The organism is Bradyrhizobium sp. Leaf396 (assembly GCF_001424605.1).
GTDB lineage: Bacteria > Pseudomonadota > Alphaproteobacteria > Rhizobiales > Xanthobacteraceae > Bradyrhizobium > Bradyrhizobium japonicum_C.
In genome coordinates this window covers 56,184-102,880 of record NZ_LMQJ01000017.1, presented here as the reverse complement: position 1 = coordinate 102,880, position 46,697 = coordinate 56,184, and the positions used below count along the sequence as shown (strand labels likewise).

The window sequence follows — 46,697 nt, the reverse complement described above, 5'->3', positions numbered from 1 at the left end:
GCGACCGCGTGCGGACGAGCGGCGCTGACAGGTTCGTCCCGCCGGTRCTCGATGGCAACGTGCACAAGGCCGTCGGAGCCGGTGGGGTCAAGCGAACCGCGCGTACGGCAAAACCGTGTGGTCCTGACCGTCGTTGCTACGGTCAAGCGTTGGCGAATGCGGCAGTCGCGTCAACCGGCGCGGCGCCGGTGAATTTCGCTGGGGCGAGGGAGGCCAGAAGGAACTCCAGGGAAGGCCGTGTGTTGGGCTTCACCTGTATGCTGCTGTGCGGTTTCCTGCGTGCACCTTTTTGCGCAGCAGACCGCGGGTGCCGCCGGCACCCGGCCTTCCCTGCGCCCTCTTGGACGAGAGGGCGGAGAGATCAAGCAAAGCTCGGGCGAAACACGCCGCGAGATCGGGCAGGCGTGTCTTGCCATCTCACGTTCGCTGTCATCGCCCGCGAAGACGGGCGATCCAGTATTCCGGAGGTCCGAGTGATTGGCCGAGCAGCCGCGGCGTACTGCATTCTCCGCCTTCGCGGGGAATGATGGCGACGATTGGAGCATTGGGAAAACGGGAGCGCCCGTGGACTTGCCACTCGCAATCCGGTTCAATGGGTCATCGAGCTTTCCGGCGAGCGGGCATGCCGGATCGCAAGCCGGCCGATGCCCAGGACATGCGAGACGCTGCCGCGCCACTTGCGCGAAACTGTCGGGAATGCTTTTTGCTTGGAAGTGAGCCGTGGGGCCGCTGGCCCTGATCCAGAGAGATGAGATGAGCAAACTCGTTATCCGTGCCGGCGACTTCACCTTCGATGCCCGCTTCGAGGAGGAGCTGGCGCCCAAAACCGTCGCCGCTTTCCGCAACGCGCTGCCGTTCGAAAGCCACATCATCCATGTGCGCTGGAGCGGCGAGGGCGTATGGATGCCGCTCGGCGACCTGGATTTCGGGGTCGGCTATGAGAACCACACCAGCTACCCCGCGCCCGGTCAGATCATCCTCTACCCCGGCGGTATCAGCGAGACCGAGATCCTGCTCGCCTATGGCGGCGTTCATTTCGCGAGCAAGATGGGCCAGCTCGCGGGTAACCACTTCATCACCCTGACCTCCGGGCTCGAGAATCTGGCGACGCTGGGCAAGAGCGTGCTGTGGAAGGGCGCGCAGCCGATTCGCTTCGAGGAAGTCTGAGTGACTGAGCCCCGCTACCCGCGCGATCTCCGCGGTTATGGCCGCAACCCGCCGCATCCGCAGTGGCCCGGCAACGCGCGGGTCGCAGTGCAGTTCGTCGTCAATTTCGAGGAGGGCGGCGAGAACAACATTTTGCATGGGGACCGAGCCTCGGAAGCCTTTTTGTCCGACGTCCTCGGCGCGCAGCCCTGGCCGGGCCAGCGCCACGCCAATATCGAATCGATGTTCGAATATGGCTCGCGCGCCGGCTTCTGGCGGTTGTGGCGGATGTTCAACGAGCGGAAGTGGCCGACGACCGTGTTCGGCGTCGCCACCGCGCTCAAGCGCAATCCCGAGATCGTCGCAGCGATGAAGGAATCGGGCTGGGACATCGCGAGCCACAGCCTGAAATGGATCGAGCACAAGGACATGACCGAGGCGCAGGAGCGCGCCGAGATTACGGAGGCGATCCGCGTCCACACCGAGGCAACAGGATCGCGGCCGCTCGGCTGGTACACGGGGCGCTCCTCGATCAACACCAACCGGCTGCTGATGGAGGAAGGCGGCTTCCTCTATCTCTGCGACTCCTATGCCGATGATCTGCCCTATTGGGTAAGGGGACCGGGCGGCAAGCAGCTCTTCATTCCCTACACGTTAGATGCCAACGACATGCGCTTCATCAACCCGCAAGGGTTTGCCGAAGGCGAACAGTTCTTCACCTACCTGAAGGACGCATTCGACGTGCTTTATGCGGAAGGGCAGACCGCACCGAAGATGATGTCGGTCGGCCTGCACTGCCGCCTCGCCGGCCGGCCCGGCCGCGCGGCGGGCCTGATCCGCTTCCTGGACTATATCGGCAAGCACGAGCGCGTCTGGGTGCCGACCCGATTGCAGATCGCGCAGCACTGGCACGACAAGCACGCCCATCTGGCCGCCGACGCATTCGAGATCGGGTGAGATGTCACAGATCTCGCTCGCCGATCTCAATGGCGCCAGCAGGGACGACTTCGTTGCGGCGCTTGCCGGCGTCGTCGAATGTTCGCCGTGGCTCGCCGGGCAGCTTGCGGCAAAGCGGCCCTTCACAGGCATCAATCAACTCCACGCCGCGCTGATTGCGGCGATCCAGAGCGCCGAGCCCGACGTTCAGCTGTCGTTGATCCGCGCCCATCCCGATCTCGCGAGCAAGACGCAACCTGCCGCCGGCCTTACGGCGGAAACGGCCGACGAGCAGAACAGAGCCGGGCTCGACCGGCTGTCGGAGCCCGAATACGCGGCGTTCGGGCGCGCCAACAACGCTTACCGCGTGAAGTTCGGCTTTCCCTATATCGTCTGCTTGCGCCGTCACACCAGGGATTCGGTGCTGCGCGACTGCGAGACGCGGCTGCTCAATATCGCGAAGACCGAGACGCGACGTGCCATCGAGGAAATCGGCCGCATCGCGGCGCTGCGCCTGGATCAGCTCGTCATTGCGGACGACAAGCTGAAGGTGCACGGCCGGCTCTCGACGCTTGTGCTGGACAATCAGATTGGCAAGCCGGCACCGGGCATCCCGGTTGAGCTCGTCGAGCTCGCGACCCTCGGCGAGAACCGCGTCATCGCGCGCGCGGTGACAAATGCCGACGGCCGCACCGACCAGCCGCTGATCGGCGGCCGTCCGCTGCCGATCGGCCGTTACGAACTCCGCTTCAGCGTCGCCAGATATTACGCCGAGCGAAACGTGCCACAGTCCGATCCGCCGTTCCTCGATGAGATCCCGCTGCGCTTTGCCGTCAGCGAGCCGGAAGGCCAGTATCACGTGCCGCTGCTGGTCACGCCGTGGAGCTATTCGACCTATCGCGGCAGCTAGAAAAATAGGCTCGTCGGCACGACGCCGTCGGTGGGATCGAGCGCAGCTTCAGTTCCGCCGCGCGCCATGCGGGCGGGGTAAGCCAGGCAAAAGTGGAAAGAGGGGGCAGCCACAAGTGCCGGGTGCTTCTGGCCACCCCCTCCGAACCTCCTCCGGGAGGAGCAGGTGATCCGGGAAATGCAAGAAGCGTGCTAGTTGCCCCGGAAGCCTGTCTTCGATGTCTTTCACATGGAAATTCATCCCGAGTATCTGGCCGTCATGAGGTGATCGCCGCCCCCGCAATCAATCGGCTGCGGTTCTGCCTAGGGATCGGGCACTTCCCGGCGGCTCCCGGGCGCATCCGCGCGAGGTCGCATGGCGTGTGGTCACATTCATGCTAATCACGCCTTGGTTGGGGCAAGCGCCGGGCGTGATTTGCTGCAGGGAACCCGGTCCGATTGTCGCCAGGACAGCGGCGGCGGTCAGAGAAGAGAAGGCTTGTTGAGATGGGGGCCGTCAGTGCCGTTCAAAGTGCATCGCTCGGCGAGGTGATCGTTCGCCGGATCAACGATCTGGCCGCAATCTCGGAGGAGGGCGGCAGCCTCACCCGCATCTACCTCACCACGGAGCTGCGCGAGGCAGCGGACCTCATCCTGAGCTGGATGCGCGAAGCAGGCATGAGCGCGCGCCTCGATGGGATCGGCAACGTCTGTGGCCGCTACGAAGGCGACCAGCCGGGTGCGCCATGCCTGATGCTCGGCTCGCACTACGATACCGTGCGCGATGCGGGCAAATGGGATGGGCCGCTGGGTGTGATCACGGCGATCTCTTGCGTCGCCGACCTCAACCGCCGCGGCAAGCGCCTGCCGTTTGCGATCGAGGTGGTCGGGTTTGCCGACGAGGAGGGGGTGCGTTTCGCCTCGACCTTGCTCGGAAGCCGTGCGGTGGCCGGGACCTTCGACGAGAATGTGCTGAACACGCGCGACCGCGATGGCGTTTCAATGCGCGATGCGCTCGTGCAGTTCGGGCTCGATCCCGACCGTATCGGCGCAGCGGCACGGACGCGGGGCGAACTGCTGGCCTATATCGAGTTGCACATCGAGCAGGGGCCGGTGCTGGAAGCACAGAACCTGCCCGTTGGCGTGGTTACAGCGATTGCCGGCGCCACGCGCCTTGCCGCGCGGCTGACCGGGATGGCCGGTCACGCCGGCACCGTCCCAATGCCGCTGCGCCGAGACGCGCTCGCCGGTGCGGCCGAATGCATCGGCGCGATCGAGCAGTTTTGCCGCACCGACGAGGGCGGCCTTGTCGGCACCGTCGGCCACATCCAGGCGAAGCCCGGTGCGACCAACGTCATTCCGGGCCAGGTGTCGTTCACCATAGACATGCGGGCGCCGACCGACGGGCATCGTAAGCGCGCGGTCACCGAAATCGTCCGCCAGATCGAGGCTATCGCCAAGCGCCGGCGGCTGGCGCTTCAACTCGATGTCACTCACGAGAACCGCACTGCACCGTGCGCGCCTTGGCTCCAGCAGCAGATCGCGCAGGCGATCGAGGCCGAAGGCTTTTCCGTCTTCGAGCTGCCGAGCGGAGCAGGGCACGACGGCATGGCGATGATCGACATTGCCGATGTCGGCATGATCTTCGTCCGCTGCCGCGGTGGCATCAGCCATCACCCGGATGAACATGTCGAACTCGCCGATGCCGACGCGGGCGCGCGGGTGCTGTTGCGGGTGATCGAGAATTTCAGGCCGCAGGAAGGTCGACGGCAGGCTGAAGAAGCCCCAGCCGAAGCAGCCAGGTCATCGTGAAGAAATACGAATCAGGCAGGCTTTGGATGGTGCCCGCACCATCGGAGTTGACCCGGCCAGGATATGAATAGCGATACCCCGTTGCCCTCAAACCGCAGAAGCCGATTCTACCAGGGTGCGGCTGCGACCGTTCTCGCCAACGCCCTCCAGGCGGTCAATTTTCTCGGTGATCGGTTCCTGAGAAGATCGGATCATTCGTTCACTGCCATCGGGGACCTCTATCGGCACTCGATGGAGAGTGCCTTTTCGCTGACCGAGGCTTTCCTCGTCACGGGCGCACCACACGCCTCCGCCTATTATCCCCGCGACTTCGCGTGGTTCTATCCTGATGTCCTCGATCCCGAAACCATCTTGGATGCGCAGGATGCTGTCCGGCGCGCTCGGCTGCTCGACAAGAGCGTCCGCTTGTTGCTGGACGCGGTTCGTGCCGGCGTCGTCACGACGACCATCGTCCCCGCGGGACGCGGCCGGTACCTCGGGGTGAATTATTTCTCGCGCCCGTCCGACACGCTGCTCGGCATTCTCGCCGGCCTCCAGCAGATGATCTCTGCCGAGGAGAGGAAACCGTCCTATCTCGCGATGTCGCAATGCGCGCATGCCGGCCGCTTGTTGCTGGCGGAGTATGGCGCCGACCTGAAGCGAGCCATTCTGCAGCTCGCAAGCGAGCTCGAACCGTTCGATGATGGCGGAACCAGGTCTTTGCTTTGCGATGTCAACGCACCCCGTTCCGCTGCGACAGACACCCGCGCCGAGCGCAAGCGCTTCGTAACCAATGCTTCTGTCTACACGACCTTCGTGTGGGGCGTGCAGCTCGGGATCGTCGGTGAGAACGAGCTGAAGCGGCTGCTCGGGCGAGACCTTGTGCAGTACAAGAGGGACCTGCTCCGCCTGTTTGGCAAGGACGGCTACATCAGGCATTCCCTGGAAGACCGGACGACCTCGCCGGCGTCATCAGTCGCACTGGATTTCGTCGGTGTGCATCGCGGATTCTGGACCATGAGCGATGCGAGCGAGCGGGCGCTGTTCGCTGCCACGGCGGATCTGATCATCGCGGAACCGCGGTTTCGTATCCCCAGCACGTTTCATTTCCTGGTGTCGGCCGACAATCCCAGGAACAAGATGATCCACAAGATTGCCGCACCTGCCTATCAGGGGCGCTCCTCCTGGCCGACGTTCAACGTCGAGTTCGCAGATCGCATGCTGGATTATGACGAGTTCACGGGGCGCGATACCTACCGCGCCTGCGCACAAGGAATATTGAAGGACATTCGGACTGCGACCGAGGTCCACGGCGGCTATCAGGAGCTGATTTCCGAACAGGGGCTGAAGTACCGCACCTGGGCCTATAAGGGCGCCGTGGCCCATTCCTGGTTCCCGCGCTTTCTGTCGGTCTGGAGGCGGGCGTACGGGACGCCGCTCCTCCGGTGGGATTGAGCGATCCGGTCCTGTTGCGCGCCGCTATGCCGCGAGATCCAGCAGCCGGCATGACCCGCGCACGAGCACCTTGCGTCCCGTCGGCGTCATCGACGGTACGCCGTCATTGACGTCCACGAGACCAAGCTTCACGAGGCTTTCGATCAGGTAGGCCTTCGAGAGGCGACCACTCGACGTGGCGTTGCGGAGCGTGCGCAGAGCGTCCCATTGGTCCGGGGTAAGATCGAAATCGACGTCGTTGCTCATTGTGCCTCAAACGATAGCCCAGTCGCGCGCCCCTGTTAGCGGAGCTGCATGAAGACCATGCGACGACAATGAGTCCGGAATTCGGTGAACTGTTTAGAACGTCTCTTCACTAATTGCGGCAGTCCGTTGCTGTCCAAGCGTTGCATGAGCAGATCGTCGAAAGCGCCAATCAAATATCGATGATCGAAGCTTGATGTTGCGGTGCGAATTGCCGCAGTGCACGGGAAGCATCGCTGTCCCTTCGCCGCGATATGCATAGAAATGACGCGGCGAGCCGTGCAGGACTCTGTTACACTCATTTGCAGGCGATTGGCTTCACAGGAGGAGTGGAGTGCATGAACAAGCTGGTTGAAATTCGCAGTCAGGAATTTCTATGCCGTGAGCGCGCGGCGCTCGACTCCGAACGTCGTGTATTCTGGCTCGCACAGGCCCAGGAATGGGAGCAGCGTGCGCTCGATGAAATCGCCTATCACTTCCGGGAGTGCAATCTCGCGCAGGCCGAGCGGAACGCGGCCTGACACCGCTGGTTTTTGCTTACTGATACGTCGCTACGATATCGGACACGGCGCGCTCGAGCTGCTGTGCGGTGGCGCATTGGCGCACGACGCTGCAAAAGGTCGCGTAGCGCGGCATCTCGGAATCGCCAAAGCCCCAGGCGAGCCGCCCCTCGGGATTGAGCCAGACCAGCCGCTTGGAGCGCTCGGAGATGCGGCGCAAAATGTCGGCACGCGGGTCGAGATTGTTGCTGCGGGCGTCGCCGAGCACGATCACGGTGGTCCGAGGCGTCAGCGTGCTCATGAACTCCTTCTCGAAATCGACCAGCGAAGAGCCGTAATCTGACGAGCCAAAACCGACCTTGGACATGATCTCGGACATCGCCTCCTCCGGCGACTTCGATTCCAGGATTTCACTGACCTCGATCAGATGGGAGGAGAAGGCGAAGGAGCGGACGTCGTCGACCACCTCGTGCAATGAGTGGATCAGCAGCAGGAAGAAGTCTGAGACTTGAGCGACCGACCCGGAGACGTCGCATAGCGCGACGATCTTCGGTCGGTCACGATGCTTGCGCTTCCATGCCGTGAGGAAGGGAATGCCGCCCCAGGCCGCATTGCGGCGGAGCGTGCGGCGCACGTCGAGATGGCCGCGGCGCTGGCGCTTGCGTGGCTTCGAGTAGCGCTCTCGCAGCCGGCGCGCGATCTGGCGAATGAGTGCGCGCATCTCGGCGACCTGGCGCCGCTCGATGCGAGCAAGCGGCGCGTTGCGCAGGATCTCATTGCGGAGGTTCTCGGCCTCCTCGCGGGCGTAGAGTGCAAGCCCCTGGGAGACCGTATCGCGCACGGCTTCGCGCAAGCCGTCGAGTGCGGCGCGCAGGCGCTCGGCCAGGGCCGGATTGGTCGCGGTCAGCTCGTCGAGGTCGTCGCGCAGGCGCTGAAGGCCCATCGCGTCGAGTATGCGGCTTGAGAAGATGCCGCGCTGAGTGGAATAGCGGATGTCGGACAGGGAGGCCGCACCGGAGGCGCTGGCGATGGCGGCTGCGATCGCATTGCGGTCCTGCGAAAGCAGCATCTGGGCGAGCGGGCCCAAACCCTGGGAAGGCTGACCTTCGCCAGCATCGCCGGGAGCGTCGGAGGGGGGCGACTGATCCGCATCGGGCGAAGTGTCGTCGTTGTCCGCCTCGGGCTGGTCCTGCCTCGGCTCCGGCTGACTGAAGAAGAGATCAAAGCAATCGCCGAGAGCGAGCTTCTCGTCCTGTGACTTGGCGAGTGTCAGGAGCAGCGCGTCGCGCAGGATTGCGCGGTCGGAGAGGCCGACCTGCGCGACTGCTCGCATCGCATCGATGCTTTCCGCAGGCGAGACGTGAACGCCGGCGCCCCGTGCCGCCCGAAAGAAACGATGGAGGTTCTCGCGCATCGGCGTCAACCGAAGACGTTGGACCGTGCCGCCTTGGCAATGAAGGTCGTCACTTGCGGCGTTGCAGCCTCGATGTCGGCTTCGTATTTCAGGAGCACGTTGAGCGTGTCCTTGACGATCTCGGAATCGAGTTCGGAAGCCTGGAGCAGCACCAGCACGCGCGCCCAGTCGATGGTCTCGCTGACCGAGGGCAGCTTCTTCAGATCGAGCGAGCGGATCTCGTGGATGAAGCCGACCATCTGCCGTCGCAGCGCCTGCGAGATGCCGGGCACGCGGCTTTCGACGATCCGCTCCTCCAGCCGCTGCTCGGGAAAGCCTATATGCAGATGCAGGCAGCGGCGCTTCAACGCGTCCCCGAGGTCGCGCTCGCTGTTGGAGGTGAGGATCACGGTTGGCGGCGTGATGGCCGAAACGGTTCCAAGCTCGGGAATGGTGACCTGGAAGTCGGACAGGATCTCCAGCAGCAGCGATTCGAACTCAGCGTCTGACTTGTCGATCTCGTCGATCAGCAGCACGCAGCCGCCCGGCTGCTCCAGCGCCTGGAGCAGGGGACGTGGCTCGACAAACTCCTTGGAGAAGAACACGTCGCCGAAATCGTGCAGCTGGTCGAGCGCGGCGTGCAACGTCTGCGCGCCGCCGAGAACCTCACCGAGCTTGTCCTTCAGGATCTGCGTATAGAGAAGCTGCTTGGCGTACTTCCACTCATAGAGCGCCTTGGCCTCGTCGAGGCCCTCGTAGCATTGCAGGCGGATCATCTTCATGCCGCGCCAGGCAGCGATCGCCTTGGCGAGCTCGGTCTTGCCGACGCCGGCAGGCCCCTCGACCAGGATCGGCTTCTCGATCTGCTGCGACAAATAGACGGCCGTCGCGATCTGCCGGCTCGCGATGTAACCTTGCGCGGCGAGGCCGCTTTCCACTGCCTCGATCGACGTCGAGGGCTTCTGATCAGCCACGAATGGGCGCTCCCAAGGGTCCAAGTGAGGCTTGTTCTGCCTGCGTTCCCGGCAAAGAACAAGCCTCGTTTGGGAGACATCAGATGCGCGTGAGCGGCATTTTTTCCGTTCCGCGCAAATAGTTAGGCAGCTCGCCGTTCGCGAAATCAGTGCCGCAGCTGCTCCGGTTTGCGGATTGTCTGCCTGACCTCGGCGCCGCAATCGGCGCATTCATAAACGAAGTCGATTCTGGCGAGACCCCAATGCGGCTCGACCTCGCGCACATACATCGGCAGGAACCCCATGCAGGCGGGGCAATTCACGGGCGGGACCTCGACATCCTGATGATGCTGAACGTAAGCTGGCATCTCCGCTCTCCTTCGCAGGCGACCCACCAAACCCCACGCGAAGCTACTGCCGGCTAGCCCGGAGCCCTCATCAACTCTTTCGAACACAGGTGGAACGGCTAATGTTTGCCGTTCGCTGTGACATTCTGGTTACGGCTCTGTACTGTCCAGGGTGGGCCAAATGCCTGTTTCGCTGGCCAATTCCGTGTTCGGACCTTCACCTCAACGATAAGGGAGCAACGCCCATGACGCATGCCATTCGATTTCACAAGACCGGTGGGCCGGAAGTTCTGGTCTGGGAGGAGGTCAGCGTCGGCAAGCCTGGACCCGGCGAAGCCCGCATCCGCCACACCGCTGTCGGTCTCAATTTCGTCGATATCTATAACCGTTCGGGCTTGTATCCGGCGCAACTGCCGAGCGGGCTCGGTAGCGAGGCAGCCGGTATCGTGGAGGAGGTCGGCCCGGATGTTACCGATCTGAAGCCGGGCGACCGTGTCGCTTATGGCGCCTCGCCGCTCGGAGCTTACTCCGAGGCGCGGCTGATCCCCGCCGACCGGCTGTTGAAATTGCCTGACGGCGTCGACGACAAGACCGCGGCGGCGATGATGCTCAAGGGGCTGACGACGCAATATCTGATCCGGCAGACCTATAGGGTGAAGGCGGGCGATACCATTCTGCTTCATGCCGCGGCCGGTGGTGTTGGTCTGATCCTGAGCCAATGGGCCAAGCATCTCGGCGCGACCGTGATCGGCACGGTCAGCAGCGATGAGAAGGCCAAGCTGGCCAAGGCGCATGGTTGCGACCATGTGATCATCTATACACGAGAGGATTTCGTTAAGCGGGTTGACGAAATCACCGGCGGCAAGAAGGTGCCGGTGGTTTACGATTCCGTGGGCAAGGACACGTTCCTGAAATCGCTGGATTGCCTCGCGCCCCTCGGCGTCGCGGCGCTGTTCGGTCAATCGTCCGGCGTGGTCGAGCCGCTCAATCTTGGCCTGCTGGCGCAGAAGGGCTCGCTTTACGTCACGCGTCCGACGCTGTTCACCTACGCCGCCAAACGCGAAAGCCTGGTCGCGATGGCGAACGAACTGTTCGATGTCGTCAAGTCCGGTGCGGTCAAGATCGAGGTGCACCAGACCTATCCGTTGAAGGAGGCCGCAAAGGCGCACGCCGACCTGGCGGCACGCAAAACCACGGGATCGACAGTTCTGTTGGTGTAATCCCCGACCGGGCGGTGACGCAGGCTACCTGGCCTGCGTCATGACCGTTCGTGCTTGCGCAGATCGCGGGTGTGATCAAGGTCGATTGCCTGGAGGTCTATATCCTCAGGCGGGATCTGGGGCAGGGCGGCCTCAGTTAGCATGGCCTCGGTCACGTCCTCGACCGCATTCTCCAGGATCTCGTGGATGAACGAGATGTTCTGGTATTCGCCCGAGGCGATGCGCGAGATGACTTCGCGCCTCGTGATCTCCGGATCGACGACCGCCTCGCGGCCCCGCCGCCCATAGTCGATCATCACGACGAAGTATTGCATGAAACGATCCTGCCGCGCCCCGTGGTCGTAGCGCGGCAGAGTATTGTCGGAAACCGGAATTTTGTCAATGGTCATTTCTGAAAATGCGAAATGGCCGGCTGCAGCTCCATCACTTGCCCTTCTTGCGGGGCCGCGCCGATTTCGCGCGCAGTCGTTCGAGTTGCCCCTTGGGCATGGACAGGCAGATCTCCCCGACCCAGTCGAGCTTGACCCCGACGATCGGCTTGGCATTGAAGCTCGTGAGGTTGACGACAGAGGGTGATTTTCCCCGCTCGATGGTTTTCAGATAGCGCTCGCCGGTCTTGAGCCGAACCACCGCCTCTTCACCGTAGAAGCTCGACAACGGATGGCGCTGATCCTTGTAGACCACGATCACGTCGCCGCTTTCGTATTTTGGCAGCATCGAATCGCCCACGATCTCGAATGCGATCGTCTCTTCCATGATCGGGAAGGGCAACGTGACGTCGCCGAGACCTTCCGGGGGGACCTGTTCATAGTCCGGCTCGATCACCGCGCCGGCTCCGACCCGGCCCATGATCGGCGCAAGATTGAGCTCGAGATATTCCATGATCGGAATGATCTCCGAGGCTTTTACCAAGCGCTCGCCGCCGAGAATCTCCGAGACCGCCCCGGGGCGCACGCCCATGGCCGCCGCCAGGCCGCCCTTGCTCTTGCCCGTTTTCTCCAGGCCCCGCTCGATCATAGCAACGTCCAACATGGTGATTCCCTCGATTGCGCACCTGGCCTCTTGTAATCCGAAATTCGGAATTGATGCAATTATGAATATCAGAATTGTCGCTTGACTCTCTATTCGGAATACCGGAATGTATGCTCCGCCTTCCGTCGTTCGATCGGAGGCGGCGCATCACAGGACAGCAGCATGGAACCGGGCCATTGGCCGTCGGAGCACTCCGACGCGCTTCGCGACTATTTTCTCAAAGGCATGTCTTATGCGGAGATCGGGAGACAGCTAAACGCACGATTCGGAACGGCTTACACGCGCAGCGCGGTGGTCGGCCGCGCCAAGCGGCTCGGGCTCGTCCTGCCGGAATGGATGACAAGCCCGTCGATCGCGCCATCGTGGCCGGGCGAGGCCAGCCCGCTTGCGCCACGGCGCGTAGCCTTGCCGAACCTGAATCTGCCGCCGAAATCGGCAATGAAGCCCGCCCAACGGGTGAAGCTGCGCTGTGTCGGCGTCCAGCCGCGCCTGATACCGCTCGTCGAACTCGAGCCGGCCGACTGCCACTACCCCTATGGCGGCGACAAGGACGGCGAGGAGATTGCCTTCTGTGGCCACCCCCGCCAGCCGGCGTCCAGCTATTGCGCACCGCATGCTCGCTTGACGCGTCGCTCTGGCACGCCGTCCGCCCGTGTCGCCGGGCGGGTCGTGCTGAGGCTGGTCGGCGTCCCTTGAGAGTGCCGCCTTCGTTCGATCGTCAATTTTGCAAGGAGTAGCCCAGTGGCACGTGCCCGACGCAACAAGTCTTACAAACTGGCGCAGATCTACGACCGGCGGTCGAGGGAGGTGCCGTTCAATGCCGAGCTGGCGGAGGTGGAGGTCGACAATCCGCTCGCGCTCGATTCAGGCGAGAAGATCCTGGCTATGCGGTCGATCCGCAGCGATCCGCTCGGCCGGCTGCATGCGCACCACCAGATCGACGAAGCGCAATACCGCGGCGGGCGCGCCTTTCAGAACGATTGGGAGCGGGCTGAGCGGGGGCCTCAGGCGGTGGACACGACCCGCGAATATGTCGATGGCACCAGCACGCGCGAGCCGGTCACCGAGAGCCAGCGAAAGGCGGTGCTGCGGCTGAACCGGGTCGAGCGCGAGCTCGGGACTGACGGCGCCGCGCTGGTGCACGATGTGCTGGTGCTGGGTCTGACCATGGATCAGATCGGGCAGCGTCGTGCCGTCCGTACGCAGCGCTGGAACGACTATTTTGGGCGCCGCTTTCGCGAATGCCTGGATCGGCTGGCGCTGATCTACGGCTTTGCGACGGAAGCTGGGACGCTGCGTCCGGACCGGCGGAGATGATTGCGGCACGCCGGCGGTCTCGGCCGCCGACGTGACCGACCCTGCTTACGGATGAGGCAGTATCCTGTACGGCGTGGTGTAGGGCTCGACGCGAAGCGACGCGTTGGCCAAAAGACCGATCTTGGCGGTCGGCGCCTGCTGCAGTTCGCCGTTCGGGCCTCGACGCACATTGTATTGCCAAACCGTGAGGTCGCCTTTCTGTGCCAGCGCGCGTGCAACGGCGCTCGCATCGTTGCCGCCAAGCGCCTGAAGCTCCTCCGCCGACAATCCGACGACAATTTCGTCCTTGACGGTAACGATCTTGAAGAGGTTCATCTTTGTCTCCTGGGCCCATGCGCCTTGTACCGAGAGGGTGAGAAGCGCGACTGCAGCGCCCTTGATGAGATCGCAGCGAGAAAGCATGCCTTTGTCCTTTGATGGTGTACGCTCCAGATTTCTCCAGCGGGGGCGCCGTGATCTGCGTGTCCGTTCTGCAATCGCTTTGTCGTTTGTTTCTGAACGGCGGTTCACGGATGGAAAGCAAATCGGGCCCGATGAGGCTCGCTGAGGGTATCGCGGCCACTCACCGGAGGCCGATGGGCGTGAAGATCACGCGGTCCTGCCATCGACGATACAACCTCCGCACGTCACTCAACAGCTACGTGTATACGCTGCCAAGCGTCTGTTGGTGTCCGCAAATGTCCATTCACATAGGAAACAAAAGCGAAGCGCAGCGCCAACGGCGCTCAAGACTGTATACGTGTTCGATGCAGCTTCTTGACGCAGGTGGGTGACGGCCGTCGATATTCCTGTTATCCGGAATCGCCGTGGTTCGGTGCAGAAGAAGCATCGTACCCGAGCCGGGCTTGCTGGAGGAGTTGTTCCTTGGCATAATTACAACCAATTCTGTCGCTTGGGTGCAGTTCAGCGTGCCAGCCTGGCGGGCGCCCCCGGCCGAGAGTTCGTCGCGACAGGTTCTGTTGCGACGTTCGGTTCTTGAGTGGATCGCGAGGGCCGATGCTTGTCATAGGTGCGAGATGAAAGACCTCAATTTCGCCGCCGAGCTGCATCTCAAGCTCGGCGTGCCTGCAAGCGGCACCGTCGAGAGCCTGCGCCTGCTCCGCGCGTTTCTGAAGCTCGCGCCTCGACAGCGTTTCGAAGTGATCAAGCTGGTCGAAGATCTGGCCACCGAGGAAGCTCTTCCTGAGCACCCCTTGTCCTAAAGTCTGGCCGCGCGCCGGACCCAGGCTGCATCCATCCATTTTCCTCATACACCCGTCAGCGGGTGTCATCCCCCTCGGCTGGCCGCTGGAAGGTGGTCCGGCAAATGTGGTATCCAGTTCGAAAAAGGGAGAGTGCGACCATGATCGAACCGAAACTCGAAGTTCCGGCCGAGCTGCGCGACTTGGCAGAGAAGACGATCGACCAGGCGGAAAAGGCCTTCGGCATGTTTTTTGAAGCCGCCAGCAAATCAATGTCATCCGTTCCGGGCGCGGGGACGGAGGTATCGAAGCAGGCGCTCGCTTTTACCGAGCAGAACATGAAGTCGGCCTTTGAGCATGCGCGCAAGCTTGTACATGCCACCGATTTGCAGGAAGCGATGCGTATCCAGTCCGATTTCCTGCGCAGTCAGTTCACGAGCGCGGGAGATCACATGCGCCAAATGACGGGCAGTCTCATGCAACCAGGCAAGGACAAGTCTTGACTCTCGCTGTGTGTACGGCGTGCCCACAACTTGATCTTGTGCGATGTTAAGATCCGCGCTTCGATACTCACGCAGGTCCATGATGGGCCACCGAACGACTCCATTCGCCGTCCGTCATCCCTTCTGCTGATCCCTGCCGGTCCTCCGGCAGGGATTTGCACTTGTAGCGGATCGCTTTCGTCCGGTGACCGCTAGACCGCAAGGAGATCGGTGGGAGTCGTCTGCGGCTTTGAGCACGGTCTCTTCCGAAAAGCGCTCCACGCTTCGTGCCAACGTGAGCTTCGGATCCGGATCACGCTCTATCGCAGCGATGCGATGTAGGCCGCAATATCCGCGGCTTCGGCTCGGCTCAAGGGAAAGTTCGGCATCTTCGGGTGCGGATCGAGCAGGAAGAAGGCGAGCCTTTCCGGACTGAAGTCCTGCCTGCGCGCAACGGACGGAAAGGAGGGAACATCGGCGCTCGCCTGGGTCTGCCCGTTCGCCACGACATGACAGCTCGCGCACCAGCGCCTGGCAAGGTCGGCGCCGTGATCGGCGTCAGCGGCCAGGGCGGACGTACCGACGCCAGAGACTACGCCAATCAGGAGGCAAATCCTTCTTACGTGCCGGGACATGGGCAATCTTTCTACGTTCGCTCGCGTCTGCCGCGCTCAACCGCAGCATGATCCTGGAAACTGCGAGAGGTCAATGCGGGCGATGACCGACCGGAACAGCTTGCGGGTCGAACGATAGAGATGCCGTACGAATGCGGGCACTCTTGCCGCGGCCAGGCCAAGGCTCTTCGTATCAAGGCTTGCGGTATAGTGCGACACTTGTCTCTCCGAGGCCATGTTGTTCTTCTAGCGTGCCGCTTGGGAGCCGCCTTGATCTGCCGCAAAGCTTCTCCGCTAACATTCGCCGGTTCATGATCATTCAAATCGGTGACTTGCTCACGATCTTCGACCGGCAGTTACGCAAGTTCTGAGCAGGGCCGCGAAAGCGGTCGCCCTGCCATGGCGCCGTTCTGCGACAGGGCGGCTAAAGGCAGCCGGCCTTGCCGCGTTCGGGGCAGAGCCGGAATGCGCTCGACAGCGTGAAAAGGAAGCGTGGGCTGCGACGCTCGTTGTCAGGTGCCCGGTAGCTCAAGGGGACAGCCACGCCTAAGTCGGCATGGAGATCGTCAGGGAGGAAGAAGCGCACACCGGCTCCGGCAGATGTGAGCGACAGGCCATCGCTCAGGCGGTAGCCGTGGTTCCAGACGGCGCCCGCGTCGCCGAAGGCATAGAGCTGATAGCCGGTCCAGTAGCGGAAATTGAGCTTCTGATCGAAGCGCAGCTCGATCGTGCCGGCAAGACCGTTGTCGCCGCTGATCTCGGCTGCGCCATAGCCTCGGCCGAAAGCCGCGCCGCCAAGATAGAACTGCTGCGAAGTGAATAATGGCCGTGACGCGGTTTGGCTCGCAGCCGAGACCTTGATCGACCAGGCATCGTTGAGTGTCTGGTGGCGCGTGAACCACAAGCTCAGCACCGAGAAGTTCGACGAGGCGCCAGCGCGCGATAGCAGATCGTCGTCGAAATGTGATGCGCCAAAGATGTCCAGGCCTTGCCGGAAGCTCGCCGTCGCGAAATTGGTGCCGCCGAAGCCGTCTTGAAGCCTATAGTCGGCGGTCAGGCTCGCCGTCCTGATGTGGTCGTTGTACCACGGCCCGTAAAGGTCATGCTCGGACACATTGCTGAAGGTCATCGCGGCTGTCAGCGTGAGCGTGGACGATTGCGACTGCAGCGGAACGGTGCTGGCACGCAGCTCGAATGCTTCGGTCGTGGTGATGTCGCTGTCGAGGCGTCGGGCGTCGCCGGGCCTCACCGCGCTGTACAGCACCGATGCGCCGAGGCGCAAACCATCGACACCGACCGGCGCGTCGTAGGACATCCGCGCGAAGCCGAGCTCGCGCGGATCGTTGGCAATGGTCGACAGGTTGACCGAAAGGGTGTCGCCGGGCGTGAGGTAGGAATTGAACGCGCCGGTCGCGTAGGTTTGCCAGGGGCCGACCGACGATGATCCGAGATTGTCGAGGCCAAAGGAGGAGAAGACGTGCCAGGTCTTCAAATAGACGATCAGGCGGAAGCGGCCCGTCGTGCCGCCGATCTCCTCCAGCGCGGTATCGGTGATCCGGACGCCCGGTCTGCCGTTGATCAGGAACAGTTGGCGTTCGAGCGTTGCAAGGCGCGAGGGTTGTTCGGCCAGAATCGGCCCGAGCATCGGCCTGACGCCGAACTGTTCGGCGCCATCGCCTTTCAGCTCGGCTTGCACAATGGCGCCTTCGATAATTTGGATCCGGACCCGGCCGTCGGCGATATCCTGCGGCGGCACGATTGCGCGACTTAAGTGGAATCCGGCCTCGCGGTACAGTTCGCTGATCGCGCCGGCAATCGCAGCGAGATTGGCCTGAGAGACCTTCTTGGCAAGGTAGGTCTGATAGACCGCGGCGATGCGATCGCGGGAGATGGCGTGAGCGCCAATGACGTCGATGCCGCGCAGCACAAATTGCGGCTTGGCATCCCCGCCCGGAGTGGGCTGTCCGACGCTCGGCAACCGGACCGGTGGCCGGCCGAGGGATTCCTGCTCGGTCTGGTTATCAAAGTACTTCTCAGGCTGGCGCGGATCGAAGCCCGGCTGGTTCGCCTGTTGTGCGGATGCTTGCAGGGCCCCTGCGAAAATTGGTGCTAACAGCCCGAGAACGCTAAGCAGGTGCCATGTCACACCCCGCACCGCGATCCAGACTCCGTAGTTTAACGGAGATTTCCCGAAAGCTCGGTAAGGGTTCGTTAGCCGCATGATTTTTAATAGTTTTTTATGGTCAATGATTGGTTAAGGCGCCCGCGCGGCTGGCCGACACCTGCTAATTCTCTCTTGAGTGATTTCCGATACTCCTCAGGCTTGGCTGTACTGCGGACTGAGGGATCGCGATGTTGGGCAGAGTTGGAATGCGGTGCGCCTTCGCGGCGGCGCTGATCCTCGCGACGGTTTCCGGTGCGTCCGCCGCGGACGGCGGAGCTTGGTCGGTGAGCAAGGCCTCGGGCGAGGTCTGGGTCGCCACCAGCGGCGCGCAGCAGGTGTCGCTGAAGCAGGAGGAGGCGCTGAAGCCTGGCGATACCATTCGCACCGGGCGTAACGGGCGCGTGCTGCTGGTCCGCGGCGAGGAAACGATGCTGATTTCTCCCAACTCGGTGGTTGGCCTTCCAGCCGAGCAGAAGGAGGGTCTTTCCACCACTATCATCCAGCAGGCAGGTTCGATCCTGCTCGAGGTCCAAAAGCGCAACGTCAAGCATTTCGAGGTCGAGACGCCCTACCTCGCAGCCGTGGTCAAGGGCACGAGGTTCAGCGTCACCGTGGCGGCGGGCAGCACCAAGGTCGGCGTGCTCCGCGGCCAAGTCCAAGTCTCCGACTTCAGGACGGGACAGATTGCCCAGGTCATGCCGGGGCAGGCTGCCACCGTCTTCGAGCACGGCAAGCCTGGTCTCAGTCTGAGCGGCGCAGGCACGTTCAGTCCGATCGAGCAAGGCAAGCCGCGCGCCCCGACCATCGAGCGGGTGCCCGTGCCGAAATCGGGCCTGTCGGCACCGCGCAATGCCGCGAACGGCCATGCAATCCACGCTCTCGGTCCAGTCGACAAGAGCACGAAGGCGGCTGGTGCACCCAAGGCGTCGGGACAGGCGTCCGAGGGGCATGCCCCCAAGCCGGGCGTGGTGCGTATTTCGAACTCGCTCGGCGAGGTCAAGCTGAACGTCCACAAGGTCACGCGCGGCCTCGCTCATGGCGGCGGTGTGCCCGGACAGGTGCGCAACGCGAATGCCAGCACCGACAATCCGACGGTGTGGAGCGACGGCAAGACCAATCCGGCCGCATCCAACAGCGCGGCAGCCAGCGGTGTCGGCAACACAAATGCGACGATCGCCGCGACGACAGCCGGTGCATCGAGCGATGCTCCGCGGGCCAACAACGGAAACGGCGGTGGCAACGGCAACAACGGCAACAACGGCAACAACGGTAACGGCGGGAATAACGGCAACAGCGGCAACGGCGGCAACAGCGGCCATGGCAACAATGGGGCCACGGGCAACGGCAGGGGCAATAGCGGCAACGGCGGCAATAGCGGCCATGGCAACGCCTATGGTCACAACCGACGCTGAGGCGATTGTCAGGGGATGACGGGGGCGCACCCGTAGGAAGCGGGTGCGCGGGAGGGTCGAGTGAAACGCTATCGGCCGCATATTCTGGTTGTGATCGCGCTCGCGATCGTGCTGTCCACGGGATGGCATGGTTCGCTTCGCAATGCGCTCACCGACCTTCGGTTCGCCTGGCAATCGCGTGATGCCAGCGGCAAGATCGTGGTCGTGGCCATCGACGCGCCGTCGATCGATCAGATCGGGGTCTGGCCCTGGCCGCGCCGGCTGCACGCGGAGCTGCTGCGCAGACTCGAGGCGGCGGGAGCGCAGGACATTGCCTTCGATGTCGATTTCAGCACGCCGTCCGATTCGGCCTCCGACGAGGCTTTCGCACGCGCGCTTCGGGAGGTTGGGGGCTCGACGATTCTTCCGTCCTTCAAGCAGCCGACGCAGAATGGTGGCCCGGCTCACGTCAACCGCCCGCTGAAGTCGTTCAGCAACCAGTCGTGGCCGGCCGTCGTCAATGTCGCCGTGGAAACCGATGGGCTCGTGCGCCGCTATCCGTTCGACGAGAAGATCGGCGACGCTTTCATGCCCTCGATGGCGGTCGTGCTGGCGGGCCAGGACGCCAATCGCCGGCGGCCCTTCCTGATCGACTTCAGCATTCGCGCGGCCTCCATTCCCGCCGTCTCCTATGTTGACGTGCTGCGCGGCGATGCCGCCACTCTGGGCAAGCTGAAAGACAAGAAGGTCGTCATCGGTGCCACTGCGCTCGAGCTTGGCGACCGATTCAGTGTTCCCAACGGCAAGATCATCTCCGGACCGGTCCTCCAGGCGCTGGCCGCTGAATCGATCCTTCAGAACCGGATGCTGCGTTGGACATCAAATATCGGCATGATACTCGGCCTGGGCGCAGTCTGCCTGCTGATGGTCTACTCGTGGCGACGCTTCGCACTCAGCAGTCGGGTCGCAATCCTGATCGGAGCCGGCGTAACCGTCGAGCTGGCCGCTGCCTTCGTGCAGGCGAGATGGCCGCTCGTCATCGACACATCGCTGCTCCACATCGCTGTCATCGTCTACCTGACCGCAATTGCGCTGGACGAAATCGACTTCCGTAGTCTGCTTGGACGCATCGCCGAGAGCCGCTTTCACCGCATCGCGATGTCGCTCGGCGACGGGCTCGTCTGCACCGACGGGGAACACCGGATAACGGTCTGGAATCCCGGCGCGAGCGCGATCTTCGGCTACATGCCGGCCGAGATCATCGGCCGCCGGTTCGACACGCTGTGCGCCGTACCAACGGACGGCGACGCAAGACCTTCAATGCTCGATGATGCGCGCCAGGCGCTTCTGGTGCCGGGCGGGGCGGTCGTCGTCGAGTTCGAGGGCCGGCGTAAGAACGGTGAAACCTTTCCCGTCGAAGCGAGCTTCTCGGGGTGGCAGGGAACGGACGGCTTTCAATACGGAGTGATCCTACGCGACATTTCAGTTCGCAAACGCGAAGCTGAACGTATCAGATACCTGGCCGAACACGACGCGCTGACCGGTCTTGCCAACCGGCCCATGCTGCATGTGGCCCTCACCGATCTGATCAGTGCGGCGGAGCGGCGGTCCTGCGGTGTCGCACTGCTCGTGCTCGGCCTGGATGGCTTCCAAGAGATCAATAACATGCTCGGGCACTCGGCCGGAGACCTCGTGCTGCGCGCGGTCGCTGAGCGTCTGCGGAGCGAAGTCGACGGCAAAGCGATCGTCGCCCGGCTCAGCGGCGACGAATTCGCCATAGCCATCGATTGCCTGGAAGCCGGCGAACAGATCGCAGAGTTTGCTGAGCGGATCGCGCAGGCGTTTCAAGCCCCGCTTTCAGCAGGCAAGCGGCAGCACCGGGTCGGGATCAGCGTCGGCGTTGCCGTCTATCCGGAAGGCGGGCAGAATGCCGACGATCTTCTGAGCAACGGCCATCTGGCGCTGAGCCGCGCGAAGGCAACGCGGCGCGGCAGCCATGTCATCTTCGAGACTGCGATCAGGCAGGAGCTCGAGAATCGGCTGACGCTGGAGAGCGAGCTGGCGCTTGCCGCGGATCGCGGCGAGTTCGAGCTGTTCTACCAGCCGCAGGTTCGCCTGATCGACGGCAGCCTAGTCGGGGCCGAAGCGCTCATCCGCTGGCGACATCCGGTGCGCGGCTATGTTTCGCCCGCGGAGTTCATGCCGGTGGTTAACACCTCTGCGCTGTCGGAGCGGATCGCGAACTGGGTGATGGAGACCGCCTGCCGTCAAGCGCGCGCCTGGGAATTGTCCGGCAACAACGTGCGCGTCGCGATCAACCTCTCGCCCTCGCAGCTTCAATCGGGCGATCTCGCGCACTCAGTTGCAGCACTGCTCGAAACGACCGGGCTGACGCCGTCGCTTCTCGAAATCGAAGTTACCGAGGATATCCTGCTTCATGACGAGCGCCGTGTGCTCGACTTGTTCAAGAGAATTCAAAACCTCGGCGTCCGCGCCCTGTTCGATGATTTCGGCACCGGTTATGCGAGCCTGAGCTATCTCAAGAAGTTCCCTCTCGACGGACTCAAGATCGACCGGTCGTTCGTGTTCGGTCTTCTTGCCAACTCCGACGATGCCGCCATCGTCGGCTCGACCATCGGCCTCAGCAAGCAACTCGGTCTCACGGTGGTGGCCGAAGGTATCGAGAACAAGGCAACGGCCGACTTCCTGGTCAGCATGGGATGCGAAGAAGGGCAGGGATATTTCTTCGGCCGTCCGATGCCGGCCGAGGCATTTGAAAAGCAATTCCTGGCGGTCCAGATCGAGGCCATCAGCGCAGCCTGAGCAGGTTGGCCTCGCTGCTAAAGCGCGATGAGATCTGGAAGAATCGTCATCGCGCTTTAGGTTATTGATTCAGCATGATGCTTTGGAAAAGCCGCTGCACACTCAGGATCAGCTCTAGCGCCGGCGCGCGACTGCGACGCCGAAGAGGAACGCGACGAACAGACTGGCAAGCGGCGCCTCGCGGGTGATCGCTGCGACTGTCGCAAGCGCCCCGCCAGGTTTCCGCGATTCCTCGACGGCGGAGGTAACACTACCTACGGCGGCGTGCAGACCTCCGGCGACTTCACCGATCGTGCGGGAAACGTCCGCCGCCGTGTCGATGGCACGTTCGGCCATGCCGGGTTGGGATGTGGATTGCGGTATCTCCGTGCTCAAGGGCGTGACCTCCAGGCCTGACGATGGAGGCCGACACCGTTGGCTATCCGCGCGAGCGCTTTTTTGAACAGCGGGTCTGATGACCTTTGGTTATCTGCAACAGGCGCCGTGGTCGACGGCGGGTGCCGGCCTGGATGGGCAATTCAGCAGGGATGGTTTTGTTCCGATGACACGTCGGCCAACGCGCGGGCTTCCCGGGAAACGACGGGTGCGAATCTCTGTTAGGCTGGGTCAACCTTGCTGATGTAGGAGACAGCCGTGACCGATCGGACCATGACGGATCGAGCCCGGCGCATCGCTTTGCTCGGCGCTCCCATCGACATGGGGGCTTCTCAGCGTGGCACCTTGATGGGGCCCGCGGCGCTGCGCACCGCCGGCCTTGCGACGCTGCTCGAAAGCCTGGATTTCGATGTCGTCGATTGTGGCGATCTGTCCGTGGCTGAACTTCGGGACCTTGCCGACAAGCCGCCTCAAAACGCCAATCATTACCGCGAAATCCAACGCTGGACGCGCGCCCTGAGCCGCAGGGGCTATGAGATCGCGACAACCGGCGCGCTGCCGATCTTCCTCGGTGGCGATCACACGCTGTCGATGGGGTCGGTCAATGCGATGGCGCGCCATTGGCAGGAGCGCGGACGCGAACTCTTCGTGCTCTGGCTCGATGCCCACGCCGATTACAACACGCCGGAGACGACGATCACCGCAAACATGCACGGCATGTCGGCCGCCTTCCTCTGCGGCGAGCCCGGCCTCGAGGGCCTGCTCGGCGACGAACCGCGCGCCTCGATTGGTCCGGACAAGCTGGACCTATTCGGCGCGCGTTCGATCGACAAGCTCGAAAAGGAGTTGATGCGCTCGCGTCGGATCCGGATCGTGGACATGCGGCAGATCGACGAGTTTGGCGTCGCCGTCTTGATCCGCCGCGTCATCGAGCGGGTCAAGGCGAGCAACGGTGTGCTGCATGTCAGCTTCGATGTCGATTTTCTCGATCCATGCGTAGCGCCGGGCGTCGGCACGACAGTGCCGGGCGGAGCCACCTATCGCGAGGCGCACCTCATCATGGAGCTGCTGCACGATTCCGGCGTCGTCGGGTCGGTCGACATTGTCGAGCTGAATCCCTTCCTGGATGAGCGTGGTCGGACGGCGCGTACGGCTGTCGAGCTGATCGGTAGCCTGTTCGGCCAACAGATTACCGATCGGCCGACCCCGAGCAACGCGATCGCGCCGGGCGAGTGACCCGATCGACAAGGCATGGATGAGGGAACTCGCCGCGCCCCGCGCCGAAGATTCTAGCGACTTGTCGAGGAACGCTTGCGGTAAAGCTCTCCCTGGGATCGCCCAAGGTCATTGAAATCGCAGGCGGGATCGCCTAGTTCATTGCTGTGCAGCACGGCTTCGCTCAACGTTTCCGTCGACTCGCCAGAGCAGCCATGTTCGTGGCGATATGGGCGTTCGTGCTTCAGGTGAGCCTGATTTCGGTTTCGCAGGTACAGGCGGCCATTGGCACCATGCCGGCGCCTTCTGTCGCATTGAGCGGGTCGCTGCATTTCCATGATCAGCTGGCGGGCCACGTGCATTCCCATGGAGATGACGACTCCGAGGGCCACGTTCATGACGGGCCGGATCACGACGAGGGTGGTGCCCCGGGCGTGGCCTGGGACATGTTCGGCACCTCGATCGCCTCGCCGCACTTCATTCACCTGCCCAGCTCGTTCGAAGTGCTCGGTGCCATCGAGCTGCCGCTTGCACGCGCGCTTGTCGGAATGAGCCCAGAGGCGCTCGTTCGGCCGCCAAGTACCTTCAGCATCGCGTAGTTCCGGCGGCCCGTTCAGCCGCCGCCTTTTCGCATGTCTGAAGGACTTTTTCATGTTGATCAATCGGCGCTGCCCGAAAGGGCGGCTTGGTATCCTTGGGCTGGCCGGCCTTGGCTTGGTCGCGAGCCTGTTCTTTGGTTTGTCGAGCGCCCTTGGCCATGAGGGACACGATCACGGCGAAGCCGACAAACCGGCGGTTGTTTCGTCGGCCTACCCACGCGTGGCCGCGCGGTCCGAGCTGTACGAGGTCGTCGGTATCCTGAAAGACGGCAAGCTTTCCGTCTTCATTGACGATGCGACCACGAACGAGCCGGTTTCAGATGCGGCCTTGCAGATCACGCTCGGCGAGTCCGAGCCGGTCAATGCCGAGAACGTGGGGAAGGGGGTCTACTCCGCCGGAATTCCCAGTGGTACGCCGTCCGGATCAGTTGAAGTCATCTTCTCGATCACCGCGAGCAAGGGAAACGATCTGCTGGTGGACTCGCTCGTGCCGGTGCGTGCCGCCGTTGCCCGGCCCACGGAACAAAAGCACGAGCACGGTCCGCTCTTTTCCAGCCGAACCGCGATCGCCGCCTCTGTCCTTGCGGCTGCGGGATTCGGTCTGCTCTTTGCCTATTGGCGACAACGTGGCCGCAGCGTGGCTGCCTCCATCTGCGCCGTGATGGCAGGAGCCTTCGTCATTCTCGCGGCCATCGTGTTCGGCGAGGGCCCGACGAACGCAACGCGACCAAATCCGCCGGAAGCTCCCGCACTGAGCGATGCCCCGCGGCGCCTGCAAGACGGCACGGTCTTTGCAGCCAAGCCGACGCAGCGGCTGCTTGATGTGCGGACCGCCGCGGCCGAGCCGCGGACAATTCGACCCGCGGTTACGCTGATCGGCCGCGTCATGGCCGCTCCCGACCGCAGCAGCATCGTGCAGAGCATCTACGGGGGGCGCGTTGTTCCCGGCAGTGACGGCATACCTCGCATCGGACAATCTGTCCGCAAGGGCGATCTGCTCATTCAGATCGAACCGAGTCTGCCAATCGCGGATCGGACGACGATCCTCGAGAAAGTCGGCGAGATCGAGCAGCTGATGGCGGTGACGGAAAACAAGCTGGGGCGTCTGAGGCCGCTGGCCGACCGCGGCGCGGTGCCCCAAGGGCAGGTCAACGACCTCGAGAGCGAGTTGGAGGGCCTGCGGGCGCGCCGCGAAACCGTCCGAAATTCCCGCACCGATTTTGAAGAGCTGCGGGCGCCGACCGACGGCATCATCACGTCCGCCAAAGTCGTGCCGGGGCAAGTCATCCAACCGCAAGACGTCCTGTTTCAGATCGCGGACCCCCGCAGCCTCTGGGTCGAGGCATTGGCCTATGACGATATAGGCTCGAAGCAGCCGGAAGCCGCAACCGCAATGTCCCCGAGCGGGCAGCAGATCGCACTGACCTTCGTTGGAACAAGCCGAACACTGCGCCAGCATGCAGCCGTCGTTCAGTTTGCGATACCGGAGCCGCCGACGGGCCTCAATATCGGCCAACCGCTCAACGTGATGGTCCAGACCGGCACTCCCGTGGCGGGTCTGATCTTCCCGCGCGAAGCCGTCGTTCGGAGCGGCAATGGCGAGACCATCGTCTGGCTGCACTCCGGGCCCGAGCGCTTCGAGCCGAAGCCGGTCCGCGTGCTGCCGGTCGACGCGGCCCGCGTGATCGTGGCGGCCGGCCTCAACGAGGGTGAACGCATCGTCGTTCGCGGTACCGACCTCATCAACCAGATCCGGTAGATCGCTCATGTTCAAGCGCATCGTCGAGACAAGCTTGCGTCATCGCTTGTTCGTGCTGGCTGTAGCCGCCGTGCTGGTTGGCTACGGCCTGTTTGTCCTGCCGAGCGTTTCTGTCGACGTCTTGCCGGACATCAATCGCCCGACCGTCAACATCCTGACTGAGGCCGAGGGACTGGCGCCCCAGGAGGTGGAACAGCTGGTGACGTTTCCGATTGAAACGTCGATGAACGGCATGCCTGGCGTGATCCGGCTACGCTCGGTTTCAGGCGTCGGTCTGTCGGTCGTCTACGTCGAATTCGACTGGGGTGTCGACGTCTACCGGGCCCGGCAATTCGTCTCGGAGCGGCTGGCGCTGATCCGCGAACAATTGCCTGCTTCGGTCAATCCCCAGATGGGGCCGGTGACGTCGATCATGGGCGAGATCATGCTGATCGCGCTGACCAGCGATGGCACGGCGTCGCCCATGGACGTGCGCGAGATCGCCGACTTCGTCGTCAGACCGCAGCTCCTTGCCATTCCCGGCGTCGCCCAGGTCATACCCATCGGCGGCGAGGTCCGCCAGTACCGCGTGACGCCAAACGTCGCGACAATGCAGGCGCTCGGCATCGACCATGACCAGATCGAGCGGGCGGTCGCAAAGTTCGGCACCAACAGCGGCGGTGGCTTTGTTGACCAGCACGGCCGCGAATACCTGATCCGCAACGTTGGAATCACCAGGAGGATCGAAGATCTCGCTAACACTGTCGTTGCCAACCGCGACCAGCAGCCGATCCTGCTGAAGCAGGTCGCGTCGGTCGATTTTGCAGCGCGCACCAAGCGGGGCGACGCCGGGTACAACGGCAAGCCTGCCGTCATCATCAGCGTGATGAAGCAGCCGGCTGCGGATACCGTGGCGCTGACGGGCAATATTGAAGCCACGCTCAGGGAGCTGCAACGCAGCATGCGCGATGGGATCAACGTTACCAACGTGCAATTCCGGCAGGCCACCTTCATCGAAACATCGATAACCAATGTCGAGCGCGTTCTCGTCGAGGCCGCAGTCGTCGTCGCCGTCATCCTGTTCGTGTTCCTGATGAACGGACGCGCCGCGCTCGTTTCCCTGACCGCCATTCCAATATCGGTCCTCGTGACAATCCTGGTGTTCCGCGCCTTTGGTCTCACGATCAACACCATGACGCTTGGCGGCCTTGCCATCGCCATCGGCGAACTGGTCGACGATGCCGTGGTGGACGTTGAAAACATTCTGCGGCGCTTGCGGGAAAACGCCGCGCTGAGCATGCCACGTCCTGCTCTGGAAGTGATTTCCGCGGCCAGCCAGGAGGTCCGCTCCAGCATCGTCTATGCAACGATGATCATCGTTCTCGTCTTCGTGCCGCTGTTCGCCCTTCCGGGTATCGAGGGGCGGCTGTTCACGCCGCTTGGCGTGGCCTATGTGGTCTCGATCCTTGCTTCGCTGCTGACGTCGATCACCGTAACGCCGGTCCTAGCCTACTATCTGCTTTCGGGACGAACTCGTTCAGGTGACCGCGAGAGCCCGATCGTCACCAAGCTGAAGCAGGCCAACCGGCGGGTCCTCGGATGGGCTTTCGAGCGGCGTGGCCTGGTGCTGGGCTCCGTCGCGGCGGCGGTCGTCGTGGCAGGTTACTCCGCGAGCCAGATGCCCCGCAGTTTTCTTCCCCCCTTCAACGAAGGAACGCTGGTGCTGTCGCTGCAATACAATCCTGGCATTTCGCTCGCGGAATCGAACCGCCTAGGACTGTTGGCGGAGCAGTTGCTCGCAAGGATACCCGAAGTGAGATCGGTCGGACGCCGTACTGGCCGCGCCGAGCTCGATGAGCACGCCGAAGGCGTGCACTTCAGCGAGATCGATGTCGATCTGGTTCCGTCGAAGCGCCAGAAGGCGGATATTTATGCGAGCGTTCGGGAATCCCTTTCCGCACTGCCGGCGTCGGTTGCCATCGGACAGCCGATCAGCCATCGCCTGGATCATCTTCAGTCCGGCATCCGTGCGCAGATCGTGCTCAAGATCTTCGGGCAGGACATGGAGATATTGCGGCGCCTGTCGGAGACCGTGCGCCAGCGTCTCTCAGCCGTTCCCGGTCTGGTCGATCTACAGGTCGAGAAGCAGGTACTGATTCCGCAAGTGCGGGTTCAGGTCGATCATGCTCGCGCCGCACTTCATGGCCTGACGCCGGCCGCGATTACGCAGGCGCTCGATACCTTGTCCAATGGCCGAAAGGTCTCCCAGATCGTCGACGGCAATCGCCGTTTTGACGTCGTGATGCGCCTGGCGGAGCAAGACCGTTCCACAACGGGACTGCAAAATCTGCTCATTCCGACCGGCCCGGAGTTCGTTCCGCTGAGCGCACTGGCCGACGTGGTCGAGACAGATGGGCCGAACCAGATTCAACGGGAGGGGACTCAGCGCAGGATCGTTGTCTATGGCAACGGAGACGGGCGCCGCGACACCGCCGACATCGCTGCCGACATTCAGAATGCGCTTCGAGAACTCGACTTGCCGCAAGGCTACACGACCAAGCTCGAAGGCGCCTTTCAGGCGCAGCAGGAAGCCTCCTGGCGCATCGGCATTCTATCCCTGGGGTCCCTGACGCTGATCTTCCTCGTCCTTTACAGCCGATACCGATCAACCGCGCTGTCGCTGATCATCATGGGTGGCATACCACTCGCCCTCATCGGCAGCGTTGCGGCGCTGAAGGTCTCCGGCCAGCCTCTGTCGGTGGCGTCGATGATCGGCTTCATCACGCTTGCCGGCATCTCGGCGCGCAACGGCATTTTGAAGATCTCCCACTACATCAATCTCGCCGTTCATGAAGGTGAACGTTTTGGAACCGGGTTGGTTACTCGAGGCAGCATGGAGCGCCTCAGTCCCGTTCTCATGACGGCACTCTGCGCAGGGCTGGCCCTGACGCCGCTCTTGATCGGGGCTGACGAGCCCGGCCGGGAAATCCTTCATCCCGTAGCCGTGACAATCTTCGGCGGTCTGCTCAGCGCCACAATTCTCGACACTGTCGTGACCCCGATCCTGTTTCTCATCTTCGGCAAGCAGCCGCTGGAGCAGCTGGTAGCCGGCCATACCGCAACCTTCCCAACCGCGGAAACCTACTGAAATCCGCACAAGCTCGAGGACCCACCCATGAGAACGTGTATTCCAGCAGCCATGATGGTCGTGATCGCCGCAATGCCCAACCTTGCAACGGCCCAGACGAAGGGCAGCAACGGCGGCCCCGTCGTCAAATCGCAGGGCCACCCGATCGAGTTTGTCCGCAAGGGCACAGACATCGTCTTTTATGTCGGTGACGATGATGGTTCTCCGCTCTCGACCAAGGACATGCGGGGACGGGCAACGGTTCAGGATGGCGGTAAGACCATCACCGTTCCGCTTGCTCCCGCCAGCCCCAACCTGATGAAGGGGACGCTGCAGACCGAGTTGTCGCCGAAGGCCATCGTGGTGTTTTCTGCGAGCTTGCACGGTCATTCGCTCACCGCCAGATACACAGTGGACTAGCTGCCACTCTCTGCGCGCCAAATTCGGCCAACCTTCTTCGGCGAGGGAGCGCTCAAGCCGCGCCCACGTTCGGCGCGACGGCCGACCCGACGAGAGCCTCCCGGAACCGGGTGGCAAACCAGGAGATCGTGAAGTGAGGCCGCGCTCATTCGGAGTGCGGCCCCTTCGTGAGATGAGCGAAACGCTTACCAGTGGTGATGATTCCAACGGTGCCGCACGACGGGATAGGATCCGCGGTAATAGGCGTGAGCGGGACGCACGACGCGGCGATAGCGGTAGCCGTAGGAAACCGGCTGCGTATAATACGTGGTCGTGGTGTATCCGCCGCCCCAGCGGTACGGTGCATCATATCCGTAGTCGTAAGCGTATGGACCGCCATAGTAGCCAGCGCGGTAGTAGCCTGGAGCGTAGCCATAGCCAGGCCCCCAACCATACGCGGAGGAGGCGAGCCCGCCGATAACGGCCCCTGCAACAAGGCCGCCCGCGATGCCGGGTCCCCAGCCTCGCCAATGAGCTTCCGCGGGAGACGTCGCCGCGACCGAGCTGAGACCGATAGTGCCGGCTACCAGTGTCGACATTGCAATCTTCTTCATCGCGATACCCTTTCACATGACATTGCTTCCGCCCCGGCAATAACGGGAAAAATAGGCAATGGTTGCTAGTGTGCGGTTGGCAGCTACGTCGGCAGCTCCTCCGACGCACGCGGACGCCCTGGAGCGGAATGGCTTCAGGTTGAACCGAATGCCGCGGGTGGTTCACCTCTCGCGCCTGCGGGAGAGGTCGGCGCGAAGCTCCGGGTGAGGGCTGTCTCCTCTTGGGGAGCGGTCCCATCGGAAGCACCCTCTCTCCAACCCTCTCCCGCAAGCGGCAGGGCAATCGCATATGCGGAAACGCGGCGGGAAGCTCGCGTGCAACCCTCCTTCGAGACGCCCGCCTCCGGCGGCCCTCAGGATGAGGACCACGTGCGCGGCAGCAGCTTCAGCGAGCGCGTTGCCACTTAGCCTCATCCCGAGGAGACCGCGACGCGGTCGTCTCGGCGGACGAGGCGCTCGCTCAGGCAGTTCCGAAAGGTCATGTGCGATAGCTCTGCGCAAGCGGGAGAGGGAGCGCACCTCCGTCGTTCCAGCGAGCAAGCGTTGGCCCATCATGCTTGGTCTCGTCGGCGCGTTCCGTCACCAGAATCGGGAAAAACAGGAAACCTTCTGGAGCGCCTTAGAGTTGGCACGGATGGATCCGGCCTTCGGAGAGCAAGCGTGGTCGACGATGCCGTCTTGAAGAACGCCGCGGAGACCGCCTGGACAGTGTACCGGGCGCAGCATCCTGATGTCGACGCGTTCGACAGCCGGCGATGCCTGCTGGAACGCCACCTGCACAGGAGAGGGGAAGAGCGCGAAAGCGATGCCGAGGAACTCGCCAGCTTCGGGATAGCCTACCTGCATCGACTTCCCAGCGATGAATGTTGATGAACATGAAAATGCTCGTTGCACGCGTGGCTCGCGGAAGCACAAGGCCGAGTTGGACGCTGCTCGCGATTTCGTTTCTCATCTCGGCGGTCATCGTGATCGCCTTGCGCATCATGTTCGGGAGCTAGTGGCTGCCACACCGGGGAGCCCAAGCTTGCGGCTCAACCCCGAGAGTCTCCACCCCGCAATCAGCTTCAAAACGCACCGACGGCTGCGGACGAGATGTTCGATCAATGAACAATGGGCAATGCCAGCCTTGCACCGCAACGCCGGCGCGCTCCTCCTGCAGACTCGGATGGCACCGCCTTATTGCAGGGGACTGCAGTCCAGCAGCTTGATCCTGCCGACGGCGTCAAACGCCAAAAGCGCGCTCATGACGCCCGTGCTGGTGACGTAGGAGATAACCGTCCCGTTATCGGAGGGATTGAGGTCGTCCAAGGTACCCGCCGGAAAGTTCTGGAGACGATCGATCCAATAGGCACGAAGGGCCTCCCGGCCGGTGATGGTTTGGGCGCCGGAGCAGCCGCAGTGCACCACGGCATCGTCGGCATGAAGTTCCATGATGGTCTCGAGATCACCCGCGCGGTAGGCGTCAAGCCAATCGACCGCAACGGCCATCGGGTCAAACGACATATTTGTCACTTTGTACCGTCCAAACTGAGTCAGGTGGGAACCAAATCGATTGATTTTATTTTAGTATCCCACCCGGCCACGGCCATATGCCGAAGGACATAGAGGACCGGGTCGAGGCAAAGTCGATGTTGGACGCGTCCGCCAGGCAAGGGATACTCAACCCCATCCGGCTTGTGATCGTCGATCGGCAACCGATGGTCCTGCAGGGTTTGAAGTCGGTACTCGGGACGCAGCAGGATTTTGACGTTGTCGCATCGTCCAGCGATGGCGCGAGCTGTCTCGAAGCCATTCGAAAATTGGCACCCGACGTCGCGTTGATTGGCGATGCCCTGCCGGATCTGACCGCAAATGAAATCCTGGCGATTGCAGGAGCCGAGAAGCTCTCCACGCGGCTGGTGTTCTTTACGGAGTCCGACGCCGGTCTGACCGCGGCGATCGCTGCCGGCACCTGTAGCGCAATTTCCAAGTATGCCGCCCCGGTCACCATGCTGCGCTCCCTGAGGTTGATGGCAAAGAGCGGTGTGTCGCTGCAGCAGCGGGATCTCTCGCCGGTCGAGAATGCCGCCGAGGACGGCAAAATCGAAAAGATGCTGACGCTGTTGACGGATCGAGAACGTCAAATTGCGCGGCTCGTGTCGGAGGGAATGTCGAACAAGGAGATCGCGCGCGAGCTGAACGTTTCACAAGGGACGGTCAAGGTCCACCTCTACAACATTTTCCAGAAGCTCGAGATCACCAACCGAACCGTGCTCGCGACCATCGCATTGCTGCAACGCACGTCGGGCCTCGGCGCGCTCGCATTGGCCTTCCTGGCGTTCGCAATTGCGGATGAGCTCAAGGCCTCGGAAGCGAACGGCATCTCCCAGGCCGATAGCCACCACGCGGGCGAGCACGCCTTGTATGAGGTTTGGAAGAAGGCCATTCTCCAGCGTCTCATCCTCTCGCAATCCGACGCGACGCCGGCGTTCAGCGATAAGGACTTTTCTGCGAGGGCGAACCAGGTCGCGAACCCGGCGGCGGCGATGGAAGCACTGCGCGCAGCCGAGCAATTCATCGTCTCGAAACCGTGGAAGGATGTCGATCCTGTCGGATCGATCTCACCCAATCTTCCTGGACTCTTGCTGCGAGGAATCAACGATACGCCGGCTGGCGATGAGCCGGCTCCGAAACACCAATTCCCGCCATTCGCCTCCAGTCCGATGTCGCCGCAAGGCGGATATGGCGCCTTCGCCGCTGTCGCCGGCGCGCTGATCTTCGCGCTGCAGGATCCCGATCAAGCCAAGGCGCATGAGCTGGATCAAGGGTCCATAGACACCCTTCTGGCCATCGGCGGAGAGAATGCGACCACAAGCCTGGCCGCGATCACCCATGTCGAGGGCAATCACGGGGGCAACTCCGCGTCGGATCATCTTCCCCATGATGCCGGTCGGCATTCCGGTTCCGTGACCATTGCAAGCGACATCGCGCAGGACAGCGTTCAGGGCCAAGCGGGCCCGGATGTCCCTGGTCACAATGTTCAAGAACCTGTCGGCTTGTTGGACTCCGATCACGATGCAGGCCCGGCCGGATTTGGCCGCGATCAACCGATGGCAGGCAACGTTGAACACGTTGTCAATCATTCCCCGATCGAGTCCAAGTCCAACGCCACCGAGCTGGTGCTGGATTCCACGTCCGGCCCCGGCAGGCTCAATCTCGCAGCATTCGGAGCGCTGGCCTGGCTGCATCTGACGGCGGCGCCGAAATCCATTCCGCCACATACCCTCGCCTGGGTCTACGATTCCGAACGCAACGAGACGATCGTCTATGTGAATCCGACCGATCGTGTGCTCGATGTCGGGGATCGCAGCCTCGTGGAGGTCCATCTGCAGGGAATCGTGGCCGTTGCCGAGGCGGACTTCGCTCAGCAAACAGAGGGCGGCGTCCATGCAGCCACCTTGGAGCAACTCGAACAAGCGCTGATGCCGGCCTCAACCGATGAGACCGCTGTGAGTGCGAGCAGCGGCGACGCGAGCGAGGATTCGCTCGCGACGGCCGACGTTTGGAGCGCTTTGGCCGATGACGGCTTCAGCTTCCAATTCGCAGCCGTTCGGATCGGCTCGGGGACAGCGGCAAAGTCCGGCGCCGCAACGAGCGGCTCGGCGGATGCAACGGAGGAGAGCACCGGTCCTTCCGGTGTGTCGGCATACGGATCATCAACCCCGCCTGGTCATAGCGCGGCGACCCCGGCCGCGGAGAATTTCTCCGCGAAGAATGAGCCGATGAATTCGAACGCCGGCGTTCCGTCGACGAAGCAGAACGACACGGCCCAACCGGGCTTCGGCACGGGCGCCGGCATCGGCGGCGGCAACCCTGAGCATACTGCAGCGCCAGGTTCGACAAAGGCAGAGATGGCGCAGGCGGATTCAAAACCCGGCAACGGTGTCGGTCATGGCAATGAGCCGCATTCGCAAGCCCCAGACGATCCGCCAAAGGCAGCGAAGACAAAAGGACCAGGCGCCGAGCACGGCAATTCAGGCCATGCAAATTCTGCAAAAGGGTCGAAAGCGGCTGAGGCCGCCGAACCGAGCGTCGCACCGGATGACAAGGCGGGCCGCGGCCACTCACAGCACGGTGCGGAGCCGTCGTCTGCAAAGGCGGCGGACGCAGGCATCACCGAAGCCAAGTCCAAACCCGGCAAAGGTGTCGGCAACGACCATGAACACTATTCCCAGGCTCTAGACAGTCCCCGAGGAGCAGAGAAGACGGCAGAGTCCGGCGGCATCGAGCACGGTCATTCGGGCCACTCGGCTTCCGCCAAAGGAGCGGAAGCAAGCAAGAGCGGGACAGGTGGTGGTGACACGGAGCACGGGCACTCACAGCATCCTGCGGAGCCGGGGTCTGCAAAGGCGGGGGCTGCGGAGATGGCCGAGGTCAAGTTGAAACCCGGCAACGGCACCGGGAATGACCATGAGCACCAATCCCAGGCTCCGGACAGTCCGCCAGGAGCAGCGAAGACGGCAGAGTCCGGCGAGGCCGAGCACGGTCATTCGGGCCGCTCGGCTTCTGCAAAAGGATCGGAAGCGGGCAAAGGCGACGCAAATGCTGGCGACATGGAGCACGGCCATTCACAGCACGCGGCAGAGCCGGAGTCTGCAAAGGCGGGGGCGTTGGAGATCGCCGAAGCCAAGCCCAAATCCGGCGGCGGCATTGGGAACGACAATGGGCATCCTCAAGACGGTTCGCCGGGAGCCGTGAAGACGGCAGAACCCAGCGGCGCCGAACACGGCAATCCGAGCCATTCAAGCTCGGCCAAAGGAGCGGATGCAGGCGCGAGCATCGCAACCAACAGCACGGACCAGAGCAATTCGCAGCGCGATGCACATTCCGGTGTAGCGGCATCAGAATCCGCGCCCGCGCTCGGCGGCATCGATCAGGTGTTCCGCTTCGACGACGGGGCAGCTTCTTCCACGCTCATCACCCTCGCAGAGCCTGACGAGGTTCATAAACCGCACGCTGCGCTCAGTCAGGAAGATGAAGTGATGCCGCATGCGCTGGACGAGCACGGGGCCCGCGACGGTCATCATGGTTCGCATCCCGGCATTCCATCTGCGCCCCATGATCTGCTGATTTGACATCTTGCAGCCTCATTGGCTGACGCTGAGCAGTGCGCGAGCGCGACCGGCGGTCGCGCGCTGCCAGGGAACCAGCCGAGAGTGCGGAACCCGCCGGCCGCTATTGAATTAATCTGGGATAGGAAATAGCGGACTCTTCGATGACCAATCGCTTCGCCAGCTCCATCTCTGCCGCCCTCCGTCATCCCGGCGTGATCGCGCTGATCGTGGCGGGCGTGACGATTGCGGCAATGCTGATCGTCGACCACGGGCCGTGGAGCCGCGCCAAGACGCAGCCGGCCCATGTGGCAATGTATGCGACCACGGGCGAAGCGGCCCGGGCCGCGGGCGCGAAGGTGCTTCCGACCAATCCGAAGTCGTCGGTCGAACCGGCGCGGCCGGGGCCCAAGACGTCCCCGACCGTCAATCCCGTGACGCCGTAGCGTCTCAGCTCTTGCGGCCGTAATTCAGCAGCCCGCCGCTCGTCTTCGGCGGATGCGCGCGCAAGGCTTCCTCGTTGGGCTCGGTGCCCCAGCCGGGCCGGTCCGTGACGATCAGATGGCCGTCCCTGATATCAGGCTCGTGCGTGAACAACTCGCGATCCCAGGACAGACGATCGATGTCGATCTCCATGATGCGCAGGTTCGGCACTGCCGCACAGAAATGCGCGTTCATCATCGAGCAGAGATGGCCGTAGAAATTATGCGGGGCGACGTTGACCTCGAACGCCTCGGCGGCGGCAGCGATCTTCATGGATTGCCAGACGCCGTTCCACGGTGTGTCGATGATCGCGACGTCCATGGCCTGCGCGTGAAAATAGGGCAGGAATTCGCGCAAGGAGAGCAGCGTCTCGCACGACGAGATCGGATGCGGGCTCTGCCTGCGGATATAGCCGAGTGCCTCCGGATTGAAGCTGTCGATCTCGACCCAGAACATGTCGATATCGGCAATGGTGCGCAGGATCTTCAGATAGCCTTCGGTCTTGGCGTTGAAGTTGCAGTCCAGCAGGATGTCGACATCGGGGCCGGCACCGTCGCGGATCGCCTCCAGATGCATGTGCAGGTCGCGCAGGATCTTGCGGTCGACGTTGATCTCGGGCGCGAACGGTGAGCCGAAGCCGGGACGCCAGCCGGTCGGCCTGCCCTCGTCATAGGAGAAGATGTTGGTCTTGAGCGCGGTGAACTTCTTCTCGCGCACCTCGCGCCCCATGGCCTTGACGCCGTCGAGACTTTCGATCGGCGGCTTGTACCAGGAGGGGTGATTGATCCGCCAAGTGGCGCAATGCGACCAGTACACCCTGACACGGTCGCGGATCTTGCCGCCGAGCAGCTCGTAGCAGGGGACGCCGAGCGATTTCGCCTTGGCGTCCAGCAACGCATTCTCGATCGCACCGAGCGCCTGCGCCACCACGCCGCCCGCGGCGGGACGCGTCGCCGCGAACAGTTCGGCAAAGATGCGCTCGTGCTGGAAGACGTTCTGACCGATCACCCGGGCAGAGAGGCGCTGGATCGCGGCGCCGACGCCGGGCGAGCCGAAGCCCTCGTCGAACTCGCTCCAGCCGACGATGCCGTCTTCGGTCGTCAGCTTGACGAAGTGATAGTTTCTCCAGCCGGCGTCGCAGGCCAGAATCTCGATGTTCGTTGCTTTTGATGATCCGGTCATGTCGCTCCCTGTCGCCCGGCGGCTTCTTGTGGCCCGATCTCATGCCGGGCCCTGGCCGCATTGTTTAGGGCAAGCGAGGACTGCCGGGAAGGGTGTAGCGAAGGAGAGCTGGGCAGCGCGTTTCCGCGCTCGCCGGGCTCGTCAGCCAATCAGGGACGAGCCGAGCAGGGCGAGGACTGCCAGCCCCATCAGCGCGGTGCCAAGCCAGCCGAGCCCGATCAACCATGAGCGGGCCCTGAATCGGCCCATGATGTTGCTGCTCGAGACGATCAGCATCATCATGGCCATGATGGGGACGGCGACGATGCCGTTGAGCACCGCGCTCCACACCAGCATGTGGATCGAGTCGATCCCCGTGAAGCCGAGGCCGAACCCGATCAGGGTTGCCGCGGCGATGATGGTGTAGAAGCCGGCCGCTTCGTCCGGCTTCGCTTCCAGCGTGGCCCGCCAGCCGAAGATCTCCGCAACGCCGTAGGCGGCCGAGCCCGCCAGCACCGGGATGGCAAGCAGGCCGGTGCCGATGATGCCGAGCGCGAACAGGGCGAAGGTGAAATCGCCGGCGAGCGGCCGCAGCGCTTCGGCCGCTTCCGTCGCCGAATTGATCCTGGTGACGCCGGCGGCGTGGAGGACCGATGCCGTCGTCAGGATGATGAAGAAGGCAATGCCGTTGGACAGCAGCATGCCGCAGACGGTGTCCATCTTGATACGGTCGAGCTCGCGCAGGCCGCCGCGCTTGAGGTCGCGGAGCGGCTTGTCGCGCTTGCCCTGGTTCATCTCCTCGACCTCCTGCGAGGCCTGCCAGAAAAACAGATAGGGGCTGATGGTGGTGCCGAGCACGGCGACCACCATCATCAAATAGTCGGCGCTAACATTCGCCTTCGGCCACACCGCGGCCAGCAGCGCCGTGCTCCAGGGTATTTCGACGGTGAAGGCGGTCGCGACGTAGGCGAACAGCGCCAAAGTGAGAAATTTCAGCACCGGCGAATAGCGGCGGTAGGGCAAAAACACCTGGAGCAGGGTCGAGCCGGCGGCGAAAATCAGCGCGTGCTCGTGGTTGAGGCCGCCGATGACGAGCGAGAGCGCCTCGGCCATCGCGGCAATGTCGGCGGCGATGTTGAACGTGTTTGCTGTCACGAGCATGGCGATCAGTGCCAGGACGGCCCAGCGCGGCGCGAGCTGCATGACGTTGGCGGCGAGCCCCTTGCCGGTGACCCGGCCGATCCGCGCGCTGACGAGCTGGATTGCGATCATGAACGGCGTGGTCAGGAACACGGTCCACAGCAGACCGTAGCCGAATTGCGCGCCCGCCTGCGAATAGGTGGCGATGCCCGACGGATCGTCGTCGGCGGCGCCGGTGACAAGGCCCGGACCCAGCCTTTGCAGCAGCGTCGGCGCGGATTTCGTCGGGGTGAGGGCGCCGTCGCGCATGAAAGAACCTCGAAGGGCAGATGCTTTCATAGCAAATGTCAGCGAAGGAACAAACGTTCCCTGCCGCCGGCCCAAGAATTCTGATTATTCTAAATTCGTTTGTGCCGTCGGGCAAAACAGGGGTAGATTGCCATCATCGCAACAATCATCCCGCGTCCTTCGGAGGCTTGTCGCAAGCGGCAAATTGCGTGCGGGATGAGGCGGCGCGGCCGGTCTACTTCACGCTGACGAACATGCCCCAGGCGGCGGCGAGCGCGGCGCCCGCGAAGACGAGCACCGGGTTGTCGCAGAACGTGCTGCCATAGCGGCAGACGTCTGCGCCGAACTGGCCGAGCTCGTGACGGCCCGCGGAGTAGAACAGTCCCGACAGTCCCAGCAATGCAGCGGCGACGTAGTACATCGACGATCTCTCCGGCTAGTCCCTCGTTAGTCCGACATGTCCCAGCATGGAGCGAAGAGATTTCGTTTCGCCGAATCCGCTGTGCTGCATTCGAGATAAAGTTGACGCGTCGGGCAAAACACCGGCAGGATGGCAGCATGGGCAAGCCGGCACCGGGATCACCGGCGCTGGACAATCGAAAGGCCCCGCTCACGCGGGGCCTTTGTCTTGTCGGCTGTGATGGCTTATCGCCGCGAGCCCGCGCCGTACAGCTCGCGCTCGCGGCCGATATCTTCCGGCGACAGCGGCGGGCTTGCGGCGTCGAAGTCGGTCCAGCCGGCCTTCTGCCACGTCGCGCTGCGCTCCCCGAGGTTCACTGACTTTTCGTGCAGAAGCGCATCGAGGCGTGCGCGGTCCTGGTCGGGCACTCTTGCAGAGACCAGCGTCCCGCCGCGGCGGACGCCCTCGGCATATCGCGATGCATCTTCCTTGGAGACGCCGGCTTCCGTCAGCGCGCCGATGATGCCGCCGGTGGCCGCGCCGGCAGCAGCGCCCGCAGCGGTCGCGGCGAGCCAGCCTGCCGCGACGACCGGGCCGAGGCCCGGGATCGCCAGGAGGCCGAGCCCGGCGAGCAGACCTGCCGTGCCGCCGAGGCCGGCACCGATGCCGGCACCTGTCCCGGCGCCTTCGACGCGATCGTCGGTGCCGTCGCGATCACGGTCGACCTTGCCGGACGACGAGCCGTACCAATTGTCCGAATTGTTGGCGACGAGGCTGATGTCGGAGTGCGGCACGCCGGCGCTCTCGAGCCGGGCTACGGCCCGCTCGGCATCGGAATAATTGTCGTAGAGGCGAGAGATGGTGGTCGTCATATCTGGATTTCCTTTACTTGGCGGGGTTCACGTTGCCCTGGAAGTCGACGCTGACGTCGGCCTTGGTGCCGGCCTTGTCGGCCTTGCCGCGCCAGACGCCCTCGTTGTCCTTCTGCAGGCCGGAGACGTTGGAATAGCCCGCCGCCTCGATGCGCGACTTCGCCTGGCCTTCGGTGAAGCTGTTGCGGCCGGCGACCGGTGCGTTGGAGTTGTTCTGGTCGGCGCTGTTGACGGCGTTGTTTCCAGGGCCGCTTTGCGCCGGCTGCGACTGCGCGCCCGCGGGCGCCACGGCGAGCAGCAGCAAGGTTGCAGCCAGTACAGCTGAACGTAACATGTTTTTTTCTCCTGCAAGTGATTGTGCCGGCGTCAACATGCGAGATTCGAATTGGTTGCGTGGGCTCCGGACGAGTCTGCTGCGGCGCTTTGGCCGCGACAGCGTCGAGCGAGCGCAGCCGCCGCTCGTCGTACACGCGAGGACCAGCCCACAGTCATTCTACTTCGCAGACTGCACTGCTTCGCGCTGGCCCGTTGCAGGCTCCCAGGGCGCCGGCAGGATCACGCGAATGGGACGCGCTTCGGCCGCGCCTTGAGCGACAGGTGCCGCCTTGTCCTTGACAGGCTCAGCCACAGCCACGGTCATCAGCGCAGCCAGCGTCGCCAGAGAAGTTGTCACAAGCCGTACGTCCAGCATCGAAGCCTCCTGTTCTGCGCACCAACGCCGCCCGCCGGAATTGGTTCGGACCCATTCGGGAACAAGTGGCAATTTGTGATGTTTGTACGAGACAAGCCCGGATGACGGGCTGCTGGAGGAGGACACGATGAACATCAAAGCGATCATTGCTGCCGCCGTGCTGACGTCGGTTGCAGCTCCCGCGTTCGCGCAATCGTTCTACGTGGTGCAGGACGTCAAGACCAAGAAGTGCACCATCACCGAGTCGAAGCCGACGACCACGGAAACCACGGTCGTGAGCGGCGACACCGTTTACAAGACCAGGTCCGAGGCCGAGGCCGGCATGAAGACCGTCAAGGTCTGCACCTCGAACTAAGGAGAAGAAGCGCGAAGGCCTCATCGCGCCGGCGCGTCGACGGCAGCCCGCGCGGACCGGTCCGCGCGGGCTTTGCCGTTGGAAGCCCAGTCGCTCATGCAGGGGCCATGTCCGTTCGCCGCCTCGGCCGGATCCGGGAACTTCCTCTGTCGGAGCCGATTGTGCTATCCGTTTTGAACGGCGTTTGAGGCAGCTCCCACCATGCAATCGCGCTATCCCTTGTTGAAGAAGTGGACGGCGGACGAACACGAGCGGTTGAAAGCCATGGCGGAAGCCGGACGGCGGCCCGACGAGATTGCCGCTGAGCTCAATCGGAGCGAGGCGGCGGTGCGGGTGCGAGCCTGGCAGCACGGCATTGCGCTGCGCCTCGTCACGCAGAAGCGCGGCAAGTGAGCGAGCCTAGTGCGAGGGACCGCAGACGTGCGCGGCGATCTGCCCGCACGGATCGAACGTCAGGCTTGCGCTGACGATGCCGCCACGCGCGACGTACGAGATCACCACCGCGTCTTCCAACGGCTGGAGGTTGTCGAGGCCGGTCGCAGGATAATTCCGCAGACGATGAACCCAATAGGCGCGCCGTCCATCCGGGTCCGAGCTCATCTTCGAGCCGCCGCAGGCGCAGTGGATCGCCGCGTGGTCCGCATACATTCCAAGGATGCTCTCGATGTCGCCGGCGCGGTAGGCATCAAGCCAATCGACCGCTGCGGCCATCGGGTCAAAGGACATCGTCCGACCTGCCTGCCGTTTCTCCGGCCGGCGGTTTAGGACCGGGATCATGAATGCGGCGTGAAGGTCGGCGCGGACCCCCGTTCATCAGTCTGTCGGAAGGGTGAACGAATGCTTGCCGTCCTTCTCAACCGGCGACCGACACCTCGAGCGGCTGAAAACCCGCGACGCGCGGCAGCGACATGAAGCCGGGCCTGGCGAAATAGTACCCCTGGAACAGCCGGATGCCGGCCGCCCGCAGGGCTGTGAGCTCGGCCTCGGTCTCCACGCCCTCGGCGAGGAGGGTGATGTCCAGCTCGCGGGCGATCGCGGCCAGCGCGGACACGATCACCTGCCTCGGATGGCTGGCATCGATGCCGCGCAGCAGCTCCATGTCGATCTTGATCAGGTCCGGCTGCAGCCGCGCCAGCAGGCAGAGCCCGGCATAGCCGGCGCCGAAATCGTCGAGCGCGGTCCAGAACCCCAGCGCCTTGTAGGCGCCGATGATGTTCTCGACATGCCTGGGATCGCTCATCCGCTCGTTCTCGGTGAACTCGAACATCAGGTTGGTCGCGGGAAAGTTCGCGCGCCGCGCCGCCGCGAGCGATTGCTGAATGCACGCGCGCGGCTCGTACACGGCATTCGGCATGAAGTTGATGGAGAGGCGCGCCTGCGGATCGTCGAACAGGCGTCCGGCGGTTTCGATCGCCATGACGCGGGCGGCCTGGTCGAAACGGTAGAGCTGATCGTCGGTGAGCTGGCTCAGAACGCTGTGCGCGCTTTCGCCGTTCGGCCCGCGCACCAGGGCCTCATAGCCCCAGACCCGGTGTTCGGCGACGTCGACGATCGGCTGGAACGCCATCCTGAATTGGAACGGCAACTCCGTCCCGTCCCCGCATCCCGCGCACTTCACGTCCGTCTCCAGCCCAGCGTCCCCGATGCGGCGAGGGTACGGCACAGCTCGTTAAGGAACAAAGAAGCCTTCCGCCCAGGCTGCCCGGCGGCTTCGCCCGATGTTCATTTGTGCACACAAGCCGGCGGTGCCCCGGGGTGGACGCCCGATGAAACACGTCTGAAACAGGGACGAAACCATATCGTCCTGAACTCGGCCGGGCCGGAGCCCGACCAACGGATCGAAAGGAGAGACGATCATGATCCAGATCGGTTCGAAGGAAGAAGTCGCGTTCCTGCTGGCGCTGTTCGGCACCCACACCCAGCCGGTCAAGCGGCCGAAGCCGAAATCCCAGCAGAGGTGAGAGACGCCATGCCCGGCTTGGCCGAATGCCAGAGCCTGCTCAGGCTCCTGATCGCCAGGGGCGATCCCAAGGCCATCCCGCTCGCCGAGGGCGCCATCGACCAGTTCCTGAACACGGCGCCGGCCAGCATGCGCGGACGCGGCCTGCGCGTGCTCCAGCGCGATGCGCTCGACCAGCACGATGTGGCTGTCGGCGTGCAGCGCTCGTTCGCCGAGACGGTGGACGCCTATATCGAGCGCAAGCTCGCGGAGGAATGAGAGGCGCTGCGCAAGCCGGCCGCCGTGCCGTCGGAGCGGAGCGGCCCCGCGGCGTTCCCGGAACTCCTGATCACCGGCAGAAATCTTTGGTCGCGCCAGAAACCTTTGCTCGTTCCTCGACCTATTTACGGCAAAGGATGCGGCCATGCCCCGGTACTACTTCGATCTTCGCGACGACAACGGAATTGCGCTGGACGAGGAGGGGCTGGAATTATCCGGGCCGCGCGCGGTTCAGGCCGAAGCTGCCAAGTCCGCCGCCGACGTGGCGCGTGATGAGATGCTGTCGGCGCAGCTCACCGGCGCCCGGCACGAGATGGCGATCGAGGTGCGCGATGCCTGCGGTCCCGTCATGCAGGTGAAGTTCTGCTTCCAGATCGAAGATCTCAAGTCGCGACCGTCCTCACGCGGTCATTGACGCGCCGGGGCCGATCGGGACGGCTGCCGCAAGGGCGGCAGGGACTGCTCGGGCTCCAGCACGGCAACCTTGCGGCCGAGCTGCCAGACTTCCACCTTGCCGTGCCGCGTGAACCGCTGCGCGAAGGTGAGGGCGGAGGAATCGGACGGGGCCTCGAATGCTTCGGCCGAGCGGAAGACGCCGTCCTCGCCGACGAGATAAGCGCGATATTGCCGGGTCATGTCGGGGCCCTCAGGCCGGGCGAGCGCAGCCAGGCCTCGATCTGCATGGCGGTCTCGTCCTGCCGCGCCTGGCGCAGCAGCATCTCGCGCCGGTGGCCCGGCGCAAGCGCGCGCGCTTCGTCGCGGCAGCGCGCGGCTTCATCCGCGAGGCGTTCGGTGAGGGTCTTTGTTTGTTTGAAACGTCGCCGTGTCAGCATGGCGCATCTCCCTTGTTCGAAAGGGCGGGAGCGAAATTCGCGTTCTCATCACCGACCAATGCAATTCGCTTGCGGTGACGGGTCCACCTTACGCTTCTTGCGGGCGCAGAGTCATATCATTTGGCAAAGGCGCGGCGATTTTTTTGCCGCGCTGAGATTGAGGATGTTGAGCGGCTTACTCATTTTGCGCCGCCGCAGGAAAGCCACCTGCACAGCAAAAGAGAGCACCGCAATGCGCGTCGATCGGCCGTTGCCTGTCGAGCACGAGCAGGCCGAATACATGCGCTTCGGCAGCGAGGCGATTGCAAGCAATGAGTTCGGCGGCTTCCGACAGTCGCTGGACGTTCTGCTTCAATCCGGCGTAACGCGAGAACATCGCACGCAAGCTGTCACCGGCTATCCTCCCCCTTCGGAGGCACCTCCATCGTCTTCCGTCCCAAAACGCATCGGGAAGCGGCTGCTTCAACAACTCGCGGCATTCGCGCGCGATCTGGCGCCTCGCGCGGTCTGCTCAGCACGCACAGTTCGTGCCGCCAGTTTCATTCACGGGAGGCCAAACTCACTCGGTGCTGGGCTAGGAGGGTGGTCACGCCTGTTGACATTGTTCCTGTTTTGTTCTAGTAATCTATATTACAACCTACAGGTGAAGAGTCGAAGTAGCGGCTCGCCCTCGATTTTCTGCGGGGTCGTTCATGAGAAACTCGCTTCTCGCTTTGGTCCTATTGAACAAGCCAGTGACGCCGGACATGTCGGCGGTTGCCAAGGTCCTTCGCGCCCGACATCCGGAGTTGGCAACGGAGACGGCGAACAATGAAGAGAAGCAACCGTCTCAGACGAATGCGCCGCTCATTCGCTGCGGCGACAAGCTTTTTGCGGTCATGTCGATGCCTGCACCTATTCCGCAGGAGCCGGAGCTGTGGGCGCGCGCTGCGCGAACCTGGCCAGAGAGCGAGGCTGTGGCAAAGCGCCATCAAGGTCACATGATCGTCTCGCTGATCGGAAAAAGCGAGCGGCCGTTGACCGCCGCGCGCCTTACGACCGCGGCCATCGGCGCGTTGATTGAGGCCGTGCCGGAATGTTGTGGTGTGGTGTGGGCTGGCCGGGTGGCGCGGCCGGCGGATGTATGGATCGAGGCGTCACGCTGGTCGCTCGCACCATATCCAGATTATCCCTTTAGACTTTGGGTCGACATCCTTCCGTTCCGGTCAGGTGCAAAGGTCGGGGTCATTACGATGGGATTGTCGGCATTTGTTGACCGCGAGATCGAATTTGTGTCGAGTAAGCTCGCGCTTCCTGCGTTGTTCGACAAAGTAGCAGGACTTTCCGTGTATCTGATCGAGCATGGAAAGGTGGTGAAGGATGGCGATACGATCGGTGCAAGTGCGAGCGAGCGGATTGCGGTTCGCTACAAGAACTCTGATCTCTTTGGAGGGATGGCGGTGTTTTGCTGTACTGATTCCGCGGAGGCGGACTCCGTCCGCACGCGATTTGCATGAAGTTGAACGAGGAGGGACTAATGGTGGGCTCCCTTCCGCAAGAAGCGGGCATGAAGGGCATCGGGTTTATCGATGCGCGAAGTTGAGCTGCTGCGCCACTGCTGCCGATCTTGAATTCAACTCATATGGATGTGGTCGATCAGAGCCGGCGAAGCTTTGCTTTCATGCCGCAGCGGCATAGAAGAGAACATTCGTATGGAATTTTTCCGCGTTATGCTGAGGGCTTGTTATTAGGCGCGGTTCATGGTGGTCCGTGAGGGGCAGGCGATGCCTTAGCGAGGTTGGTCATGAGTAATCAGGAAGCAATTGCGGGTGCGAAGCGACCTAGAGTACGAAGGCATCGGTTCTATAGGATGCGCCCAAAAGGCGGAGGTAGGCGGGGCTATTGGGTGGAGGACGAGAGTGTCCTTCCTCCTCACCGAGTATATCGTCTGCCCGCTTCTAACCCGCATGTGCCTTATGTGTTCAACAAGAAGAAAGGTCGCCTGCCGTACGACCTCGAGCTCTGTTATCAATGGTGGCTCATCTCGGATCGGGCCAAGGCAGTGTTCGAGAGGCTCGACCCCGAAGCTTTCGTATTTGTGCCGTGCGATGTGCGAACGCCGCAAGGCATCTATGATGGACCCAAATATTGGCTTTGCGATGTTGCCCGAGTTCTAGACGCGCTGGACGAATCGCAATCAAGCCTGCGCATCGGAATACGAAACGATGTCCGCTATCTCGACCACGGCAAGAAGTACTACGAGATCTTCACGGGTGACAAACTAGTCTTCAGAGATGCCGCAATCGGCAACGCTCATATCTTCCGCATGGCTTTCGCTGATTCGGCTGTCATATGCGATCAAGACTTCAAAGATGCCTGCACGTCTGCGGGCCTAAAAAGGATTTGGTTTCACGACGTTCTGAAATTATGAGTCGGCCCCGATGCTACCCGAAAATGCCGTCAGTTTCGCTCGCGCGGCCTTGTTGCCATGATAGGCAAAGGCTGGAACCGCTCTTCGGGGGGGAGGATCAAGGCAGATCAGTTTCAATCAGCAGACATTTGGGCCCGCTAGACTGATTGCTATCTGCACACTGACAAATCTTCGAACGATTGCAGACCGCGCTGACGGGCGTGCGGTCCGTTGGATGGTCAAGTATCCTGGTGTTCCGTCAGCGCACCAAGCCGATGATCTGATTTTAGTGGCTAACGTGCTCCGGTAGCACGTCACAAACATTTCAGGCCTTTTGACAGGCGCGCGGCACTCGCCGCAGCGTCCGCGCTCGCGCGCCCTCATCCATTCAATCAGCCCACAATCCAATGAACCTCTTTGTGAGGGTGCATGTATTCTATTCTCTTTGATCATCATATTATTCCCAAACAATGTAGAGACCATAAGGCATTTCGCGATATAGCCAAAGAAACGTTCGATTTCGACTCTCCCGCAAATCGTATCTACTTGCCAGCAGATCAAAAGCTTGCCGCCCAATTGAATGTGTCTCCTCATCCCGGGAGACATCTTGCTACCTACAGCAAATCAGTCTGCGAAGCACTTGATCAGATCGAGACGATCGATAGTCCGAGCGAGCGAGTTGCGGAGATAGGGATCCTCATCGATGCACTGCGCGTCGGCTTCGTCAACGGCGATCTCTATACAAACTTGCCGATCGGTAGGACGCCAGCGGAGGCTGACGCCGAAATTAGGAGGGTCTTGAAAGACCACAAAGCCTACCTTGCTCAGTACCCG

51 protein-coding genes (1 of these 51 only partly in view) are annotated in these 46,697 nt (G+C 62.8%); 28 read left to right on the top strand and 23 right to left on the bottom strand.

Features of this window, described 5'->3' with window-relative positions; genetic code table 11:
* The first annotated feature begins 753 nt into the window (after positions 1 to 753).
* The 5 genes from ASG57_RS18205 to ASG57_RS18185 all read left to right on the top strand — a co-directional run bounded on the left by ASG57_RS18205 (position 754) and on the right by ASG57_RS18185 (position 6,216).
* Positions 754 to 1,167 carry a DUF3830 family protein gene (locus ASG57_RS18205; protein WP_024343299.1) on the top strand — a complete coding sequence of 138 codons (414 nt, stop codon included), beginning with the start codon at positions 754 to 756 and terminating at the stop codon, positions 1,165 to 1,167.
* A complete protein-coding gene (gene puuE, locus ASG57_RS18200) occupies positions 1,168 to 2,103 on the top strand; it encodes an allantoinase PuuE (protein WP_024343298.1) in 936 nt (311 codons plus the stop codon).
* Position 2,104: 1 nt separating this feature from the next.
* The gene (gene uraD / locus ASG57_RS18195) at positions 2,105 to 2,992 is read left to right on the top strand and encodes a 2-oxo-4-hydroxy-4-carboxy-5-ureidoimidazoline decarboxylase (protein ID WP_024343297.1); all 888 of its coding nucleotides are present in this window, start codon (positions 2,105 to 2,107) and stop codon (positions 2,990 to 2,992) included.
* 485 nt (positions 2,993 to 3,477) lie between these two features.
* Positions 3,478 to 4,782: an allantoate amidohydrolase gene (locus tag ASG57_RS18190; RefSeq protein ID WP_057196913.1), complete on the top strand. Its 1,305-nt coding sequence runs from the start codon at positions 3,478 to 3,480 to the stop codon at positions 4,780 to 4,782.
* Positions 4,783 to 4,845: 63 nt separating this feature from the next.
* A complete protein-coding gene (locus ASG57_RS18185; protein WP_057196912.1) occupies positions 4,846 to 6,216 on the top strand; it encodes a hypothetical protein in 1,371 nt (456 codons plus the stop codon).
* Positions 6,217 to 6,240: 24 nt separating this feature from the next.
* Here ASG57_RS18185 and ASG57_RS18180 read toward each other — a convergent pair whose 3' ends face one another.
* Positions 6,241 to 6,462, bottom strand: coding sequence for a hypothetical protein (locus ASG57_RS18180; protein ID WP_024343294.1), 222 nt, complete (start codon positions 6,460 to 6,462; stop codon positions 6,241 to 6,243).
* Between the two features lie 335 nt (positions 6,463 to 6,797).
* Here ASG57_RS18180 and ASG57_RS18175 point away from each other — a divergent pair, with 335 nt between their 5' ends.
* On the top strand, positions 6,798 to 6,980 hold the full coding sequence (locus ASG57_RS18175) for a hypothetical protein (RefSeq protein WP_024343293.1): 183 nt from the start codon (positions 6,798 to 6,800) through the stop codon (positions 6,978 to 6,980).
* Between the two features lie 16 nt (positions 6,981 to 6,996).
* Here ASG57_RS18175 and ASG57_RS18170 read toward each other — a convergent pair whose 3' ends face one another.
* From ASG57_RS18170 to ASG57_RS18160, 3 genes are all read right to left on the bottom strand, one after another.
* Positions 6,997 to 8,373 (bottom strand): vWA domain-containing protein, encoded by a 1,377-nt coding sequence (locus ASG57_RS18170; RefSeq protein WP_057196919.1) that lies wholly within the window; start codon positions 8,371 to 8,373, stop codon positions 6,997 to 6,999.
* A gap of 5 nt (positions 8,374 to 8,378) precedes the next feature.
* Positions 8,379 to 9,326 carry an AAA family ATPase gene (locus ASG57_RS18165; RefSeq protein ID WP_057196911.1) on the bottom strand — a complete coding sequence of 316 codons (948 nt, stop codon included), beginning with the start codon at positions 9,324 to 9,326 and terminating at the stop codon, positions 8,379 to 8,381.
* 146 nt (positions 9,327 to 9,472) lie between these two features.
* Positions 9,473 to 9,673 carry a hypothetical protein gene (locus ASG57_RS18160; protein WP_024343290.1) on the bottom strand — a complete coding sequence of 67 codons (201 nt, stop codon included), beginning with the start codon at positions 9,671 to 9,673 and terminating at the stop codon, positions 9,473 to 9,475.
* A gap of 224 nt (positions 9,674 to 9,897) precedes the next feature.
* Here ASG57_RS18160 and ASG57_RS18155 point away from each other — a divergent pair, with 224 nt between their 5' ends.
* A complete protein-coding gene (locus ASG57_RS18155; protein WP_024343289.1) occupies positions 9,898 to 10,872 on the top strand; it encodes a quinone oxidoreductase family protein in 975 nt (324 codons plus the stop codon).
* Between the two features lie 38 nt (positions 10,873 to 10,910).
* Here the strand turns inward: ASG57_RS18155 and ASG57_RS18150 are convergent, their stop codons facing one another.
* Both ASG57_RS18150 and ASG57_RS18145 read right to left on the bottom strand, forming a co-directional pair.
* Positions 10,911 to 11,186, bottom strand: coding sequence for a hypothetical protein (locus ASG57_RS18150; protein ID WP_057196918.1), 276 nt, complete (start codon positions 11,184 to 11,186; stop codon positions 10,911 to 10,913).
* Between the two features lie 109 nt (positions 11,187 to 11,295).
* Positions 11,296 to 11,904: a S24 family peptidase gene (locus ASG57_RS18145; protein ID WP_024343287.1), complete on the bottom strand. Its 609-nt coding sequence runs from the start codon at positions 11,902 to 11,904 to the stop codon at positions 11,296 to 11,298.
* A gap of 162 nt (positions 11,905 to 12,066) precedes the next feature.
* Between ASG57_RS18145 and ASG57_RS18140 the strand changes: the two genes are divergently transcribed.
* Together ASG57_RS18140 and ASG57_RS18135 are read left to right on the top strand one after the other, a co-directional pair.
* Positions 12,067 to 12,600, top strand: coding sequence for a GcrA family cell cycle regulator (locus ASG57_RS18140; protein ID WP_024343286.1), 534 nt, complete (start codon positions 12,067 to 12,069; stop codon positions 12,598 to 12,600).
* A 45-nt stretch (positions 12,601 to 12,645) separates the two neighbouring features.
* Positions 12,646 to 13,221: a hypothetical protein gene (locus tag ASG57_RS18135; protein WP_024343285.1), complete on the top strand. Its 576-nt coding sequence runs from the start codon at positions 12,646 to 12,648 to the stop codon at positions 13,219 to 13,221.
* Positions 13,222 to 13,266: 45 nt separating this feature from the next.
* Here the strand turns inward: ASG57_RS18135 and ASG57_RS18130 are convergent, their stop codons facing one another.
* The gene (locus ASG57_RS18130) at positions 13,267 to 13,623 is read right to left on the bottom strand and encodes a hypothetical protein (RefSeq protein ID WP_024343284.1); all 357 of its coding nucleotides are present in this window, start codon (positions 13,621 to 13,623) and stop codon (positions 13,267 to 13,269) included.
* Between the two features lie 614 nt (positions 13,624 to 14,237).
* Here ASG57_RS18130 and ASG57_RS18125 point away from each other — a divergent pair.
* Positions 14,238 to 14,423 carry a hypothetical protein gene (locus tag ASG57_RS18125; RefSeq protein WP_024343283.1) on the top strand — a complete coding sequence of 62 codons (186 nt, stop codon included), beginning with the start codon at positions 14,238 to 14,240 and terminating at the stop codon, positions 14,421 to 14,423.
* Between the two features lie 140 nt (positions 14,424 to 14,563).
* The gene (locus ASG57_RS18120; protein ID WP_024343282.1) at positions 14,564 to 14,905 is read left to right on the top strand and encodes a phasin; all 342 of its coding nucleotides are present in this window, start codon (positions 14,564 to 14,566) and stop codon (positions 14,903 to 14,905) included.
* A gap of 299 nt (positions 14,906 to 15,204) precedes the next feature.
* Here the strand turns inward: ASG57_RS18120 and ASG57_RS18115 are convergent, their stop codons facing one another.
* Positions 15,205 to 15,519, bottom strand: a complete 315-nt coding sequence (locus ASG57_RS18115) for a c-type cytochrome (protein WP_024343281.1) — start codon at positions 15,517 to 15,519, stop codon at positions 15,205 to 15,207.
* 403 nt (positions 15,520 to 15,922) lie between these two features.
* A complete protein-coding gene (locus ASG57_RS18110; protein WP_024343280.1) occupies positions 15,923 to 17,719 on the bottom strand; it encodes a ShlB/FhaC/HecB family hemolysin secretion/activation protein in 1,797 nt (598 codons plus the stop codon).
* A gap of 131 nt (positions 17,720 to 17,850) precedes the next feature.
* On the opposite strand from ASG57_RS18110, the gene ASG57_RS18105 reads away from it, so the two are divergent.
* Both ASG57_RS18105 and ASG57_RS18100 read left to right on the top strand, forming a co-directional pair.
* Positions 17,851 to 19,074, top strand: a complete 1,224-nt coding sequence (locus ASG57_RS18105) for a FecR family protein (protein WP_057196910.1) — start codon at positions 17,851 to 17,853, stop codon at positions 19,072 to 19,074.
* 60 nt (positions 19,075 to 19,134) lie between these two features.
* Positions 19,135 to 21,876, top strand: coding sequence for an EAL domain-containing protein (locus tag ASG57_RS18100; RefSeq protein WP_057196909.1), 2,742 nt, complete (start codon positions 19,135 to 19,137; stop codon positions 21,874 to 21,876).
* Between the two features lie 114 nt (positions 21,877 to 21,990).
* On the opposite strand, the gene ASG57_RS18095 is transcribed toward ASG57_RS18100, so the two are convergent.
* Positions 21,991 to 22,251, bottom strand: a complete 261-nt coding sequence (locus tag ASG57_RS18095) for a hypothetical protein (protein ID WP_057196908.1) — start codon at positions 22,249 to 22,251, stop codon at positions 21,991 to 21,993.
* Between the two features lie 258 nt (positions 22,252 to 22,509).
* Between ASG57_RS18095 and rocF the strand changes: the two genes are divergently transcribed.
* The 5 genes from rocF to ASG57_RS18070 all read left to right on the top strand — a co-directional run bounded on the left by rocF (position 22,510) and on the right by ASG57_RS18070 (position 29,350).
* A complete protein-coding gene (gene rocF, locus ASG57_RS18090; protein WP_024343276.1) occupies positions 22,510 to 23,487 on the top strand; it encodes an arginase in 978 nt (325 codons plus the stop codon).
* Positions 23,488 to 23,681: 194 nt separating this feature from the next.
* Positions 23,682 to 24,065, top strand: coding sequence for a hypothetical protein (locus ASG57_RS18085; RefSeq protein WP_057196907.1), 384 nt, complete (start codon positions 23,682 to 23,684; stop codon positions 24,063 to 24,065).
* A 52-nt stretch (positions 24,066 to 24,117) separates the two neighbouring features.
* Positions 24,118 to 25,824 carry an efflux RND transporter periplasmic adaptor subunit gene (locus ASG57_RS18080; protein WP_057196906.1) on the top strand — a complete coding sequence of 569 codons (1,707 nt, stop codon included), beginning with the start codon at positions 24,118 to 24,120 and terminating at the stop codon, positions 25,822 to 25,824.
* A 7-nt stretch (positions 25,825 to 25,831) separates the two neighbouring features.
* Positions 25,832 to 28,951, top strand: a complete 3,120-nt coding sequence (locus tag ASG57_RS18075) for an efflux RND transporter permease subunit (RefSeq protein WP_024343273.1) — start codon at positions 25,832 to 25,834, stop codon at positions 28,949 to 28,951.
* Positions 28,952 to 29,002: 51 nt separating this feature from the next.
* Positions 29,003 to 29,350, top strand: a complete 348-nt coding sequence (locus tag ASG57_RS18070) for a hypothetical protein (RefSeq protein WP_051160787.1) — start codon at positions 29,003 to 29,005, stop codon at positions 29,348 to 29,350.
* Between the two features lie 185 nt (positions 29,351 to 29,535).
* Here the strand turns inward: ASG57_RS18070 and ASG57_RS39680 are convergent, their stop codons facing one another.
* Positions 29,536 to 29,943 carry a hypothetical protein gene (locus ASG57_RS39680; protein WP_024343271.1) on the bottom strand — a complete coding sequence of 136 codons (408 nt, stop codon included), beginning with the start codon at positions 29,941 to 29,943 and terminating at the stop codon, positions 29,536 to 29,538.
* Positions 29,944 to 30,603: 660 nt separating this feature from the next.
* On the opposite strand from ASG57_RS39680, the gene ASG57_RS36825 reads away from it, so the two are divergent.
* Positions 30,604 to 30,813 (top strand): hypothetical protein, encoded by a 210-nt coding sequence (locus tag ASG57_RS36825; protein WP_080655016.1) that lies wholly within the window; start codon positions 30,604 to 30,606, stop codon positions 30,811 to 30,813.
* A gap of 306 nt (positions 30,814 to 31,119) precedes the next feature.
* Here ASG57_RS36825 and ASG57_RS18055 read toward each other — a convergent pair whose 3' ends face one another.
* Positions 31,120 to 31,446, bottom strand: a complete 327-nt coding sequence (locus ASG57_RS18055) for a nuclear transport factor 2 family protein (RefSeq protein WP_024343269.1) — start codon at positions 31,444 to 31,446, stop codon at positions 31,120 to 31,122.
* Positions 31,447 to 31,571: 125 nt separating this feature from the next.
* On the opposite strand from ASG57_RS18055, the gene ASG57_RS18050 reads away from it, so the two are divergent.
* Together ASG57_RS18050 and ASG57_RS18045 are read left to right on the top strand one after the other, a co-directional pair.
* Positions 31,572 to 35,057, top strand: coding sequence for a LuxR C-terminal-related transcriptional regulator (locus ASG57_RS18050; RefSeq protein ID WP_057196917.1), 3,486 nt, complete (start codon positions 31,572 to 31,574; stop codon positions 35,055 to 35,057).
* Positions 35,058 to 35,197: 140 nt separating this feature from the next.
* Positions 35,198 to 35,479: a hypothetical protein gene (locus tag ASG57_RS18045; protein WP_024343267.1), complete on the top strand. Its 282-nt coding sequence runs from the start codon at positions 35,198 to 35,200 to the stop codon at positions 35,477 to 35,479.
* Between the two features lie 4 nt (positions 35,480 to 35,483).
* Here the strand turns inward: ASG57_RS18045 and ASG57_RS18040 are convergent, their stop codons facing one another.
* From ASG57_RS18040 to ASG57_RS39200, 6 genes are all read right to left on the bottom strand, one after another.
* Positions 35,484 to 36,698: a mandelate racemase/muconate lactonizing enzyme family protein gene (locus tag ASG57_RS18040; protein WP_057196904.1), complete on the bottom strand. Its 1,215-nt coding sequence runs from the start codon at positions 36,696 to 36,698 to the stop codon at positions 35,484 to 35,486.
* Between the two features lie 141 nt (positions 36,699 to 36,839).
* A complete protein-coding gene (locus ASG57_RS18035; protein ID WP_024343265.1) occupies positions 36,840 to 38,126 on the bottom strand; it encodes an NRAMP family divalent metal transporter in 1,287 nt (428 codons plus the stop codon).
* Positions 38,127 to 38,340: 214 nt separating this feature from the next.
* Positions 38,341 to 38,526 carry a hypothetical protein gene (locus tag ASG57_RS18030; RefSeq protein ID WP_024343264.1) on the bottom strand — a complete coding sequence of 62 codons (186 nt, stop codon included), beginning with the start codon at positions 38,524 to 38,526 and terminating at the stop codon, positions 38,341 to 38,343.
* Between the two features lie 224 nt (positions 38,527 to 38,750).
* Entirely contained in the window at positions 38,751 to 39,377 is a 627-nt protein-coding gene (locus tag ASG57_RS18025) for a hypothetical protein (protein ID WP_024343263.1), read from the bottom strand.
* 13 nt (positions 39,378 to 39,390) lie between these two features.
* A complete protein-coding gene (locus ASG57_RS18020) occupies positions 39,391 to 39,711 on the bottom strand; it encodes a hypothetical protein (protein WP_057196903.1) in 321 nt (106 codons plus the stop codon).
* Between the two features lie 159 nt (positions 39,712 to 39,870).
* Positions 39,871 to 40,203, bottom strand: a complete 333-nt coding sequence (locus tag ASG57_RS39200; RefSeq protein ID WP_230646687.1) for a hypothetical protein — start codon at positions 40,201 to 40,203, stop codon at positions 39,871 to 39,873.
* On the opposite strand from ASG57_RS39200, the gene ASG57_RS18010 reads away from it, so the two are divergent.
* Both ASG57_RS18010 and ASG57_RS18005 read left to right on the top strand, forming a co-directional pair.
* Positions 40,196 to 40,423, top strand: a complete 228-nt coding sequence (locus ASG57_RS18010; RefSeq protein WP_024343260.1) for a hypothetical protein — start codon at positions 40,196 to 40,198, stop codon at positions 40,421 to 40,423. The two genes, ASG57_RS39200 and ASG57_RS18010, sit on opposite strands and share 8 nt — an antisense overlap.
* A gap of 201 nt (positions 40,424 to 40,624) precedes the next feature.
* On the top strand, positions 40,625 to 40,816 hold the full coding sequence (locus tag ASG57_RS18005; RefSeq protein ID WP_024343259.1) for a Myb-like DNA-binding domain-containing protein: 192 nt from the start codon (positions 40,625 to 40,627) through the stop codon (positions 40,814 to 40,816).
* A gap of 6 nt (positions 40,817 to 40,822) precedes the next feature.
* On the opposite strand, the gene ASG57_RS18000 is transcribed toward ASG57_RS18005, so the two are convergent.
* Positions 40,823 to 41,149, bottom strand: a complete 327-nt coding sequence (locus tag ASG57_RS18000) for a hypothetical protein (protein ID WP_024343258.1) — start codon at positions 41,147 to 41,149, stop codon at positions 40,823 to 40,825.
* Between the two features lie 127 nt (positions 41,150 to 41,276).
* Positions 41,277 to 41,990 (bottom strand): EAL domain-containing protein, encoded by a 714-nt coding sequence (locus tag ASG57_RS17995; RefSeq protein WP_057196901.1) that lies wholly within the window; start codon positions 41,988 to 41,990, stop codon positions 41,277 to 41,279.
* A gap of 402 nt (positions 41,991 to 42,392) precedes the next feature.
* Between ASG57_RS17995 and ASG57_RS17990 the strand changes: the two genes are divergently transcribed.
* Together ASG57_RS17990 and ASG57_RS17985 are read left to right on the top strand one after the other, a co-directional pair.
* Positions 42,393 to 42,641, top strand: coding sequence for a hypothetical protein (locus ASG57_RS17990; RefSeq protein ID WP_024343256.1), 249 nt, complete (start codon positions 42,393 to 42,395; stop codon positions 42,639 to 42,641).
* Between the two features lie 145 nt (positions 42,642 to 42,786).
* Positions 42,787 to 43,056, top strand: a complete 270-nt coding sequence (locus tag ASG57_RS17985; protein ID WP_024343255.1) for a DUF6894 family protein — start codon at positions 42,787 to 42,789, stop codon at positions 43,054 to 43,056.
* On the opposite strand, the gene ASG57_RS17980 is transcribed toward ASG57_RS17985, so the two are convergent.
* The 3 genes from ASG57_RS17980 to ASG57_RS17970 form a co-directional block, all read right to left on the bottom strand.
* Positions 43,050 to 43,277 carry a hypothetical protein gene (locus ASG57_RS17980; RefSeq protein WP_057196900.1) on the bottom strand — a complete coding sequence of 76 codons (228 nt, stop codon included), beginning with the start codon at positions 43,275 to 43,277 and terminating at the stop codon, positions 43,050 to 43,052. The two genes, ASG57_RS17985 and ASG57_RS17980, sit on opposite strands and share 7 nt — an antisense overlap.
* Positions 43,274 to 43,474: a hypothetical protein gene (locus tag ASG57_RS17975; RefSeq protein ID WP_024343253.1), complete on the bottom strand. Its 201-nt coding sequence runs from the start codon at positions 43,472 to 43,474 to the stop codon at positions 43,274 to 43,276. Before ASG57_RS17975 ends, ASG57_RS17980 begins: the two co-directional genes overlap by 4 nt.
* Before the next feature lie 111 nt (positions 43,475 to 43,585).
* A complete protein-coding gene (locus ASG57_RS17970) occupies positions 43,586 to 43,786 on the bottom strand; it encodes a hypothetical protein (protein ID WP_156402724.1) in 201 nt (66 codons plus the stop codon).
* A gap of 380 nt (positions 43,787 to 44,166) precedes the next feature.
* Here ASG57_RS17970 and ASG57_RS17965 point away from each other — a divergent pair, with 380 nt between their 5' ends.
* The 3 genes from ASG57_RS17965 to ASG57_RS36820 form a co-directional block, all read left to right on the top strand.
* Positions 44,167 to 44,970 (top strand): DUF4261 domain-containing protein, encoded by an 804-nt coding sequence (locus ASG57_RS17965; RefSeq protein ID WP_057196898.1) that lies wholly within the window; start codon positions 44,167 to 44,169, stop codon positions 44,968 to 44,970.
* A gap of 287 nt (positions 44,971 to 45,257) precedes the next feature.
* Positions 45,258 to 45,884 (top strand): imm11 family protein, encoded by a 627-nt coding sequence (locus ASG57_RS17960; RefSeq protein WP_082528988.1) that lies wholly within the window; start codon positions 45,258 to 45,260, stop codon positions 45,882 to 45,884.
* A 408-nt stretch (positions 45,885 to 46,292) separates the two neighbouring features.
* On the top strand, positions 46,293 to 46,697 hold the beginning of the coding sequence (locus ASG57_RS36820; RefSeq protein WP_082528987.1) for an AHH domain-containing protein. 1,242 nt of this gene lie beyond the right edge of the window; 405 of the gene's 1,647 nt are visible here — the first part of the coding sequence; it begins with the start codon at positions 46,293 to 46,295; its stop codon lies off the right edge, out of view.

Bases quoted from the DNA above. Each gene is read 5' to 3' on its own strand.
- ASG57_RS17975 (WP_024343253.1), bottom strand. From the start codon at position 43,474: ATGCTGACACGGCGACGTTTCAAACAAACAAAGACCCTCACCGAACGC.
- ASG57_RS17990 (WP_024343256.1), top strand. From the start codon at position 42,393: ATGCCCGGCTTGGCCGAATGCCAGAGCCTGCTCAGGCTCCTGATCGCC.
- ASG57_RS17960 (WP_082528988.1), top strand. From the start codon at position 45,258: ATGAGTAATCAGGAAGCAATTGCGGGTGCGAAGCGACCTAGAGTACGA.
- ASG57_RS18130 (WP_024343284.1), bottom strand. From the start codon at position 13,623: ATGCTTTCTCGCTGCGATCTCATCAAGGGCGCTGCAGTCGCGCTTCTC.
- ASG57_RS18110 (WP_024343280.1), bottom strand. From the start codon at position 17,719: ATGCGGCTAACGAACCCTTACCGAGCTTTCGGGAAATCTCCGTTAAAC.
- ASG57_RS18175 (WP_024343293.1), top strand. From the start codon at position 6,798: ATGAACAAGCTGGTTGAAATTCGCAGTCAGGAATTTCTATGCCGTGAG.
- ASG57_RS18145 (WP_024343287.1), bottom strand. From the start codon at position 11,904: ATGTTGGACGTTGCTATGATCGAGCGGGGCCTGGAGAAAACGGGCAAG.
- ASG57_RS18115 (WP_024343281.1), bottom strand. From the start codon at position 15,519: ATGTCCCGGCACGTAAGAAGGATTTGCCTCCTGATTGGCGTAGTCTCT.
- ASG57_RS18185 (WP_057196912.1), top strand. From the start codon at position 4,846: ATGAATAGCGATACCCCGTTGCCCTCAAACCGCAGAAGCCGATTCTAC.
- ASG57_RS18075 (WP_024343273.1), top strand. From the start codon at position 25,832: ATGTTCAAGCGCATCGTCGAGACAAGCTTGCGTCATCGCTTGTTCGTG.
- ASG57_RS17980 (WP_057196900.1), bottom strand. From the start codon at position 43,277: ATGACCCGGCAATATCGCGCTTATCTCGTCGGCGAGGACGGCGTCTTC.
- ASG57_RS18160 (WP_024343290.1), bottom strand. From the start codon at position 9,673: ATGCCAGCTTACGTTCAGCATCATCAGGATGTCGAGGTCCCGCCCGTG.
- ASG57_RS39200 (WP_230646687.1), bottom strand. From the start codon at position 40,203: ATGTTCATCGTGTCCTCCTCCAGCAGCCCGTCATCCGGGCTTGTCTCG.
- ASG57_RS18045 (WP_024343267.1), top strand. From the start codon at position 35,198: ATGACCAATCGCTTCGCCAGCTCCATCTCTGCCGCCCTCCGTCATCCC.
- ASG57_RS18050 (WP_057196917.1), top strand. From the start codon at position 31,572: ATGTTGGACGCGTCCGCCAGGCAAGGGATACTCAACCCCATCCGGCTT.
- ASG57_RS18125 (WP_024343283.1), top strand. From the start codon at position 14,238: ATGAAAGACCTCAATTTCGCCGCCGAGCTGCATCTCAAGCTCGGCGTG.
- ASG57_RS18190 (WP_057196913.1), top strand. From the start codon at position 3,478: ATGGGGGCCGTCAGTGCCGTTCAAAGTGCATCGCTCGGCGAGGTGATC.
- ASG57_RS17995 (WP_057196901.1), bottom strand. From the start codon at position 41,990: ATGGCGTTCCAGCCGATCGTCGACGTCGCCGAACACCGGGTCTGGGGC.
- ASG57_RS18155 (WP_024343289.1), top strand. From the start codon at position 9,898: ATGACGCATGCCATTCGATTTCACAAGACCGGTGGGCCGGAAGTTCTG.
- ASG57_RS18085 (WP_057196907.1), top strand. From the start codon at position 23,682: ATGTTCGTGGCGATATGGGCGTTCGTGCTTCAGGTGAGCCTGATTTCG.
- ASG57_RS17965 (WP_057196898.1), top strand. From the start codon at position 44,167: ATGAGAAACTCGCTTCTCGCTTTGGTCCTATTGAACAAGCCAGTGACG.
- ASG57_RS18150 (WP_057196918.1), bottom strand. From the start codon at position 11,186: ATGCAATACTTCGTCGTGATGATCGACTATGGGCGGCGGGGCCGCGAG.
- ASG57_RS18140 (WP_024343286.1), top strand. From the start codon at position 12,067: ATGGAACCGGGCCATTGGCCGTCGGAGCACTCCGACGCGCTTCGCGAC.
- ASG57_RS17985 (WP_024343255.1), top strand. From the start codon at position 42,787: ATGCCCCGGTACTACTTCGATCTTCGCGACGACAACGGAATTGCGCTG.
- ASG57_RS18030 (WP_024343264.1), bottom strand. From the start codon at position 38,526: ATGTACTACGTCGCCGCTGCATTGCTGGGACTGTCGGGACTGTTCTAC.
- ASG57_RS18010 (WP_024343260.1), top strand. From the start codon at position 40,196: ATGAACATCAAAGCGATCATTGCTGCCGCCGTGCTGACGTCGGTTGCA.
- ASG57_RS18105 (WP_057196910.1), top strand. From the start codon at position 17,851: ATGTTGGGCAGAGTTGGAATGCGGTGCGCCTTCGCGGCGGCGCTGATC.
- ASG57_RS18170 (WP_057196919.1), bottom strand. From the start codon at position 8,373: ATGCGCGAGAACCTCCATCGTTTCTTTCGGGCGGCACGGGGCGCCGGC.
- ASG57_RS18000 (WP_024343258.1), bottom strand. From the start codon at position 41,149: ATGTCCTTTGACCCGATGGCCGCAGCGGTCGATTGGCTTGATGCCTAC.
- ASG57_RS18180 (WP_024343294.1), bottom strand. From the start codon at position 6,462: ATGAGCAACGACGTCGATTTCGATCTTACCCCGGACCAATGGGACGCT.
- ASG57_RS18025 (WP_024343263.1), bottom strand. From the start codon at position 39,377: ATGACGACCACCATCTCTCGCCTCTACGACAATTATTCCGATGCCGAG.
- ASG57_RS18070 (WP_051160787.1), top strand. From the start codon at position 29,003: ATGATGGTCGTGATCGCCGCAATGCCCAACCTTGCAACGGCCCAGACG.
- uraD (WP_024343297.1), top strand. From the start codon at position 2,105: ATGTCACAGATCTCGCTCGCCGATCTCAATGGCGCCAGCAGGGACGAC.
- ASG57_RS18005 (WP_024343259.1), top strand. From the start codon at position 40,625: ATGCAATCGCGCTATCCCTTGTTGAAGAAGTGGACGGCGGACGAACAC.
- ASG57_RS18035 (WP_024343265.1), bottom strand. From the start codon at position 38,126: ATGCGCGACGGCGCCCTCACCCCGACGAAATCCGCGCCGACGCTGCTG.
- ASG57_RS18020 (WP_057196903.1), bottom strand. From the start codon at position 39,711: ATGTTACGTTCAGCTGTACTGGCTGCAACCTTGCTGCTGCTCGCCGTG.
- ASG57_RS18120 (WP_024343282.1), top strand. From the start codon at position 14,564: ATGATCGAACCGAAACTCGAAGTTCCGGCCGAGCTGCGCGACTTGGCA.
- ASG57_RS18080 (WP_057196906.1), top strand. From the start codon at position 24,118: ATGTTGATCAATCGGCGCTGCCCGAAAGGGCGGCTTGGTATCCTTGGG.
- ASG57_RS18055 (WP_024343269.1), bottom strand. From the start codon at position 31,446: ATGTCGTTTGACCCGATGGCCGTTGCGGTCGATTGGCTTGACGCCTAC.
- ASG57_RS39680 (WP_024343271.1), bottom strand. From the start codon at position 29,943: ATGAAGAAGATTGCAATGTCGACACTGGTAGCCGGCACTATCGGTCTC.
- ASG57_RS18040 (WP_057196904.1), bottom strand. From the start codon at position 36,698: ATGACCGGATCATCAAAAGCAACGAACATCGAGATTCTGGCCTGCGAC.
- ASG57_RS18205 (WP_024343299.1), top strand. From the start codon at position 754: ATGAGCAAACTCGTTATCCGTGCCGGCGACTTCACCTTCGATGCCCGC.